Here is a 57671-nt window from a genome sequence, read left to right on the forward strand (position 1 = left end):
CAACGCCAGTTTGCGGTGCCGAATTTGTCACCACCGCCTGCGGTGGCATTGCCAATACTGGCGCAGGTGCTGGACTGATGCGAACGAAAAAGATGGCACCGACCCCGACAACAACTACCAGGCCAAGGAAAAGGATGATTCCCAAGGCAACCACAATTGCCACCGCGGCTCCATTGTCGCCCCGTCGTTCTTCACTCATGGAATGCCCGCCCCTATTTGATTTCGCCAGTTCGTATCCCTCGCCTCGAACCGCCTGCCATCTTATCCTGGTATTCGGTAGTGCCGATACAATATTTCCCCCGGGCCACATGACCGACCAGAGCTTTCCCAAATCGTTTCACCTGCGCAAGCAGGCCGAGTTCGACCGTGTTTTTGCTTCGCGAGCCTATGCAGCCGACGACTATTTGATTGTGCATGGCTGCGTGAACGACCTTGCTTGGTCGCGATTGGGGCTGAGCGTTTCGAAGAAGTCGGGGAATTCGCCCGAGCGAAACTATTGGAAACGATCGATTCGCGAAGCGTTTCGACTCAGCCGCAGTGAGTTGCCGGTCGGCATCGATCTGGTCGTTCGCCCGCAAAAAGGGGCTCAGGCCGATAGTTTGACGATTCAGCGCTCGTTGCCAGCTCTCGTGCGGCGACTGGCAAAGCGTTTGAAAATCCCCGCTGCGAATGCCAGGCAGGAGGATACCAGATGAATTCGCTTTGCCAACTCTTGAGCAAGTTGCTCGCAGCGGTGCTCATCGGCTGTGTGCGCCTGTATCAATTGCTTCTGAGCCCGATTTTTGGCCGGCAGTGCCGCTTTCAGCCGACATGTAGTCATTACTATATCGGTGCGGTGGAAAAGTATGGTCCGCTGCGTGGCACACTGAAGGGACTCTGGCGGATTTGTCGCTGCAATCCTTTTTGCCGTGGGGGCTATGACCCGCCTTAGTATGCACGTCGCAATCTTCTCCGGCATAGCCTGAAGACCTTGATGAAAACAGAAACCTCCGAGCATCCGCAGCGTTGGACGCAACTGGCCTGGCTATCGGTTTGCAACCTGCTTGCCATGACCCTTTGGTTCTCGGTGAGCGCGGTAGCTCCGGCGCTAAAGACAGCTTGGGAGTTATCGCCGCTCGATCAGGCGTGGCTTACGATCAGCGTGCAGATTGGTTTTGCAACAGGCGCGCTTGCAAGTGCCGTCTGGAATCTGGCCGATCGCTGGCCCGCACCACGTTTGCTTGCGGCCTCGGCACTGATTGGCGCGCTACTTAGTGCCACAATTCCGCTGTTGTTCACCAATGAGATGGCTCGCACCCACGGCGGCTTTTTGTTGGTTTTGTTGTTGAGAGGAGCAACAGGTGCGATGCTCGCGGGCATTTATCCGGTTGGAATGAAGCTGATGGCGTCGTGGTTCCGGCAGGGGCGCGGCTTGGCGATTGGTATCATGGTGGGCGCACTCACTGTCGGTTCCGCGCTGCCGCATCTGATTCGGATCTTGCCTCTGGATCAAATGGCCGCACAGTTTCTGCCCTCAATTGGCGGATCGTTACCTGAAACCTGGCGACTGGTTCTATTAACTGCCAGTGGCTGTTCGCTCCTCGCCGCGATGTTGGGCTTCATTTTTTTGCGATCGGGCCCTTGGCTGCCGAACGCTGCGACCTTCGACTGGTCTTACTTCGTCAAAGTGTGGCAGGATGAACCGCTCCGGCGGGCTAATTTCGGTTACCTCGGCCATATGTTCGAGTTGTATGCAATGTGGACTTGGGCCCCGCAACTGCTGCGCGATGCGTATGCGGGCGCGGGGTATTCACTCGATTCAGCTTCTCTGGTCAGTTTTGCGACTGTGGCTGTCGGTGGATTTGGTTGCGTTGCAGCCGGGCGATTTGCCGATCGTCGTGGTCGTTGTTTGACGACAATCGTCAGTCTGCTGATTTCCGGCACGTGTGCACTGGCAGCAGGCAGCCTTACCCAGTGGCCTGTGCTGCTAACAATCGTGTGCCTCATCTGGGGTGTTAGCGTGATTGCGGATAGTGCCCAGTTCAGCGCCGCAGTTTCTGAATTGTGCGACCAACAATACGTTGGTACTGCGCTCGCCATCCAAACCTGCACTGGCTTTCTGCTCACCACTCTGACGATTGCTGCCCTACCAGTGTTGCAGACCTGGCTGGGGTGGCCGCTGGCGACCGCCATCTTGGCGATCGGTCCCGTGGTTGGCATTTGGAACATGATTCGGCTTCGTGGTCTTCCTCAGGCAGCCCGGCTGGCGGCCGGCAAGCGATAAGCTCTCATGGATGCGTACTTTGCGTCTCCACTCGGCAAAAAAGTTGCAATCCGAACTAATTTTGCTAACATCTGCCTGCAGTTCGGCATTGTCCAAGTCGATACCGGGGAAATGTCCATTCCCTGACTTGCCGACCTGCCTCATTTCTAGTGCAGCCTCTCCATGAACCATCGCCGCACCCTCGCGGGCTTTACGCTCGTCGAACTTCTCGTAGTCATCGCCATTATCGGGGTATTGGTGGCCCTCTTGCTGCCTGCCGTTCAAACCGCGCGCGAGGCAGCACGACGAACGCAGTGCAAGAATCACTTCAAGCAACTGGGGTTGGCGCTACATAATTATCACGACATCCACAAGATCCTGCCCCCGGCGATCCAGTTCTGGAATGGAGATGACGCCAGGACCAGCGACAATATGCGTCCCAATTGGGTGATCTTGATTCTGCCCTATATGGAACAATTGCCGCTTTACGAATCGTTCGATTTCAACGAGACGATTTCGCATGCAAACAACCGAACTCAACGAGGAACGAAGATCGCAGGAATGTTGTGCCCTTCGGACGGTTTCAATAGAACCAAATTCAAAGGACTTACTACAGAAGAGGGAGATAATTGGCAACGAGGTAACTATGCTGCGAACGGACACGCAGACTTCATTCAGAATAATGGCTTTAGCGATGACAAGCGGCGGGGGGTGATGGGAGTGAACGTTAGCCTCCGTTTCTCGCAAATCACCGATGGGCTCACCAATGCTTTGATGGCCGGCGAAGTTCGCTCGGGTCTGACTGACGAAGATCGCCGCGGCACGTGGGCAATGGGCACAGCGGGCGCTTGCGCGCTATTCAAGCACGGCTGTGGCGGTGATGCAAATGGTCCAAATGCACCCTATCCCGAATCAGATGATATCGAGGGCTGCGATATTCTTTATACAACACCCGGCGAAAAGCGACTAAACTCGCAACGCATGGGCTGTTGGCGAACCTGCAATGCCAGCCAGCAAGCTACCGTTCGTAGCCAACACCCTGGTGGAACCGTGATTCTCATGTGCGACGGCAGCGTTCACTTTATCAGTGAGACCGTTGAAACCACTGGCGAAGGCGTAGCTTGTTCGACACCGGAAGCGATTTGGGATCGTCTGATTAGCAGCGGCGACGGGGAAGTTGTCCCGGGCGATGTCTTGCACTAACGTCTGGTTGATGCTTATTTACGGCCCGCAGAGTACCTACGAGAGCGTTAACGTGTTGAAGTCTTGCCTGCTTGCCATTTGTCTGTCGGCTTCGGTTGTTTTATTTGCTGGCTGCAACGCATCGGGAATTTATCCGGTCAGCGGGACGGTCAAGTTTGCCGACGGTGAAATGCCGAACGCTGAGGTAGCGACGATTGTGTTTAAACCAATCGTCGAGGAAACGACGAACACAGCACCAACGAAACCGGCTTCGGGTCGTTTTGGCACTGATGGCACGTTTCAATTGACGACACTCAATCCCAACGACGGTGCCTATGCCGGAGAGTACAAGGTAATTTTCTCAATGCGCAAGGAGTACATGGGGACGGATTCGCTAATTGATGGCAAGTTTACCTCCGTAGCGACCACACCATATACAGTCAAAGTCGAGGCCGGGGGAAAGAACAAGTTTGACTTTGAGTTGACCCGAGCGACTGGTAAATGAGCAATGCGCGACAGATGGTGTTTTTTGCGAGCCAGCTACCAGGCACACGCGGAATTGCTGTTATTTGCAGTCATCATCGTTGGCTCAGCAGGTTGCAAGCCACAGATGTCCCCAGCGGTTACGGAAACGTTGGCCGAAGATGAAGTGTTCGCCGGGCGACTGGTTCTCGGCTCCCCATCGATTACGGCAGGCATTCCGGGCACAGGCCATCTCAGCATTACCGACATTCGGCGGTGGCTGGCCGACCCGAACAATCATCGAGTGCTCGAAGTCACGCTACCGCTTGGATTGCGCAACTCCCAGGTAGTGCCAATTCCGGCGGAAAATCCGCTCACTCGCGCAAAAATCGAACTAGGGCGTCAGCTTTTTTCGGATACTCGAATCTCAAAAGACCAGCGTCTCGCTTGCGTCACTTGCCACTCCGCCAAAAAACGCTTCACCAGCGACCAAATATCCCATCCTCGCTTACGCGAAACAGCTGTGGCCTTCAATCGTGTCTTTGGACACGAACACTTTTGGGATGGTCGTGCCAAATCGCTGGAAGATCAAATCCGATTCACACTCGAACATCCCGACGAGATGAATACTTCGCCAACGGAGTGCGTTCAGCAAATCGGTTCGGTCGAGGGTTATCGACTGCAGTTCGACGCTGTCTTCGGTAAGTTGGATTTTGACAGTTTGTGTCAAGCGATTGCGGCGTTTCTACGGACCATCGTGACGGGCCCGTCCATTTGGGATTACGACGTTGAATTGCGCCGGCTGGACGAACTTGAATCCGCAGAACTGAGTCAATTCGACAAGGCGTACGTCGAGAATATTCGTCAAGCTGCCGCCAGTCAGCCGCTCTCCGCAGCAGCGCGTCGCGGCGCCGAGTTATTCTTTAGCGAGCGAACCGGATGCAGTCGCTGCCATAGCGGCCCCAATTTCTCTGATGAGCGATTTTACGATATCGGCCTACGTCAACTGGTTCCCGATTCGTTTACCGTTCGCAAAGAGACTGAAGACTTGGGCCGTTTTCAGGTGACTAATAAGAAATCTGATAAGTATGCGTTCAAGACCCCGACACTACGAAACGTACAGCTGACGGGTCCATACTTTCACGATGGCCGCTTCCAAACGCTCGGGGATGTAATTGACTACTTCTCACGCGGCGGCGACGTCCCCAATCACGAACTTCGTCCGCTCAATCTTTCGCGAGATGAGATCCTGGATCTCATCGCATTTCTTAAGTCCCTCACAAGTTCTTTACCCAATCCGCCGCGAGATCGATTGCCACCGTAAGGACACTCTTTCTACTTGCTGTCGTACACCAACTTTCCTGCCAGATATGTCTGCAACACCTTGGTGCCAGCGATGTCGGCCTCGGGGCAGGTGAGCAGATTGCGGTCGAGGATTACAAGGTCGGCCTGTTTGCCGGTTTCGAGCGAGCCAACTTCATCTTCCAGAAAGAGAAGGAAGGCATTGTTCATCGTGTAAAAGCGGATGGCCTGTTCGCGCGACAAGGCTTCCTCGGGATGAAGTTGGCCATCGTACCAGCGAGCACGGCGGGTGATGGTGGTGGCGATGGCGAGAAACGGATTGTACGGATTGATGCTCCGGAGCGAGCCGATCTTTTGCATGTGATCGGACCCGCCACCGGCGATTGCGCCCTTTTCGAACAGGCTCTTTAAGGGCTGAAAATAGCGAACGCGGTCATAGCCAAATTGCTTCGTGAGGACACTGGCATCGAGATAGAGCCAAGCGGGCTGAATGTCTGCAACGACGCCCAGCTTGGCCATTTGATCGACGGCATCCTTCGTCAGAAAGTTGCAGTGGGTGATGCAGGGGCGGGTCTCGCGAATGGGCAGTGTCTTGTTCACTTCTTCATAAGCATCAAGCAGATTGTGAATGGCTCCATCGCCGACGGAGTGCGCGGTGAACTGCAGTTTTTCCTCAACGGCCGTTTGCACAAGGGCCTTGAGTTTGTCTGGCTCAACGAACAGGACGCCGCGATACTCGGGATCGCGAATGGAATAAATCTCGCTCACACCCCAAGGCTGCCGCATGTAAGCGCTGCCGGTGAGCATGCCACCATCGAGAAACGATTTGGTGCCAACCACGCGCAGCCGATCGTGTTTGGCACGCAACGGATGCTTGCCCCAGAACCGAATCCGTTCCTGCACGCTTTCGGTTTTGCCACTCGCATCGACCGCGCCAGAAACCATCATCCGCACAGTCAGTTGGCCATCGTCGAGAAGTTTCTTATAGCGATTGAGTTCCCCTTCACCACAGCTGCGATCTGAAACGGTCGTGAGGCCAACCGAGTTGTAGTCGGCAAACAGTTCGCGAAACCGAGCCAGTTTTTCTTCGTCGCTGGCGCTCTTGCCAGCTGATTTTGGTTTGGCGTAGCGCGTGCAACTGCGGAGCATCCCAGTGAGTTCACCAGTAACCGGGTCTTTTTCGATTTGCCCGGTGCCGGTGACCTTGAAATCCTTGTCGATGCCGCTCTCTTTCAGGGCCAGCGAGTTAAGCATGCCATCGGGACCGGTCGAAAACATGACGGGGTGCTTAGGAGCAATCTCATCGAGTTCGGCACGCGTCGGATAGCGTGCTTCTTTCAGCCGAGTAATGAAGATCTGGCGAACGGTGATCCAGTTTCCTACGGGAACGACTTCGGCCCGTGAACGGATATACGCGAGCACGTCGGCGATCGATTCCATTTCAGGAATCGGATGATCGAACTCATGCAAACTGGCACTGCTCGGATGAACGTGCGAATCCATCAGCCCGGGCACTACGAACTTGCCTTGCAAATCGACAACGCGAGTGCCTGCACCTTTTGTCTTCAGCACGTCCTCGGTCTTTCCAACCGAGGTGATCCGATTGCCCCGGATCGCGATTGCTTCCGCGATGGAGAATTTCTTGTCGACGGTCGCGATCTTGCCGTTGTGAAGGATCAAGTCAGGGGCGTCAGCGGCCAGAGAGGACGTACTGCAAATCAACAAAACGACGAGCGCAAACCAGCGCGGCATGAGGGAGGCTCCGCAAAACACAGGCAGGAAGATTATCTCGGGAGGCGTTTGGCCCGAGTATCGTACCGCGCGGCGCGAGCGCTGGCAAAAGAGTCAGATAACGTAGCCGCAACAAATTCATGCCGCTGCGGCCGAGTGATACTTGCGTTGAGAAGCGAACTTCTTGGCCAATTCTGGATCGTTCGACCAAGTGATCAGGACTTGTTCGATCTCGTCTGCACTCATTTTGCGATTGAGCATTTGCAGCACAAGCTCGGCAGCTAGTTCCTGGCGACGAATCACCTGCCGCGTATAGGCGATGATGCCAGCCAAGCCCAGAATCACACCGACGGTGCCCAGCGGAATGAAAACGCTGAGCAAGATAAACACAGGATTCGGTTCGGGCATGACTAGGGTCCCTGTGACAAGCATTAGGGAGTGGATAAATCCAGCTTAGCAGTCGTCGCTGCAGCAGGTCTAGCATTATCTAGTGCCACCTTGGACGGACCCGCTTTTTGGATGGCGGCGATCACTTGATCTTTGGTAAGGATGCCATCGATCACGATGACATCCTCCGGCTTTCCTGCGGGATAGATGGCGAGCACTGGAATCTGCCGCATTCGCAAGCCCTTGAGGGTCGCTTCCAGTTCCGGATTCGGATTGGTCCAATCAGCTTTGACGGCAACCACTTTATTCTGTTCGACCAGCTGTTTGACGTCGGATCGCTCGATTGCAAATTTCAAGTTCGTCTGACAATTCACGCACCAGTCGGCCGTGAAGTCGACGAGGATTGTGCGGTTTTCTTGTTGCAGTTGCTTTAACTTCGCGGTCGAGAATTCCTGCCAGTCGAGGGCGACGGACTTATCAGGGGGACCAAGCGTATTGAAGGCCACGACGCCGACGAGGGCAGCTGCCGCAGCGCCACCGATCCAGGCAGTCAGTTGCTTGCCGAGCGGATCGTACATCGGTACCTTGCCAATCCACCAACAGGCAAAACCGACACCGAGCAAGAGCGAAGCAGTTGCAATGCGCCATTCATTCTGAATGGTGGAGAAGAAGAAGATGGCCGCGGCCATCATCACAAAGCCCATCACTTGCTTGAAGGTATCCATCCAATCGCCCGGCTTAGGAAGCAGGTTGCGAACACCAGGGACGAACGGCAGAGCGAGAAACGGCGATGCCATGCCCAAGCCGATGCAGGCGAAAATCACGACTGTGTAGATTGGCGGCAACGAGATCGTCGCACCGAGGGCAAAACCTAACAGCGGTCCGCTGCAGGAGATGCCAAGGATGGTCGTAAACAGGCCTTTGAAGAACGCGCCGGTGTACCCTTCCTGCTTTTGCAATTTGCTCGAACCTTCGGAGCCTGCGAACCCAGGAATCGGAATCTCCCAAACACCGAACAGGCTGAGGGCCAACGCAAAGGTGATCACCAGCAGTGTCATGCGAAAGCCGAAGTGGGTCATCTGCTCGCCCCACGCCAGGCCAGCGGTGATCGATAGGACCGCGAGGATCATGAAGACGACCATCAGGCCGGCAGTGTACGAAAGATTGAGGAGCAGCATGCGCGTGCGACTCTCTCCGCCTTGCTGGGCAAACGAGATCAGCTTTAGGCCCAGCACTGGCAAGACGCAGGGCATGAAGTTGAGGAGCAGACCGCCAGCAAAAGCGAGACCGATCAATAGGGGCATCGGCAGCGGAGCGGCGGTTGCTCTGCCTTCGGTGGTTGCCGTCTGTGCGGCAGTGCTCGCGGCCATTTCCTTCGTCAACTCGGCTGCCTCTTTATAGGTGCCTTCTTTGAATTGCACGAGCGCGGGGCCGACAGAGTCGGCTTCGCCGACAATTGCACTCACGGTGAACTGGGCACCAGCTGGTGTTTTACAGTTCGTGTCGGTGCAGATCTGAAAACCCAACAGACCGCTGAGGGTGACTTCGCCACGTGGCGCATCGGCCGGAACTTGCAGGTCAACAACCCAACTCACGGTACCCGAGTAGTACGGCAAATCGGAACTGCCACTGGGCGCTTTCGCTGGCGCAGAAGCTTTCACTTCGCCGACCTTCCAGCCGGCCGAGTTAGCGACCACGAATAGCGTGGGTTTGTTGATCGACTCGCCGATGGCATTTGCCTGTTCATAAACGTGCCACTCCGGAGCCACTTCAGCGGTAATGGTCAGCGTTGCTGTACCCCCCGGCTTTACGACCTGGGGCTCAAGCTTGCCCCGCAAGACGAGTTCACCGTCGTAGGCTTTGAACTCGCCAGCGGTCTGAGGTGCTTCGTCGTAGCCGGCAAACTTCGCGACCAGCTTGGGCTTGTTCACAGGAATGCAGCCCCCCTTGTCGTGACAGATTTGTCCCGAGTACGCGACAGGAATTTCCAACTCTTCGGCCTTCACCCCCGCAGTCAACTCGATAGGAGCAGTCCACACCACGCGCCCTTCGAACATCTCTTCTTGGACAGGCTTTCCCTTGTGTTGAAAGACTTCTGATGCCACGACCTTCGGGTTGCGATCGGCAACCCAGGGACCGGTCAGGCGATAGTCGACCGCAGCGGGAACCGTCAGCTTCGATGGTTGCGAACCACCGGGGGGCTGCGTAATCGCAAAGGTATGCCACTCGGGGCTGATGGTCGCTTCAACCACCAGCCGGCCGGTCGATGCACCCTGCTCGATATGAAAGGAGGCGGTCAACTCCATCTCCCCAGACGCAGCGGCCGGACTTAAGCCCGGGTTTGGGGCAAAATCAAAATTGAAGGGCTTGGCCTTGGTCTTGGTCGGCGCCTCTTGGGCGACGACGACCGTACCCAACAAGCCGACGAGCAACCAGGCGCTCGCCAAGATCAGCTGTCCCGATTTCCCCACGCAACGACGCATATCCATTACCCCTTGAAGGTCAACGACAATCCTCACCGATTCGGACTGTCCGATGGGTCTCGTAACCCTTATTAGGTTCGTTTCGCCAGCGCAGGTCAACAGCAGCAGTTCGGACTGCCCGAGACACCCGCTACCACATGCCCCACTCTTTAGATGCCAAGAAATGAAAAAAGGGACACCTGTGCAGGCATCCCTTAGTAGATTCTGTGGCCAAGGCCACTAGTACTCTGTTGCGAAACTTATTCGCGGGGGCGAATGGCGCCAGTCAGGCCGCTGTAATCGCAGCGGTCTTCTTCGTGCCACAAGGGCAAGCCGAGTTCGATGCGGCGACGAAGAATGTCGATCTTCTCTTGCGAGCCAGCTGGAGCATCGGTCGAGTTGAAGTCTTCGGGGGCTTCTGGGTAGAAGTCTTCGTCGTGGCCGTACTTTAGAATGGCTTCAAATACATTACGAACCTTGTCCATGTCGTTTCTCCTCAGTGTATCGGGCAGTTAGATGGCAGCCTGTGGATCGCGACTTTAAATGCCTGCGTCCGGACGGGCTGGGAAATATGCGGGAACTAGTTGCGGGTCAACCATCCTGGCTACACGCGACCGGCTTGTTTTCGGTCGCGTCCTCGATGCACTTCCTTGGCTCGACGTCGACATTATCAGAGGGCGACCACCCCAGGTCAAGTTTATTGCGGTTTTTACGAAGGAGATTTTTCCACTAACGCGCGGGACCGCAATCGTGCGAGCAGCATCTTCGGTACAGCTTAGCTATCGAATCGAATGCCATAAAACGCTCAGCATGAACTAGTTACGGCCGATGCTAGTGCGGCGCTAACCTAACTTACCAGCGAACTAACAAAATCGTCATGACGCAGATCAAGGGAAGTTCAGGCTCCACTAATGGCCTGCTAGTGGTACCGCGAGTCGCACCACCCCTTGACGTTAAGTTCTTGGTACCTTCATACAAGAGGCACCAACGCCTCAGCTGGTTCACCTCCGGTCAATTGGGTGACAACTTGTCGCCATTCCGCCAACTAGACACTTGGGAAATGCGAATTTCGTTATGTGGGCTCAACAATTCATCACGCTAAAGCCTCGCACTCGCGGATTCCATCTCATTACAGGCGAAGTACTTGCGGCGATTTCCGAAGTTCGGCAAGTGAAAATCGGCTTGTTGCACGTTTTCATCCAACACACTTCGGCGTCCCTCACGATCAACGAGAATGCCGACCGCGATGTTCGCCGCGATCTCGAACGAGTCATTTCCTCCATCGCTCGCGAAGACTTTCCTTACGACCATACCCTGGAAGGGCCCGACGACATGCCCGCCCACGTTAAGGCTTCCCTCATGGGGAGTAGCGTGAGTGTGCCAGTTCGCAACGGACAGATGCAGCTTGGTACTTGGCAAGGAATTTATCTTTGCGAGCACCGCAACTCCGGTGGGCCCCGCTCGCTCGTCCTCACCCTAATGGGAGAGTAGCGACGCGGTGCCGGTTCGCTGCAGCGTGGCCAACTCGTCGGCCCACCATTCCAGCACATTCGCCGCCGAGGCATTCGCATCGACGGCCGTGCTCGCTTCGAGGCAAAGATCCACGGCAGTCGCACTCGCTTTCGCGCCGTAAGGCCACGAACGTAACGCCGGCGTTGCCTCGCTGGCTCCACTGGCCGCCAACATCAACTGGCGAAAGAAGAGGGTCGCACTCCCTAGGGCATCTTTCAGGCGTTGCTTCTTGGCAGCGGATTCTTTCCCCGCACCGTCGACAAACGTTTGCACCAATTTGACGAGCACCGCGGGCTGCAGCAGCGTCTGCGATAGCGACTGCAATAACTCGCTGCGAAACTCCGCCAGTTCCGCATCGAGCATTCGCGTCGCCACCGCCACACTCCCTTCGGCAATTGCTGCAGCTTGTTGGGCTGCCGCCGGGTCGTCAGTCACATGCTGTGCGAGCAAGATCGCCGCAATATCTTCTGGCACCAAGGGCTGAAAGCGAACCACCTGGCAACGCGAGCGGATCGTTGGCAGTTGTCGCTGCTCACTGGTGCCAAGCAAGATCAGTATCGACTTCGGCGGCGGTTCTTCCAGCGTCTTCAGCAGGCAATTGGCCCCTTCGTGAAACAGAAAATCAGCATCATCAATGATCGCGATCTTCCGCCGACCCGAGTAAGGCTTCAGCGAGATTCGAAAGCAAAGCCCTTCGCGCATCCGGTGCTCTTTGTCTCCAATCAACATCTCCAGCGGAATGCTCGACTTATCCTCGGGCTTCGCAATCACATCCAAATCGGGATGCGTACCCGCGAGCACTTGTTTGCACGCTGTGCAATTTCCGCAAGGATTCAACGCCTCTTCGGGATTCACTTCGCACAAAAACGACTGGGCCAACTTGTGCGCCAGCAGCCGCTTGCCGCAGCCTTCCGGCCCCACAAATAAGAACGTACTGGCCAGCCGATGATGTGCCAGTGCCGTGCGAAACCGCTCGACCACTTCATCTTGCCCGCGAATGCCTTGCCAACTCATGAGCCACCTGCCAAACCGGCCAACAGTTGCTCGACTGTTGCCACAACTTCTGCATGAATGACTCCGGGCTGTCGATCCGCTGCGAACACCACAATGGGGACTCGCCCGGCAGTTGCTTCCGTGAGAAAACCCTGCCGGACCTTTTCCAGATAATCCAGCCCTTGGGCCTCCATCCGATCGGGCGGGCGACCTTGCCGCGCTCGCGCAGCTGCGGCGGGCATATCGAGCACGATGGTCAGGTTCGGCATCAAGCCCCCGGTGGCCACGCGCCCAGTCTGCCAGACTTCCTCGATGTTCATTCCCCCGGCATGTGCCTGATAGACGACATTCGCCAGCAGGTACCGGTCGGACAGAACCCACTCGCCGCGCCCCAGGGCCGGGCGAATCACCTCTTCGACCAGTTGTGCCCGAGCAGCCATATACAGCAACATTTCGCTGCGGCGATGAATCGCCACGTCGTGGTGCGACAGGAGCACTTCGCGCAACTTCTCTCCCAAGCTGGTGCTCCCCGGATCTCGGCAAGTGACCACCTGCTTGCCGCGGGCGACGAGCCACTCGCGCAGCAGTCGAACTTGGGTCGACTTCCCCGCGCCATCCACACCATCGAAGCTGATAAACATAGGCCCGAATTCTAGCGTAGCCCCGCTCAGTTTCCCAAGTAGTGGGTTCCCACGCTGAAACAGAAAATTTCCGTTATTCTCACTGTCGCGCGAAATTTCCTCTTTCGCACAAAGGCTTATTCAGTCGTCGTTTGCACGCACAGGGTTTTCCCTAACTCCTTGCGACACAGCGAAAAGTTCCAAATTCAATTTCCAGATTGCCCAGGCGTGCGTGCCAAATGCCGGCAATTACCGGCTTTTCTTGCCAGCGGAAATTTCCATTATTCTCGTTTTCGTGAAAAGTTGCCGCCATCGCGTAACTGCCGATCGGACGGGCAGTTAGAAGTCCCGCAGTCGCTGTAAGTCCGTACAGAACAGTGAAAACGTCTAAATTCAATTTCCATTATTGATCGACTCAACTGCTATAAATCAAGTATCTATGTTCGTGCTATGTGTAACGTAAATATTAATCACTTACCACCAAATTGTCATAGAGCGCGCCAACAAGTTAGATGCGCGATCGTTGACTAGTCTGGTCAACGTGATAAATATTCGGTAAGCATTCACGCCAGCATGTAGGTCACATCCGCCGGATGTGATCCTGGTAGGCAGTTGGGCCATCATTCGGCATCCGACCGGCAAACTGCCAATTCGGTGTCTCGCCGCTTCAGGTTCCGGCCAGCGGCCAGAACCTACTTGCACCAACCTGACCAGTTACAACATTCTTGCCTACATCTGGTCTGCCCGCTGCAGCACTTCTAGCATCTGGCCGTGGAGTCGCGAGGACGAGGCAGCGAGCAGTTCGGGATGCTCGAAATTGAGCGAGCCGCCGTCGGCAGCGGTCAAGGTGCCCCCTGCTTCGGTAATGATCAGAATACCTGCGGCGACGTCCCAAATTTGAATGCCACTGGTGGCAAAATAGGCATCCAGCCGACCAGCAGCGACATAGCAGCAGTTGAGGGCGGCGGAGCCCAGGCGGCGAATGCTTTGGGTGGCGTGCAAGGTCTCGATGAAGCGGTTCACGTCGCGCGAGCCGCGCATCACATTCGCCCGAAAGCTAACGGCCACCAGGGCCTGCGAAATCTCCTGGCAGTCGCTCACATGGATCGGCTGGCCGTTTAGCGTCGTTCCGCAGCCGAGGCCCGCGGTATAGCATTCATCGGTGACTGGGTCGAAGATGCACCCAGCGATGATCTGCCCCTTATATTCCAAGCCGATCGAAGTCGCGAAGGTCTGCAGCCGATGGACGTAGTTCGCCGTGCCGTCGAGCGGGTCGACGATCCAGCGGAAGTCGCTCGTCCGCTCCGTTTGCCGGCCACCCAGGCTCGCATCCTCTTCGCCGAGAAAGTCGTGATCGGGGTGAGCATCCAGAAGTAGTTTGCGGATCGCGACTTGCGACGCCAGGTCAGCCTCCGTCACCAGGTCCTTCGGCCCCTTTTCGCGGGCCGTAAACTTGTCTCGCCACTCCATCAAGATGCCAGCTCCCACGCGGGCGGCATGTTCGGCGAGTGACAAAAACTGTCGCGGATCGGGAGCGTTCATGGTCGGTTCGCTGGGGTGAAGGGTGCTTGCCAATTATGCCCCTACCTCAGTTTTGCGAACAGGTGGGCGCGTTTGCCGGGTGCCTCGCACTCCCGGTCTGATCCTTTAATCGCTTGACGCAAACACGCCAGGGGGAAACTCCGCTTGCTTCTCAAATTTTTCACAAAAGTCTGGACACCGCTTCTGATCTTGCTAATATAAACGCAGGTGATGAGGTTTCCCGCAGTTGCCAGTGTTGGTTCATCCGGCATTATATTTATCATCTGTTTGCGATTCGCAACTACGGCCTCTTCTCTGTTCCGGCCCCGCCGACTTACTTCCAAGTGAGCTGGCGGGGTTTTTTCGTTTCCATTGCTCACACGACTTGCGTGAGAGCCGAAAGTAGAATCAGGATTCTCGCATGGCTGCGGATGCTCCCCTTACATGGACCGTTAACGGACAGACCGCGGTTGCCACTTTGGGCGACTATCGCATCGAGGTGAATGCCGCCCAGCCTGGCCAGGGAGTCAGTTGGACCAATACGGCTAACAACGCTTTTCAAGGTCACACGCTGCAGTTCGTCGCGCCGGCCAGTAGCAAGTCAACTCCGCAACTCGTCGACCTCTATGTCCGCGGCAGCGATCTGATTGCCACCTACGAACAGTTGCCCGGCGCCGAAGTGCAGCCGCAACTCTATTGGCGACTCCTCACCGACGACGCCTTGCAAGCCGTCGGCGTGCAGGTGCTCATCTCGATGCAGACGAGCCTCCTCAACAGCGAGCCGAAATGCACCGTCGAGTCGCAACTGCCCGGAGCACGCACGGCGATTTGGGACTTCGTCTCGCAGGCCTGGAATGGTTCGCTCCCCGACCAAACGTTCGACCTGCGCCTAGTGCCCACTGCCTCTGGCCGCGTCACCTGGTTCAGTGTGCCGAAGCAGGTCAACTCGTACATCGAAGTCATCTACCCCGACGACTACGTGGCTCAGCACGTTACCTTCGGCCGCAGCGCCTCGTGCTTCTTCGCCGAGCACTTAGAAAAAGGTGTCATCCGCCGCGGCCGCATCGCCGGTTGGCTCGTCCCCAACAAGAACCTCATGAGCGAAGCTCGCGAGCCCCTCAAGCTGCTCGACTTCGCCAAACGCGAAGCACTGCCGCTGACAACTTAAAGTAGGGTGCTGTCGAGCCGCGCTGACAACTCTGCCACCACAACCGACCAAGCCGCGGCGAGGCTCACCGCGAGTTTGACATAGGTCGCGCCCCGTAGGACTCCATAGTTACGGATCGATTGGGGAATACCATGCCTGACACGCATCCCGCATTTGCCTTTTATGAAAAGGTGCGAGTTAACTCACCCAACGAACGCAACCGGAGCGTGAATGGTGAACTGGGAGCCGTCCTCGGGAGAGTTGAGGATGAAGCAGGCGCGTGGCATTACACGGTGAGTTTGTATTCCACCAAAGTCTGCTGGGACTTTCGTGAGAGCGAGCTACTGCCAACCGGAGAACATGCGCAGCGAGAAGATTTCTATAGCGGTTCAACGATTCGTGTTGACGGCAATGGACGAATTGTGAATGACTCGTAGACCAAACAAAAAAAGCTCGCGAATCCGATGACTCGCGAGCCTTTAAGTTTCTTAATCGGTGTGCCATCTCGCGGAGCGAGATGACTACCTTGGTTTAGTACATGTCGTGGTCGCCGCCGTGACCCTTCTTGCCGTGCTCGTGCTTCGGCTTTTCGGCGATCAGGGCATCGCTGGTGAGGAGCAACGTCGCGACGCTGGCTGCGTTCGCCAAAGCGGTGCGAGTTACCTTCGTCGGGTCGATCACGCCAGCCTTGACCAGGTCTTCGTAGACATTGGTCAGAGCGTTGTAACCTTGATTGCCCTTGCTCTCGATGACGCGTTCGCACACGATGCCGCCGTCTTGGCCGGCGTTGGTGGCGATCATGGTCAGCGGAGCGCGGCAAGCACGGACGACGATGTTGTAACCAACGATTTCGTCATCGGCCATTCCTTCAGCAGGCTTCACTTGCGAAGCGGCACGCAGCAGAGCCACGCCACCACCAGGCAGAATGCCTTCTTGCACTGCAGCGCGGGTGGCATGCAGGGCGTCTTCAACGCGAGCCTTCTTTTCCTTGACTTCGCTTTCGGTCGCACCGCCCACGTTGACCTTGGCAACACCACCCGAGAGCTTGGCCAGGCGTTCTTCCAGCTTTTCGCGATCGTAATCGCTGGTGCTGTTGGCGATTTCGCGGCGGATCTGCTCGATGCGAGCCTTGATCTCTTCGCTCTTGCCGGCACCTTCGATGATCGTCGTGTTGTCCTTGTCGATGATCACCTTCTTGGCGCGACCGAGGTCGGTCAGCGGCAGGTTCTCGAGCTTCACGCCGAGAGCTTCGAACACGGCAGTACCACCGGTGAGGATGGCTACGTCTTCGAGCATTGCCTTACGACGATCGCCGTAACCAGGAGCCTTCACAGCGGCCACTTGGAACGTGCCACGCAGGCGGTTGATGACCAGCGTCGCGAGGGCTTCCCCTTCGACATCTTCGGCAATGATCAGCAGCGGACGGCTTTGTTGCACAACGCCTTCCAGCACCGGAATCAATTCCTTGATGTTCGTGAGCTTCTTCTCGTAGACGAGAATGTAGGGGTTTTCGAGCACGGCAGTCATCGTGTTCGAATCGGTCACGAAGTAAGGCGAGAGGTAACCGCGATCGAATTGCATACCCTCGACCCATTCGGTCTCGGTCTGCAGGCTCTTCCCTTCGTCGACGGTGATGACGCCGTCCTTACCGACCTTTTCCATCGCATCAGCGAGGAGCTTGCCGATTTCGCGATCGTTGTTGGCGGCGATCGAGGCCACGTTGGCCATCTCGCTCTTTTCCTTGATCTTGATCGAAGCCTTTTGCAGCTTCTCGGTGATGTCGGCGACAGCCTTCTCGATGCCGATCTTCAATTGCACTGGATTCACACCAGCGACGACGGCCTTGAGGCCTTCGTTGAAGATGGCTTCGGCCAGCACGGTGGCGGTGGTGGTGCCGTCGCCGGCGACGTCGCTGGTCTTGCTCGCGACTTCGCGAACCATGCGAGCGCCCATGTTCTCGTAGACGTCTTCCAGGTCAATTTCCTTGGCGACAGTCACGCCGTCCTTAGTGACGGTCGGGCTGCCAAAGCTCTTCTGCAGAATGACGTTCCGGCCCTTGGGGCCGAGCGTCGTCTTCACAGCTTTGGCCAGCTTGGAAACACCGCGGCGAATGGCTTCGCGGGCTTCCTGATCGAAAGCGATAATCTTAGGCATTGTTGTTAGCTCCAAAAATCGATGTGTAAGCTGAGGGAACGCTCTCGACCATCAACCGGCACCGCCAAAGCGGGCCAGGATCGCGACGAGCAGGTATTCGGAAAGAACTAGTCTTCGAGAACGGCCAGGATGTCTTCTTCGCGCATCAGCAGCAGTTCGTCGTCGCCGATCTTGAAGTTTTCACCGGCCCAGCTGGTGAAGATCACGCGGTCGCCGACCTTGACTTGCAGTTGGCCACGGGTGCCATTTTCGAGCAGCTTGCCGTTGCCGACGCTGACGATCGTGCCACGTTGGGGCTTTTCCTTGGCGGCGTCGGGCAGCAAGATGCCGCCAGCGGTTCGCTCTTCGCTAGCTTCGCGCTCGACCACCACGCGGTCGCCCAGAGGTTGCAACTTCAATTGGGCAGGGGCCTTTTTCTTGTCTTTGGTCGCGGTCGCCATGTCTCAAATTCCTCCGGGAAAACAAACGGTATAGCTGAGAATGACGGCCCGCCCAGCGGGAAAGGTGCTGGACAGACTGTCAGAATATCGCGGTAAGCGGTTAGTTGGGCCGATAGAAGCAAGCCGCGCGCCAGAGCCAAAAAGATTGCCGTAAACCGTTTTCTACAAGGCTTTTGTGCTAGATGCGGTATTCGGTCCCTGAAGCCAATCCGTCGAAACTGGCAGTTCACCTCTCCGGCACTTTCCCGCCGCTGTCAGATTGGCAGCAGCCGGTATCTCTGCACCGTTTCCTCGGTTTCCGTCCCACTGATTCCCTTGCCTCGCCCCTGCCGGGCAAGTTTCCGGAAGTTTCCATAATTCCAATTTGTGTTTGTTGCTTAACACCTTTATCCGTAGACGCTTGCTCTAAATCGCTGATAATCGAGTTTCCGTCATTCCGGAAGTTTCCGCCGCTTCCTTGCCCGCTCGCGATGGTTTTTCCCCTGTTTTTCGCGGTGACCGCTCGATGTTTCCGGAAATTTCCATAATTCCAACGATGCATTGTTCGTAAGGTGTTTCCTTGTAATGCCTTACGACAATTCACCCAAAAACTGATTTCCATTATCCGGCATTTCGGCAACTCTCCGATTACCCCCTCGGCTCGCCTTGCGAGGATCCAGCTTCGCTAGCTTTCGGCAACGTGCTTCCTCCAGCCGCGCGCAGCCTCCCCCAAACTTCGCCCGAAGTATTTGCAAAGTCTATATCAGGCGTTGACTAGTCTGGTCACGTCGCACTGAGATTTTCCAACCACTTGGAAGTTGCCAGAAGGTAAGAAATTGCGGTTGAGCCGATAGCTTTGCTCAAAAAAACGACCGCCAGCTGCAATCATGCTCAACCCCTACGAATCGCCGCTGTATGCGCACCAAAGAGAAGACGTGCGCCTGAGTCCGAGCCGGAACGACGAACCGCCTCTATGGTGGATCCATCATTCCCGGACCCGAGCCACAGCCTTGCTGCTGTCTGCCAGTGGCGCTCTCGGGGCACCGATTGCCGCGATCTTCCCACTTCTTTGGCCAGGCTTTCTACTTTGGTTTGGCTGGTTGGGCATCGCTGCCGGTTCACGCACCATCGATCAGCCGCTGTTCTGGTTCTTCAGCTTTACTTGGCACGTGATTCAGTTGGTGGCGGCGGGCCTGTTTACCATCTTCTTCTGGGAGATCGCAAGGAATGACTGGGTTTGGCACTACTGGCTGGGCCATTCTCTCCTCGCGGTGGTTCTTTCCGCAGTTTTGGCCGCCAGGCGTAACTCACCGCAGGAAAACGGGCACTGAACAGCCGTAACCAACCGGCAGCGAATAACTAAACCCCCTTCTTCGGCCTCGGCACGCGCGAGCCCCCCTTGCCGCCGCGTCGTTTGCCGCGCGACTGTGGGCCCTCGATTTTGACGTCGCTCACTTTTTCGCCAATCGAGTCCTGCATCTGCGTGATTCGATCGCGCAAGACTGCGGCCCGCTCAAACTCCATCGCCTCGGCAGCTGCCATCATTTCGGCTTCGAGCTCGTTGAGATATTCCTGAGTCACGATTTCCGCTTCGTCGGTCCGACCGATCGCTTCGTTGGCCTTGCGATGGGCCGAAACGGCTTCTTCGATACCCTGCCGAATGTTCTTCTTCACCGTCTCGGGGGTGATGCCATGCTCCAGGTTATACGCTTCCTGAATCTCGCGCCGGCGACGCGTCTCGTCGATCGCCAGCCGCATCGATTCGGTCATCTTATCGGCATACAGAATGACCTTCGCATTCACGTTACGAGCTGCGCGGCCAATCGTTTGAATCAGGGACGTCTCGCTGCGGAGAAAGCCCTCCTTGTCCGCATCGAGAATCGCGACTAGCGAAACTTCGGGCAAGTCGAGACCTTCGCGGAGCAGATTCACACCCACCAGGCAATCGAAATGTCCCTGCCGCAGATCGCGAAGCAGTTCCACCCGCTCGAAGGCATCGAGTTCGCTGTGCAGCCACTTGCACGCTACCTTTTGCTCCACGAGATAGGCGGACAAGTCTTCTGCCAGGCGTTTCGTAAGCGCCGTGACCAGCACCCGCTCGCCGGCCGCTGCTCGCTCGCGAACCTGTTCGAGTAGATGGGGGACCTGCCCGCGGGCGGGCTGAATTTCGACAATCGGATCGAGCAGACCCGTCGGGCGAATGATTTGTTCGACCACTTCACCACCGGTCGCGTTCAGTTCGTAATCGTTGGGTGTGGCCGAAACGAACACGACCTGATTAATCTTTTGTTCCCATTCCTCAAACTTCATGGGCCGATTGTCGAGCGCGCTGGGCAAGCGAAAGCCGTGCTCGACCAAGGTCGATTTGCGCGCGCGGTCGCCGTTGTACATCGCCCGAATCTGGGGAATCGTCACGTGCGACTCGTCGATGATTAGCAGATAGTCCTTGGGAAAGAACTCATAGAGCGTGTCCGGTGTCGAACCCGGTGGCCGACCCGAGAGGGGCCGGCTGTAGTTCTCGATGCCCGGGCAATGTCCCACTTCCTGCAGCATTTCGAGATCGAACCGTGTTCGCGCGCTTAACCGTTGAGCTTCGAGCAGTTTTCCTTGCTCGCGCAACTGATTCAGCCGTTCGTCGAGTTCCAGCTTGATCGCATCGATAGCCGCTGCGATGCGATCTTCGGCCATCACAAAGTGCTTGGCCGGATAAATCACCAGCTGCGAGTGCTGCGAAATGGTCTCGCCACTGGTGGGATTAATGATCGACAGCTTCTCGACTTCGTCCCCCCAGAACTCAATGCGGTAGGCGTATTCCTCGTACGAAGGCCAGACTTCCACGCAATCGCCGCGGACACGAATCTTGCAGCGCTCGAACGAAATGTCGTTCCGGTCGTATTGAATATCGACCAGCTTCTTCAGCATCTCGTCCCGGTCGATCACCTGGCCGACTGTCAGCCCGACCATCATCGCCTTGTAATCCTGGGGCGAACCCAAGCCGTAAATGCACGACACGCTGGCGACGATAATCACGTCTTCGCGACTCACCAGCGAACTGGTAGTGGCCAGTCGCAACCGGTCGAGTTCCTGATTGATCGAAGCGTCTTTTTCGATGTAGATATCGCGCTGCGGAATGTACGCTTCGGGCTGATAGTAGTCGTAATAGCTGACGAAGTAATGAACGGCGTTGTTGGGAAAGAACTCTTTGAATTCGCCGTACAACTGCGCGGCCAGCGTCTTGTTATGCGAAATGACGAGTGTCGGCCGTTGAATATTCTCGATGACGTTCGCCATTGTGAACGTCTTGCCCGACCCCGTCACACCCATCAGGACTTGCGACCGCCTGCCTGCTTTCAAACCGTTCGTAAGTGCTTCGATGGCTGCCGGCTGATCGCCGGCGGGTTCATAAGGGCGATGAATGCGAAAACCCACGCTGGCCGAACCTTTCTGGAGAGGCAAACGCTGCCAAGATGCTTCTGACAACTCTCGTTCGTGGCCGCTTTCGCCTGGCAAGAGTGCGGTGCGCGCCATCACATAACATATCGCGAAATGGGTTGGCGCGGATAGGCGGGACCGCGAATGGATGAGCGCCAGAACCATGCGGAGCTGTCCTTCAGTGTGCCACAAGTTGAGGGGCTCGTTCCGCACGAGATACCCGGTTGGCGTTCTCCGCACGCGGCATCTGTGCGATTCCGCTCACCACTTTCTGCCCAGCGCGTGCTTGGCAGTCGCAAATGCGTTTTGTTGCGGGCGGGAATGCAAGCACAGACGATTCCTCGAGCTTGGCATCAAGGTTGCAAGCTGATTGGTCTCGCTCGCTGCCATCATTGCTTCCGGGGCCAGACAATGGGACGTTGTGGCGCGGGTCAGCAACGCTGTGGCATGGATTAGCGCGGAGGAAAATCCGGCGGCCATCGCAGCGGCGCAGGTTTCTCGTTGGGAGTGAGACATGAACAGTCAAGCGAAAGTTCAATTTCCCGAGGCCCTGCTCGATCCCACGATCTACCCCCAGAAAACAGCCCATATCGAGTTGAAAGAGACGCACATCTCCTGGATCCTGCTCGCTGGAGAGGTCGTTTATAAATGCAAAAAACCGGTGAAAATGGACTTTCTCGACTTTAGTACCCTGGAGCAGCGCAAGTGGGCCTGCGCAGAAGAGGTGCGCTTGAACAAGCGTTTAGCGCCCGACACTTATCTGGGTGTGGTGCCGGTTACCTGCACTGAGGGGAAAATTTCGATTGGTGGAACCGGAACTCCTATCGAGTGGTTGGTGCAGATGCGCCGCCTGCCTCTGCCAGAGACCTTAGACCAAAAGTTTTGGCAAGGGACGCTTCACCGCTTCGATATCGAACGATTGGCGGCTGTACTCGCCAGGTTTTATGCAAGTCTGAGTCCAGCCCCGATGACGGCTGAGGAGTATCGGGCTCGCTTCACGAGTCACGTGCAACACAATCGTGAGGAGCTACTCCGAGTTTCACACCACTTACCGGCAGATCTGGTGAAGCGGATCCATGCCTGCCAACTTCAGTTGTTGCAGTTGCAGCCGGAACTGTTCGACGAGCGAGTCGCGAACGGCTGTGTGGTTGAGGGGCACGGAGACCTGAGACCGGAGCACATCTGTTTGACGGAGCCACCAGTAATCTTCGATTGCATCGAATTCAGCTGTGAATTCCGCACGCTTGACGTGGCAGACGAACTGGCCTTCTTTGTGTCGGAATGCGACCATCTCGGTGCCGCGTGGGTGGGTACCGCGTTGCTGGAAGATCTGTCTCGGCTGCGAGCAGATTCGTGTCCCCAGCGTCTCTTTAATTTCTATAAATCGTACCGCGCTTGCGTGCGCGCGAAGGTTGCCGCTCTCCGTGCCGACCAATTGCCGGGGACCGAGCAAGAGGCAGTCTCCCGTCAGGCCCGTAACTATCTGCAGCAGGCCGAACGATATTTGCTTGCAGCAGAATCCCCCCTGTTGTTGGTGGTGGGCGGTTTGCCGGGAACTGGAAAATCGACTCTGGCCTTCCAACTGGGAACCGATTTAGGGGCGGAAGTATTACGGACCGACGCGATTCGGCAAGAGCTCTTCGACGAACATTCGCCGCAGGCTCTCGATACCGGCATCTATCAGCAGGCGGCGCGAGATCAGGTTTATGGCCAGTTGTTGCAGCGGGCGAAGAAACTGCTGCAACAGGGCTGCTCGGTGGTCTTGGACGGAACCTTTAACGACACTGCAACTCTCGGTGCCGCGCTGCAGTTGGCGCACACTGCCAAAGCTCGCTTTCTGGCCGTGGAATGCACTTGCCCGCCCCCGATTGCCAAGGAGCGAATCGTCAGTCGCCTCGATGCTGGCCAGGACGCCTCGCGAGCAACGACGGCCGTTTATGACAAGCAGCAGCGTGACTGGTTGCGGTGGCCGACAGAAATCCCTCAGTGCGCGGTTGATACCATTCAATCGCTCGCGCTGCAGTTACAACAGGTCTATCAAGGCGTTCGTGCGGCCGAACATCAAGCAGCTTCTGTTGCAAGGTAGTCGTCTGCGAGTTGCATGAAATGCCGAACGTGCACCGTCAATCGCTTGAACGCGCCGGCTCGATCGGGTCCGATGGCGAGTGCCAGCTGGTGCGCTGGCGAAGGCTTAAGTTGGGCGAATTGCCACGCTTCGACGCTGCGCATCAACGTCGGCTCTTCGCGCGTCATCAAGGTGAACGACAACGTCGCTGGTGCCACCGAAAATCCGCTACCGCGAGCTTTAAGGAAGGCTTCTTTCAACGTCCAAAACTCGAAGAACGGATCTTGGTCACGGGCCGCTTGCAGTTGTGCTCGTTCGGCAAGTTCAGCGGGAGATAAGGCAAACCGGGCTAAAGAATCTGGAACCTGGCGGTTCACATATTCGACGTCAATTCCCACTTCGCGGTCCGAAGCCACGGCGAGCGCGGTGAGACCGGTCGTATGCGACAAGCTAAACCGCAGGTCGGTCCCTGTTGCGGGAGATGAGATGACGGGTCGACCTTGAGACTCGATTCGAAATCGCCAATCCGGCGGCGCAATCGGCAGGTAACGCGAAAGTGCTGTTCGTTGCAGCGTCTTGCCGCGCAAATATCGCTCGCGGTCTGCGGGCAAGCGGTATCGCCGCCAGCGCTGCCGTTCGTCGGCGGTGAGCCAACCTTCACAGTTCGCTGGCAACTCGCACGCATCCGGCAACAGCCACACGTGCACTTCGTGCGCGAGTGAGTCAAGCAAGCTGGACGGCGAACCGGCAATCATCTCATCATCCTTATTCGCCCGCCAACATCGCTTGCAAGTTGGCTTCGTACCGGGCGATCAGGGCAGCGCGATCTTCCGCAGTGAAGTAATTGGGGTCCGTGTTCCAGGTCAAATTAAGTCGGGTTTGATTGCCAGTGACGAGCAGCCCGACTCGCGTCCCCGGGCGCAGCGGAGTCACGCCGGTAAATGCTTCCAGGATCAAATTGCCGAAAACGGGTTTTCCTTTGAACTTGGGCAACCGCGAGAGGAAGCGACGGCTGGGATCGCCGGGATTCGAGAACACGGCGGTGGCGGTTGATTGACAGGCCGATGTCATCCACTGCAGCAGGCCCAAGGAGTGGACCACGGCAATCGCATCCAAAAACGTCCTGCCAAGCAGGTTCTTCTTGACCAGGCCAAGCTGGCGCACAATCTCCGGCAGCAGGGCGACGGGCGAGTTGCACTCGTCCGGCCTGCGATCGAGGAAGGCAAACCCCAACAAGTTGCAGGCCGGAGTTTCTTGATGCTTCAGGCCGCGCAGATTTGTGGGAACCAATACCCGCAACCATTTTCCCGGTCCGGGATGTAAGGCATTCCATTGAGCCAGCGTCTGATAGAAGACTGCCAGCAGTGCTTCGTTGGCCGTTGCTCCGTGCGCAGTGCTCCACGTACGGAGTTCAGCTGCCTGATTCTCATCCAAGACGCGCTCTTCGACATTGGGAAAAAGCGCTGGGGCTGGTTTGTCTTTCGTGTGTTGTGATGGCTGTAAGATGATTGGTCTGCGATTGAAGAACTGGTTGGTTTGGATTGCCAAAAACCGGATGACTCGCCACAGCGAGGGACGAGGGCCAGCAGGTCGCTCGATCTTCAGCCGATACTCGAGTGTGGCGGGCTCGATGGGGCGTAGTTCGTGCCCGACACCGCGCTCCAGTTCCCGGGCATAGGCCGTGACCAGGTCGCCGACAAACTGACAAGAACCGACGCCGTCGACGCACGCGTGGTGAATCTGCATGACGACCCGGGTTAGCCCCTGCCACTGGCCAACCCAAGTTCGAATGCCCGGTTCGTTGCGAAGATCGATGGTGTTCAAACTGGCGGTATCCAGCGGCCATTCTCCATCGACCCACTTTACGACCGGGGCCACCGTTTGATCGATTTGCCAGGTGCTGCGTCCACGGCTAGTGGTTTGCAATCGTGCCGAAAGGAACGGAGTCCGCGCCACTGCGACTGCCATTGCACGCTCAAAAGCCGGGCGATCCACCTGTCCGGTTAGCGTTGCCATCGACAGAAAAGTAAGCGGGTAATCTGCCCGCTGATCGGCGACGAAGTAATGCTCAATTGGCGCCAACGTCAACGCTTGCCCGGCCAACAGCGGCGAAATAGAGTGCTGGAGCAGGTCGGTCTCGGCAGGTTGTACACTCATGTTGCGCTCTTAAACTCGAATCGATGAGCCGCCATCCACGGTCAGGGTAGCACCTTGAATTTGATCGCTGCGCGCACTGGCGAGAAACATGACAGTGTCGGCCACATCGCTGGGTGCCAGCAGTTTTTCCCCCGTCAGGCTCCGAGCGCGACGTCCCTCCAGCAGTCTTTCGGCATTGGGCAGGAGTCGCGCGGAATCGGTATCAACCAGACCCGATAGCACGACGTTCAAATTCACACCGCGCGGCCCCAGTTCGAGTGTCAGATGGCGGACGAGGCTTTCTAACGCCGCTTTCGAACTGCCGATTAAACCGTACTTGGGGAGCGCGAACTTCGAACCGGCGCTCGACAGCGCAATTACTTTGCTGCGGGGCGCGATTCCTTTGCCTCCTGGTCGTTCGAGCAAATGCATGCCGGCCTGCACCAGGTGGAGTAAGCTGCGGACGTTAATTCGCATTGCATTGTCGAAGGCCTTGGGACTCGCTTCGAGCAATTGCTTGAAGCCGCCGGTTGCCGCGTTGCTGACGACGACATCCAGGCTGCCCAGTTCTTCCTCGATAATTTCCATCAGCGAGCGGACATCATCCTCTTCGCTGACGTCGGCCTTCACGACCAGTGCCTTGCGGCCCAGAGCTTGAATCTGTTCCGCAGTTTCTTCCGCATTGGAACGACTCGAAACGTAGTTCACCACAACATCGGCTCCGGCTTCTGCCAGGCGAATGGCGCACGCTCGGCCGATGCCGCGCGATGCTCCGGTGACGAGCGCTGTATATCCGTGTAAATCGATCATGCCAAAACTCTTAAGGAAATGAATACGTTTTTGTTCACAGCCGGCTAGACTACTTCAGTCGCTGACTGAGGCTAATTCCTCTGTAGTCAGTCACTTGCAAGATGACGGCGGCGTCACCGCCAATGACTTGAAAATCGAATCTCTGCAAGCCATCTTCTGAACCGCGGTAACGAAAGCGGAGCTTCAACTGCTCGCCAGCGTCTGGGAGACTGCCTAGTTGGAGGCAACCGATCGAGTGAGGAACGTCAATGCGTTTTTCGAACATCCAGAACGAAAAGCTGCCGCAGGCAAACAGGCACGCGTCCAGAATTGCCGCTGGTGTCCTGGCACCGCGCGTCCCGCGCGCACCAAGCAGTGCTCCCAGATCCTCAGCCTGCAGCGAACCAAAGCCACCATCGTACTGAGAGAAATAGCTCTTCAACCGGCGGAACGGCGCGCCGTGATAGATCGGGCTAAAGTCGACATATTGAGCAGGCAACAACCCCAGCGGGGGCTCGTGGTCGGGCCACGCCTGGAGTGGTGCGGCACTCTCGGCAAACTCAGCTTCGGCGGCAGCGATCACGCGATCTTTTTGCAGCGTGCGCCCTTTGCGATCGAGCAGATCGACGGTCAGCTGACAACTATAGCGATCATGTTCCTTCGTAACCGTCACGCGGGCTTCGCGAGTTTGATCTTCGGGCACGGCAAGCCCATTGACGAGCGCGAGATTACGAATGGCTGTGGCAGGACGTCCCGCAAAGAGTTCGGCCGCCTGCAGCATCGTTTCGAGCGAGATGACTGCTGGCAGGAAGGGCTTGCCGTACAGCCGATGATGCCACAAAAACGGATCACGGGCTGGGCAGAACTCGACCCGCGCCGCGAGCGATGCTCCATTCACCTGGCTTTCAATCCGATCAAGCATCGGCGGGAGCGATGGTTGCACTTCCGTTTGTGGAGCACCGCTGGTAGAGACGCTGAGTGGCGGCGTCTCTTCGGCATCTGCTTGTTCCGCCAAACGGGCCGCTACTTTGCCATTCGGTTCGCAAAATGCGATCTGCGCGCTGGGCAGTCCCCGCTCAAATTCATCGATGAGATGCGCAGCCCCTTCCTCAGGAGACATAAACTTGGCGCCCATCTTTTCCAGGGCCAAGCGGCTTTCCGGGCGCGCCGCCATGCCGGTCCCATCGAAGGCCGACCAATGTACGCCCAGAGCCAGGCATCCTGGCCGCTCGTGCCGAATTCGCTCCATCAAGTTGCACAGCAGGTAATTGGCCATCGCGTAGTCGGCCTGTCCTGGACCACCGACCAGGCCGCTCACGGAGCCAAAGCCCAGAAAGAACTCGACAGGGTCGTTCCGGGTTGCGTCGAGCAAGCCAAGTGCGCCGTCGATCTTGATGTTCAGAGTCGCTACGATGGACTCCCACTTCTTGCGAGCGAATTGACTGGCAGCTTCGATGCCTGCGCCGTGCACGATGCCCGTGATTGGGCCATCGGTGTGGCGAATCTTATCGATCGTCGCCGTGAGCTGCGAAACATCTGCAACGTCGCATTGGTGGTAACTGGCCGCAACGCCAGCTGCCTGCATTGCCAACAGGTTTCGTTGAATTTCCAGCCCGCGCTCGAGCTTGCTCCACGCCTTCGCAGGGACAGCACCGGCGGCGCGCGCTTCGGTGAGAATCTTTACCTTGAGTTGGTTTAGACCGGCAGCATCAAGCTCGAGCCAAGCTGGATCGACTTGCGGCTGCGGACTCGAACCAAGTAAGTGCAAACGGCTGCCGTACCGCGCGGCCAGCTCTCGGACGGTGACAGATGTTACGCCGCGGGCACCACCCGTCACCACCCAGACTCCACCGCGCGTTGGAGCTTTGGTCGCCAGAGAGGAAGCCGCTTCGCGAACAATGCGCAGTACGTGTCGCTCGTCGTCGCGATAGGCAACTTCTGCGCTCCGGTCACCACTTGCTAGTTCACGCAACAATTGGATCGCGATCCGCTGAGGATCTTCGTGCGCGGGGGAGTCGACAATCTTGGCTCGGAACGAATTAATGCCCGCGTATCGCAATTCGGACGTCAGGCTCTTGATCATGCCTGCGGTAGCGGCCCCTTCGAAAGCGGGCGCGGCCGTGAGTCCGCAATTGCCGCCCAATGAAACAGCGGCGGCCAGGGTGCACTGCTCTAGCAACTTTTGCTCAGTTGTGAGCTGGTGCCAACGCTGAGCAACAGCAAAGGGAGCCAACATTCCGGCCTGTTTACGAGTTTGCCAGGCAGCGTGTCGCAAGTCACAGCGTGCCGGCGTGTCCCAGCCTTGCATGAGAAACAGATGCGGAACGGACTGGGCTGCGCACTCGGCTTCGACCCGCGCGATGATTTCGGGAAGGGGCTGCGACGCATCGAGAATGACCGAGTCGACCTTCTCCTGACGCAGCTGCCGCGCTAAGGCGCGAGAAGCCAGATTGTCGCCCAGGATGAGCGCGCTGCCGTGCCACTGAGCGCGAGGGCCGGGCTCAAGGGGTGCCGGGACGAGCTTCAAGACATAACGGTGTCCAACTCGCGCTGACTCCGCGGGCAGTTGGCTGAGATGCTGCGACGAGCTTGCGATTTTCGTCTCTGGCAACGCAAGGTCCGCAGCACTCCAAGCAGATTGGCGATGGCATTCAGCCGGCAATTTCGACTTCGATATGGTGCGCGACTCAACCCGACGAGCGTTAAGCAGCAGCAGGCGGCCAGCCGGCAATTCCGCCAGCAGCTGATCACTGACTCCTCCGCCCTTCCAGAAGTTGCGCAGCGACGCGGACTCATCACTTCCGCCCAGGACAATGCTGTCCTCAATGACTGACTTCGTCCAGCTGCCAGCTTGCTGAGTGAGGACTCCGATCTGCTCCCCAACCAGATCGGCAACAAGGAAGCTCCACCCTGACGGCAACTGTTGCGACTGTAGCAAAGACTGAGCCTGAGCGAAGCTGTCTGCTTCGGTCAAAACCTTGCGGAGCAACACGGCACCAGAGACGTAGTTGTCGGTCTCGAATTCAGGTGAAGTCGCGTCACTCGTCGACGAGGCAAGGCAGACCATCGCCAGACCGTGAGAAGAAACACCGGCACGAGCACCCAGTTGTCCTGGCAGACCGAAGAGCGTGACGGTACGACCGGCGCATGTCCTCTGCACGGCTTGAAACTCGCTCGTTTCGGGCGAATCAAACGAATGGGCGTTCTCCGCCAAAAGTAGACGAACCCCAGCGCCCGGTTCGATCTTGGCTCCCACCATCGTCGTAGGCTGGAAAGCGTCGTTGACTAGATTAAACGCAATCACGAGCTGAAGTGGCACGCCTAAGCCTTCCGCCAGGCCTCGCAGTTCTTCGACTCCGTTTCGCCCCAGCCACTTCGCCGCTTGTTCCACACGTCGAGCACGCGAGACCAACTCTTGGTCAGACGAGGGCATCGCTGACCAGCTCTTTAGCAACTCCTTCAGTTCGTCTCCACAAGCGTTTGCCTGTTGAAGTCCCATTTCGAATGGTGTGCCGGCGAGGCAAAGCAGGCGACGCGCGCGGTTACTGCCACTCGCAGGTTGCGGCAGGACGGCGGGAAAAACGGGCGCTCGGCGATAGACCAAGGCTTCGCGCGTGGTTGATCGGAAGTTCTCTCGAGCCAGCGGGTCGTTCCAGGGCTGAACATCAGGTGCGACCGGCGCAGGGGTCGATGCCGTTGGCGCGACCGGTTCTAATTCCGCAACTTCGACCGGTGACGCGCTCGCAACCGCAACGGCCGCCGCAGGAGGTTCGTCGCTGGTCTCTTCCAGTTGGGTGGCCGCGGGGCTGCCAACCGAGTGATGACTGCGGACACCGCGCCGCGGCAGGTTGCGGAGAAATTCGACGATATGCCGCAACGTGGGAAACTGGTCGAGGGTCAAGTTGTTGGTATTTACCGACGTCACTTCGAAGTGATCGTTCAGTTCGCCGAACAGCTGCGCCTTCTTAATGCTATCGATGCCGAGGTCTGCTTCCAGGTCGGCATCGAGTTCCACGAAGTCCTGAGGATAACCCGTTTGATCGACGACGAACTGAATCAGAAACTGCTCCAAGTCGGTCGCGTTCTCGGTTGGATTTGCCAACGTTACGGCACTTGGTTCTTCAGTCAGTACTTGTTCAACAGGAGCGTTAAGTGCCGTCACCGCGGGGAGTGATTGAATCGGTAATGCATGTTCTGCTACGGTCGGTTTAGAATCTGCCGCAATCGGAACGACGATGGCTGTTGTTGGTTGAACTGTTGCGGGCTCAAATGCTTTGACCGGTTCCGAAACGGGCTGCGAGGTTCCTTGTGTCGTTCTTTGTAGAAACTCTGCAATGTGCCGCAGTGTGGGGAATTGGTCCAGCGTGAGCGTGCTGATGGTGGAGGCTGGGATTTGGAACTGATCGTTCAGTTCGCCGAACAGCTGCGCCTTCTTGATGCTGTCGATGCCCAAATCGGCTTCCAGATCGGCGTCGAGTTCCACAAACTCGGGTGGATAGCCGGTTTGATCCACCACGAAATTAACGAGGTACTGCTCCATGTCCGCGACCGATGTGCTGGGCGCTGCTGCGACCGCCACCGGAGCAGCTTGTGGCTGGGCTACCGGCAAGACGTCTGGAAGTGTGTCTGGCAACAGATCGCGCGGCGCGAGGATTGGTTCGACGACCGAAGTCGTTGCTTTGGGCGCATGCTGCGGAGCCGCGGCAGTTGGTTGACCATGAGCAGCTGAATGTCCATTCGACTTTGTTGCCGCAGCCGGTGAGTGACTAGCGTCGCCATTTGCCGAAGGAGACGAGTGCGATTGCTTGAGCTTTTCCTTGCGACGCAGAGTCGCGTCGAAATGAACAATGGGAAACTGTGCATTCGCGGTTCCCTGCTCCACGTTCGTCTGTTTCAAAGTGCGGCTGGCAACTTCACGTGACACTGAGGCCAGCTCCTTTCCGCCGAGGCATTCCCACAAGGCCTGCACGCGCAGCAGCGACTCCCCTCCGGGTTGCTTGGGATTGTCAGTAGCAATCGTTCGAACCTGCATTGCGCCTAGCGTCGGCAGAATGGCTCGGTGCAAGCCGGTCAACACCTGTTTGGGGCCAACTTCAATCAGCAGAGTCACGCCGTCGTCGGTTAGCCTGCGAATTAGTTCTGGGTAGCGAACTGGCTCAGTCAGTTGATCGACCAGATTATCGAGAATGACCTCGGGGTCGGCTTCAAAGCGATTTGAGACACTGCTGAGGAGTGGAATACGGGCAGGATGCAAGCGCTCGCGCCGCACAGCCGACCGAAACGCCGGCTTGGCATCGGCAATGAGGGGCGTGTGAAAGGCGCGCGGGACGTTCAATCGCTTAACGAGAGCGCCGCCACTGACTAAAGCAGCTTCGAGTTGCTCGAGTGCTTCGAGCGTGCCCCCCATGATTGTTTGGGCAGGTGCGTTGTAATTGGCAATGTAGGCGGGCAATCGTTGCTCGCGCAAGGTGCGCTCAATCTCTGCCACCGGCGCTGAGGTTGAAAGCATGCCGGACGGACCAGAGCGACTAGCTTCGATGGCGCGGCACCGCGATTGGGTCAATCGAACCGCTTGTTCAAAGCTCATCGCGCCGGCCGCAACCAGTGCGGGATACTCGCCATAACTGTGTCCGCAGACAATATCCGGCTTAATTCCACTTGCCGTCAGGGTGCGATACAGAATCGTATCCGCCGCCAGAATGCTGATTTGTGTCGAGAACACATCCTGCCCGAGCCCCGCGTCCTCTTGCCAGGCCAACTGAGCAAACGGAACGCAACCAAGCTTGGCGAGCGAAGTTTCGATCTCTTGCTGAGCTTCACGGGCGACCGCGTTGTGTTCAATAAGGTTCTGCAGCATGCCTGTGTACTGCGAACCTTGGCCGGCAAAGACAAATGCCGTTCTTAACTGCTCATTTCCTGGCGAGGCAATGAAAATGCCTTGCTCCATCAGCGGCAACGCCAACTCGGTCTGCTGGAAGTGTTTGATGGCCAGCTCCAGCTTGCGTTGTAACTCGGCGACGTTGGCTGCGACGAACACCGCGCGGGCAGCATCTCCCTCATTGAACTGATAGTTCAGCAACGGTCGCCAGGCGTTTGGCAGATCGATAGACAGTTGCTTCAGCCGCGCGAGCAAGGCTTCCGGGCTTGCGGCACCGACGCGCAACAACGACGGTAAGGTGGCCACTTCTGGAGTTGCTAATTGAATCATGGTTGGCACAGACATCGGAGTAGAAGGCGTTGGTATCTCAGGTGCGTTAGTTACGACACGTGGTTCGGGTGTTGCTTCATCGCATTTGTCAACATGGCGTGTGACAGGCGCCGGAGTTCCATATTCGAGAATCGCGTGCATGGCGAAGCCGCGATCGGTGAGAGTTGCCACTCCTGCCAAACGCGAGCCGACCTGGATTGTTGACGGCAGCGATTGAAGCTTCTGCGAGGCCGAAAGTGCTGCGTGCGGTCCAGTCAACAACGGATGCGAGTCCGTGTGGCCGAGAGTCGGCAAGGCTTCCCCCTGCTCAATCGACAGACTAGCGCGCATGAGCGCCACAATTCCTTGGGCACTACACAACGAACCGAACTGGGGAACGCCGGACGATAAGTGCAATGGTGAAACGCGCGATTTGTGGCTGAAAGCAGCCTGTAGACCCGTCAAATCGGCCAGCACCCGTTTGGCGTCGCCCGAACCGGCAACTTCGACGGTCGCGATTTCTGCCGGAAGCACTTTTGCCTGATTGCAAGCTTGCTGTGCTGCCTTTGCAACTGCATCACTCAGCGCCTGGGTAGAGGCCGCGTGGCCGATCCCTCGGACAATGCCGAATGCTTGGTTACCGTCGCGCAGCGCAGCGCTACTGCGCTGCAACAACCAAACCCCTGCACCCTCACCGAGCGCACAGCCGTCCGTGGATTTGCTAAAGGGAGATTTCGGATCCGACTTCGACAAGTACCCACTTAAGGATGTTGCTTCGAAATCAACCAGATCGAGTCCGCGATAGCCGACAGCACAGATTACGTAGTCGTTGACGCCTGACTCGAGCAAGTTGCGGGCAATGGCCAAAGCCGCCAGTGCGGATGCATCCCCCGCATCGATGGCGACGGCGCCGCCATTCAAGTCAAAGTGTTTCGAGATGCGCGAGGCGAGCGTGCTGCTGGTAAAACTGCCTGTTTCATCAAGAATGTTGGGAAACGCATCGAGCAGTCGCTTGCCAATCAGTGGCAGGAGTTGGGCCTGAAGGTGGGCCGGCACATTCTGTTCGGCGAACAATCGCTTGACCGTGCGTTCCATCTCGGGAATGCGAACCGAGGCAGTCAGGGCTGCGGCAAATTCGCCGCCGAAACCACCCCCCACGACGACCGCTGTTCGCGCGCTGCGCAGCTTCGCAGGATCGAGCTTGGCTTCGCCGAGGGCCTGTTCCACGCAGTCGAGCAACATGAATTGCAGCGGCGAACTGGTTGCCAGTTGCTTGGGCGGAATCTTGTGCTTGCGCCAATCGTAGTTCCAGTCGCGGATGAAACCGCCGCGGGCAGACACCACGCGATGGGGGCGTCGTTCATGCGGATCGACAAAGTGTTCGGCAATCCAACGTTCGGCGGGGGGCGCGCTCTTGGGATCTTGGGCAGATCGAACCAGTTGCCGCAGACTTTCGAGGGAAAACGCGCCCGGCAGCACTACGCCTCGTCCAATGATGGCGAGTCCAGCATCCGGCGAGCGCTGGCCATTGGCTGCACACTGGCAATCTTTGCCGTTAGTGGCAGACAACAACGTGGGCTGCGAAATCTGTTTTGGCTGCGCCGCTCGCGGTGGCGCTTCATCGACAATTACGTGCACATTCAACCCACCAATGCCAAAAGCATTCACGCCGGCACGTCGCAAGCCTCCCGCGGGGCGTGGCCAAGGTTGTTCTTCGCTTGAGACCCGTACCGGCAATTGATCCCAAGGAATGGACTCGCTGAGCTTGTTAGTCGGCGTCACCGGAAATACTTCATGTTGCATGGCAAGCAGCAACTTGATGAGTCCCGCCATGCCCGCCGATTCCAGCGTGTGGCCGATATTCGCCTTCACTCCGCCGATCGGAATTTTGCGACCAGCAGGCACATGTGGTTGAAAAAATTCCCGCAGCGCTTCAAGTTCGGTTGCATCGCCAACTTGAGTGGCAGTGGCGTGGCATTCCACATACTGGGTAAGGGCTGGATCGTGCCACGTGCCATAAGCACGCTGCATCGCGAGTACTTGTCCTTCTTTCCGGGGTGCCCACAGACTCTTCCCCTTCCCATCGCTCGAGATGCCGATGCCGGAGATCACGCCGAGGATTTTGTCGCCATCGGCTTGAGCGCGCGGCAATGTCTTGAGGAGTGCCACCGTGTAACCGTCGGATGGCACCATTCCATCTGCGCGGGCGTCGAATGGGTACGAACCATAAGCGCTGCAAGTTTGCGCTTGGCAAAAAAGCACCAGGACGTCGGAACGAATCTGCGAAGCACCGCCGACAATGGCCATGTCGACCTCGCCCCGATCGAGTGCAAGAGCACCGAGCGCCAGCGAGAACAACGACGACGCGCAGGCCGCATCGATGGCCAGTTGCGGGCCTTCGAGTCCGAAGATCTCGGCAATCGTGGCGGGCAGGTGACCCGAGCCAACAAAGGGCTGAGGGCCAACGGTTCGGGCGCGGCGACTAGCACGAGTATTCGCGATTAAATCAGCGAAGACGCGCTGTTGCGCTGCCGGCGAAAGTTGCTCGAAGCCAGGTGTGTTGCGGACGACGTGGGCAGCCTGCTCGATTTTGGTCGAGAAGGTCAAGTCGGTGGCAATTACGGTTGCTTTGGCATGGCCGACATAGACTCCCACATTCTTGGTCGGCAAATGGAAAGGGTCGTAGCCGGCATGTCGAAAGGCGCTGGCCACCGTGTCGGCATAGGTCAGATGCGCTGGTTCCGACCGTGCACGGAGGGAGTCGGATATCCGGCAGGTTCTGGGATCGGGATCGACGACCGGCACGATGCCAGCCAAGGTCGTATACGCTTTACCGCGGACGCCCTTGTCGGGATGAAAGTACAACTCGCGTTCCAGAAAACTCTCTGGAACCTGGCCGTAACCGACCGACTTCGTACGGATCAAATTCCAATACTCGTCCAGGTTCGCTGCGCCGGGCAAGCGGGCAGCCATCCCGACGATCGCAATGGGAGTTTGAGGCAATTTAGCGCTAGTCATGGTCTCGACGTCTTACTGGAGATGCGGGCTTGGCACGACTAACCTACGTGCGCCAGAATCAATTGCTGCAGCCAAGCGGACCACCCCGAGTCGGGCTGGTGCTGGCTTTCAATCCAGACCTGGCCCGCCGAAATGGCTTGTTGACTTGTAACTTGACCCGTTGCGATTCCTCGCCAGGTGTCACTGGCAAGTCGGACTGTCACGCCCTGGCAATTGGGTTCCGCGTTGAGAGTTGTGCGGAAGTTAGTGAGAGGCAATTGCCAAGCTGTGCCGTGAGTACCGATCAATTCCACGGTAACCAAGGCTCGATCATCGGTAGCTGAACTTGTCGCAATTTCGGTTGGCAGAAATCCGTTTGCGGCAGGAGGGACCGGCAAACCGCCGAGCGCCCCCATGCCAAACCGCGTTGACATCGCGACTTCGCACAACCGAACTAACTGCGCGACGTCAAGTTTAGGACACCGTAGGCCAAGAGTAAACGCTTGCGTGTTGGACGAATCGAAGTCTGGATCGTCGCGCCAGTAGCTGCGATACATATCGAGCTGCGTTTTCAGGAACTGCTCGATTGAATCGACAGACTGGTTTGCCGAGGTAGGGCGCGTGTTGCTGGCGGCCACATCCGCCGCGCGCATGATTGCGGTCGCCCAGGCTTCCCACAGGGTTAGCATGGTCGTGGCGGTGGGATGAGTCAGGTGAAAAGTTCGGCCCGTCGAACGGGCATTCGTAATAATTCTGACTGCTGCCTGCGAGACCCAATCGACGGGGACAAAATTCTTCCGATCGGTTCCGGAAAGTTGAAAACGTTCCAAGATGTCTGGGCTCAGGTCGTTAACGCCTTGCTTGATTAAAGTGCAAATGAGTTGCAGCGGCGCATAGAAGCCGTGATACGTGCTTGTGAAACCAGATTGGGAGTCACCGACAATAATGGACGGTCGTAAGACCGTAACAGAATCGAGAAACGATGCGGCGCGCACCATTTTCTCGCTCTCGATTTTGCTCCGTTCGTATTCATTGGCAGGCGTTTGACCAACATCGAACTCGTCTTCCCAGAAGCGCCCGCAGTTGAGGCCAAACACATAAGCCGTCGAGATATGACAAAAGCGGCGCAGCGCAAGTTGGTGGCAAAGCTCGAGCAGATTGCGAGTCCCTTCCACATTCGTGCGATAGGGTTCGCCGTTGGATTCTGCAGTGAACGATAAACTTGCAGCGCTATGCAGCACCCCAGTAACGTTGCGCTTTAGCCACTGCTGATCGGCGACGGTCAGCCCCAAATCGGGCTCCGTCAACTCGCCAGTGAGAATCACTGGCCGCGGCAACCGATAGCCCAATTCGTTTTCCCAACGAGGAAAGAGCGCTTCGATCCGCTGTTGCGGCGTGCGATGCCGAGAGGACCGCGTCAAGACACAGACTCGCTCTCCTCGCAGCAGCAAGTCGCGCAGCAGGTACTGTCCAAGCAGTCCCGTCGCTCCGGTTAATAACCAATATGCCATGGTGCCGCGATTCCGAGTCGCATCTGAGCCGAGCCGGGCGGTCAGAGGCGTACATAGATGCCAATCAAGGTGAGAAATTCAGCGTAATTCGACGAATTGCAAAGTAAAGCCGCAGGTGATTGTGCGGCTCTTCTCCAGCGTTTCGCGAACCGTGCGCAGCGACAAAGCACCCCTAAACGAGCGGGGTTGCGATCGCCAGCTTCAATGAGAGAGTCGGCCGCGTGATGAACCGGCGCTACCGGTGGCTTAGCCGGCTTTGCCCGCGAAGGAATCAAGGAGGGGTGCACGAACTGACAGTGAACGCGCTAGTCTGCGCCGTCACTCTTTGGCGCGAAGCGAACGCCAAACTGAAGCGTCGTGCTAGTTTTCCGCTTTATTCCGGATAATTGCCGCGCGCAAAAAACAAAGCATTCATACTTATACTAAACGCCCAAGGACCGGACAAAAACAAACAACCAAACTCAGCGGGAGTGTTTAATCCTTTATTCCTTGGTTTTTTTCTTTCCCTGGTTCTTCTTTTTCGGCGTGTCGCCGCCGGCGTTGGTTTTCACCGCGCCGTCGAGTTCTTTCGGTCGCGCGCCTGTGAACTGGTCGAGGACTGTTTGTAACTTCGCTGCGGCGGTCTTGGCCTCGCCGGTAAGCGTCTTCACGTCCACGGGGCTGGCTTCGAACGGATCGGTTTGCAGGTCAAAGAACATTCCGCCGCGGTACAACTTGTAGTGACGATCGAACGCGCACTCTCGCACGGCCTGATCGCCCCCCTGGCGAGGCGAATACCAAGTGTATAGCCACTCGCGCGGCCGGCCAACTTCACCATGCAACTGCGGCAGAAAGCTGACGCCGTCGATCTGCTCGGGAGTCGTGACCCCGCCAGCGGCGCAAATTGTCGGCAGGATATCGGTGCTGCTGATCAGGTTGTCGTTGACAGCCGGCTTTTTGATTTGGGCCGGCCAACTGACGATCAGCGGCACGTGCGTGCCGCGCTCGTTCATCGAGCCTTTGCCGCCTCGATAATTCTGGCCTTGAAAACGACTGGTGATGGCACTGCTGGTGCCATTGTCTCCCAGAAAGATGACCAGCGTGTTTTCGCGAAGCTTCAATTCGTCGAGTTTTGCGAGCAAGCGGCCGACCATTTTGTCCATGTAGGCGACCATGTCGGCGAAGTATTTCGGATTCTGCATCGCCTTCTCGCCCATTGTCTTCGGATCCCAGTCGGCGCTATCAGGTGTCGGTTGAAATGGGTCGTGCGTGAGCGCCATTGGGTAGTACAGCAGAAACGGGTGGTCCTTGTGCCGCGTGACAAAGTCGAGCGCGAAATCATTAACGAGCGTCGGACCATACTCACCGTTCCGAAAGTCTTTCTCGACTCCGTTGTATTCCAGACCCGGATTGGCATAGCGGGGCGGCCGACGTGTGTGCTGCCAGAGACACGATTCATCGAAACCGAAGTGTTGAGGAGAGTCGACCTCGCGACCGAGTTGCCACTTGCCGCAGATGCCTGTGGCATAGCCACCCTTTTTTAACAGTTGCGCGAATGTGGTCTCTTGGCGTGGCAGCGTGCCGAAATTGAGGTAATTACGAATGTTGTACTGCCCGGTCATCAACTGCACGCGGGTGGGCGTACACAATGGCTGCACGTGACAATGCGTAAAGCGGACTCCCCCCCCAGCCAATTTGTCTAGATGCGGCGTTTTATACGATTCACTTCCATTCGCTCCCACGCACTCAAAACCGAAATCGTCCGCCATGATCAGGATAATATTCGGTCCACGCTTGGAAATCGGACTTTCATCGGCAAAAAGCGGACAGAGTGCGGTGCAGAACGCGGCGATGGCAATGGCCGGTGCAGTTAATTTGTGTAGTAATCGCATAAATATCCCGGAGAAGAGCAGGCTGCATTGTCAGCGGTAAACGCACATATCTGCGCGTTTACGAACCGCGTCAGTATCGTGGCAGGAAAATGCACGGTCAAGAAAGACAATGGGAGCAACTCACGGCAATCGCATCTTAATTCTCGGTAAAAGGTGCGGAGTATTCCTTCGAGGGTGTCGGTGGAGACGCAGGCGCGGTAGCGTTTGCCGCGGAGATTATCTTTGAGCTACGTGTCCACTTGCAAGATGGACACTGCCAAGCGTCGCAACATGGCGGAAGTCTGCGGCGCCTGGCGCTGGCGGATGGCGTCCTCTGCAAAAGTTACATCCAACACCCAGTGCAAGCTGCTCTCGATCGACCAGTGGCGGCGAATCGCCGCGGCTGTTAAGATTTGGGTGGAGCGCGCTAAGAAAGTATCAACAGCGACCGCGGAGCTGCCGGCGCTCGCTGGGTGCGGCGTGCTGTCTAGCGAGTGGAGAAAAAGTTTTAATTCCTTACAGCGAAATGCTTTCACTACAAAACACGGCCGTCCGGATTGCGTGGTACTCTAGCGGCCGGGAAAAGGTCGATATAATGAGCGGCAGCAGCCGAGTTCTGCACCTTGCGTGCGGGAACGGGGGACCCAGTTTTGCTGGAACGCGAAGTTCGCATTCCAGCTGGGGGCGCAGGTTGATTCGACGTTGAATCCACCAGGGTACTTTCAAGCCCTAGCCCGACAGCTAACCTCGTAGGCGGATTGGCAACTCGTGTTGCTGATCCACAATTTGAGAGGGCACTCTTGTCCAATGCTTGGACACTGCTGCCCAGTTCGATGGTGGGCCATTGGCTTAGTCCAGTGCTACGGAAGGGCACGTGCGCGCCACCATCAGGAGGTGGTCGATGTTCTTTTTCTTGGTGTTGCTCGGTGTTGTCGCAATTGGATTCAAGCTGCTGTTGCTGACCTGGTTGGCCCTGCGTTTCATTCCGAATAATTGCGTGGGAGTTGTCGAAAAGCTCTGGTCCGCCAGCGGCTCGGTGCCCGAAGGTGGCATCATGGCGCTCGAGGGGGAAGCCGGCTATCATGCGGACCTGCTCCGCGGTGGTATTCACTTTGGCCTGTGGCGCTGGCAGTACCGCGTGCACGTTTGCCCGCTCGTCATCGTGCCCCAGGGCAAGATCGGCTATGTGTACGCCCGTGATGGCCAACCCTTACCGCCGAGCCAAACGCTGGGCCGCGTTGTCGATTGCAATTACTTTCAGGACGCTCGTTCGTTCTTGAAACCCGCGACGATTCAGCGTGAAAACGGCAAGGAACCCGAGCCGCGGCAAGTCGGCCAGCGCGGTCGCCAGTTGGCGATCCTGCGCGAAGGCGTATATGCCATCAATCCGGCATTGTTCATCGTAATCACCGAAGACGCGGTGTACACGCTACACCGCTTGATCAGCACTTGGGAAATGCAGAACGTCTCGACCTGGCAACGGGCGCTCGTTAACGTTGACGGCTTCAAACCCGTTGTGATCGGGCAGCCGATGCAGGCCAATGATCCGCTGCATCCCGAGCAGCATCATGTTGTCGACAGCATTGGCATCGTGACGGTTCATGATGGTGCGTCGCTCGCCTCGGGTGAAATCATCGCTCCCGAAGTCGGTAGCGAAGTAGGCGACGCGGCCTATCACAACAACTTCCAGGATGCCCAGCGATTCCTGAATGGCGGCGGTCGTCGCGGGCGGCAATATCAGCCCTTGACGGATGGCACGTACTTCATCAACCGTTGGTTCGCCAGCGTCGAGCAGATTCCCAAGACGGTCGTCCCGATCGGCTACGTGGGCGTCGTCGTCAGTTACTATGGTCGCGCAGGTAGCGATCTTTCCGGCGAAGCGTTTCGCCACGGCGAACGCGTGACCGAGGGCGAACGGGGCGTGTGGGAACGCCCCTATGGGCCAGGCAAGTACGCGTTTAATACCTATGCAGGAAACATCGTGCTCGTGCCGACGACGAACTTCGTTCTGCACTGGGTGACCGGGCGGAGTGAGACACATCGCTACGACGACTCCCTCCGTTCGATCGACCTGGTCACCCGCGACGCGTATGAGCCGCGTTTGCCCTTAAGTGTGGTCGTGCATATCGACTATCAGCGAGCTCCGAACGTCATCCAGCGATTCGGTGACGTGAAGAAGTTAATCACGCAGACGCTTGATCCGCTGCTGAGTGCGTATTTTCGCGACATCGCCCATAAGAAGACGATGTTGGAACTGCTGCATGATCGCGATGCCATTCAAGCGGAAGCGCGGGCGGAGTTGCGACGCCGTTTCCATGAGTTCGACATCGAATGCGTCGACGTCTTGATCGGCAAGCCCGACACCGAGGAACAGGGAGGGAAGATCGAATCGTTGCTGGAACAACTTCGGACGCGGCAACTCTCGATCGAACAATTGGAAACGTATCAGCGGCAGCGCGAGGCCTCAGACAAACGGCGTGAATTAGCCGAAGCGCAAGCCCAGGCCGATATGCAAACCAGTTTGACCAATGCCCGCGTGAAGGCCCAAATCGCCGAAAGCGAAGGGGAGGCCGACTTGCAACGGGCGCGCAAGCAAGCCGACAAGCAGATCGTCATGGCTGAAGCTCAGCTGACGCAGTCGCGCCTCACCGCCGAACAAACGCTGGTGCTTGCAGAGGCCGATAGTCAGCAGGCGATCATGCAAGGCCGCGGCGAAGCACAACGGATCATGCAGATGGGGATTTCGGAGGCCGCAGTCCTCACTCAAAAAGTGGCCAGCTACGGCGACCCACGGTTGTTTGTCCTCGCACATGTGGGCGCAGCCCTCTCGAAGAGCACACAACCGTTGGTTCCAGAACGAGTCTTCCTATCCGGCGTGCCGGGAAATGGAGATGCTCATTCTGAAAACGGCGTCGCAGCCGGTAATTGCCAGCCGGCGATGACTGGACTAGTAGGAATGATCCTGCAATCGCTGCTCGCCGAACGATCGAGCTTTGCTGATCGGGAAGGTCCCGACCTTGCAGCGATTAAGGAACTGGCAACTCAGCTGACGCGTGAAACGCTACAGTCCATGAACAACTCGTTACCTGGCAATGGTCTCGCGGCTGAGTCAAATGCTATCATCGCTAAGTAACTCCCATTGGCGATCGGCCAAGTAGTAAAGAGAACCAGCGCAGTCCCCAACTGGGGCTGCGCGAACTTTGTCGTTAACTTCGTCGTTCCGACACTCCGATGTTACCTCTGCGCTCTCCAGTTAGTATCTGCGTCCCGACCAGTACCCCGAGCCGAACGAGGCCATTTTTCGTTGGCCGATGTGACCTAAGCGAGCTGCAACCGCCGGAATTATTCCAAAATACAAGACGATAGACCGGTCGATTGCGATGACAACCTAACCTTGGTCGCATGATCGGACCGCTTACTGGCAGGAATCGCGATGCGTTGGCGGTCTGGTGAGCTAAAATCCAGCGCGGCTACAGCACCACCACGAACGCGATTGCCTGTTCAAACGCTGAAACCTTTGGCTGATTCCGACTAAGCGGCCTATCAACTCGGCCACAACCTCGTGAATTTGCCACTGGCTCCGGTAACTCGGGCGGGAGGCGTACATTCTTGGGTAATGGCAACGATAACCACCAACTCCGAACAGCCTGTCAATGACGAACGGCATGAGCTGTTTGTTTCGCTGTTGACGGCTGCGCATCGGCGGTTGCTCGCGTACCTTATGCCGTTGCTGAGGAATCGGCATGACGCGGAGGACGTGTTGCAGCGGGCGAGTCTCACGATGTGGCGGCGGTTTGATTCGTTTGAGACTGGGTCGGACTTCCTTGCTTGGGCCAGCACTGTGGCGTTCTACGAGGCAAAGAATTTTCAGCGGGTCGCGGCTCGGTCGCGATTGCAGTTTCATGACGAACTGCTGCAAACCTTGGCTGAGGAACGATTGGTTGAACTTGATCGTGCGGACGAACGACGCGAGGCGCTTCAGGGGTGCTTGCAGAAGCTTGATGAGCCGCAGAGGCAATTGATTGCGGCGGCGTATTGCGAGAACAGCGATTTGATTGGGCTCGCTCAGCAGCTCGGTCGTGCTCCGCAGACGATCTACAACAAGCTAAATACCATTCGACGATTGCTCGCAGATTGCGTCACGCGACGATTGGCGGAGGAGGCGTCATGAGCAACGAACTCGAACCTTCGCAGCTTGATGAATTGCGGACGCTGTTCGCAGCCTCGAGCAATGAACTGCTGACCGACGAGCAGCACGCGCGACTGCAGGAAATGTTGACTCACAACGCCGAAGCTCGGCATTTGTGGTTTCTACATTGTGATAATGAACTCGGGCTCGCAGAATGGGCGGCTCAATCGGCGGCGGAAGCAGGGTCAGAAACCGTGCCGCTCGCGACGCGTCACAAACGGTCAGTGGAAGTGTCGTTGAAGCATGTCGCGATCATTGTGGCCGCCCTGCTGTTGATCGGAGTTGCGATCCGACTCGCTTGGCGTGCTCCGGCAGAATCGGCTGAGCAAGGAGTCGCGCTGTTGGCTCATGCGGCTCAGGTTGAGTGGACTTCGGAGGCAGACTCGAGAGCGACTGGCTCACTGTTGCAGCCCGGTTGGTTGCGGCTCAAGTCGGGAGCGGTGCTCGTTGAGTTCTATGACGGTGCGCGACTGGTCGTCGAAGGCCCGGCTGAACTGCAACTGATCTCGGCCAGCGAGAGTCTGTTGAAGTCAGGCCGCATTAATGCGCATGTCCCGCAACAGGCTCGCGGCTTCACGGTGAGAACTTCTTCGTGCGAGGTCGTCGATCGCGGAACGGATTTTGGATTGACGGTTGTCGAGACTTCGAGCGGTGCGGCGACGGCAGAAGTACATGTGTTCGAGGGGCTCGTCGAAGTTCAGGCGAACGACGTTGCGACCACCGCTCGCGCATTGAATACCGGTGAAGCGGTGCGGCTCGAACGTGAGCAGCTCGTCGCGATCGAGGCCGATCGTTCGGCCTTCTTGATGGAAGCCGAGCTTGTGCAGCTCGAAGCCGATGCCGACCGAAAGCGGTTCGATGACTGGCGAGCAGTGAGCGCCGCGCTCAGCGCCGATCCGGCGATCGTCTTGCATTACTCGATTGAAGACGGGCAGGGCGCGACGTTGATCGATCAGCAGAGCAACGAAGCCGCGCGATCGAACGGCAGCATTGTTGGCTGTGAGTGGGTCACTGGGCGCTGGGCATCAAAGCTGGCATTGCGGTTTCATCGGTCGTCCGATCGCGTGCGAATTCTGGCTGAGCAACCGTTGCAGCAGATCACATTGCTGGCATGGGTGCGAGTCGATGCGATGTCGTCGGGAATGACGTCGCTAATGGCCGTTGAAGCGGAGCGAGTCGGTGCCATGAACTGGCTCATCACCGAACGCGGGCAATTGCGAATGGAAGTCGGTCGCGACCTCGGGCGTCGCAAGCTCGATTGGGAAGCCGTCAACAGCTATCCCGTTGTGACGAGCGATCTGTACGGCCAATGGCTGATGCTCGCAACGACGTTCGATGGTTCGACGATCCGACACTTCATCAACGGTCGAGCGTGCGGTCACGGGGCCTCTTTCAAACCGCCGTCGCTGCAGATTGGCATGGCGGAAGTCGGCAACGGCCGAGCTGCCGCGATGCGGCACTTGAACGGTGCGCTCGATGAGTTCGCGATCGTCGGCAGAGTGATGAGCGAAAACGAATTGCATGCGTACTTTGAACACGGCAGGCCGTGACGGTGGTTTTTGGCCTTGGTTCCTTGAGCTCCTTTGGTCACGCCTTTTGGAGTCTTCGACGAAGCCGTGAACCAGGCTGACCCGTTAAGGCCGAGCAAATCTATGTGTTATCCAAAAAAGGGAAGCCCTAAATGTCGTTCTTCGCAGTGATCCGCCGAGTATTACTGATCGGTTGCATGGGCGCGGTGATCGTCACGATCGCACAAGCCGACGAACTTTTACTCGTGGCCGGAGGCGGCAAGGGGTCCGACGGTGGCTCTGCGATTGGTGCAGCGATGGGGCAACCCTTTGGCATGGCGATCGACGCTGCGGGTAATCTGTTCATCGCCGACTTCTCGGAACATCGCGTTCGCAAAGTTGATACGAAAGGCGTGATCACGACGGTTGGCGGAACGGGCGAGAAAGGATTCAGCGGTGACGGCGGCCCCGCCGTAGATGGACAGTTCAACGCGATGCACGATCTCGTGCTCGACCGCGAGCGGAATATCTATATCGCCGACAGTTCCAATCTCCGCGTGCGCAAGATCGAAGCGAAGACTGGCATCTTGTCGACCGTCGCGGGCAATGGCGAAAAGGGCGTGCGCGGTGACGGTGGCCCAGGCGCTGAGGCCTCGCTCGACGGAGTCGCCAGCCTATTCTTCGCCCCTGACTACACCAAACTCTATCTGGGCGGCTTCAGCGGAGTCGTCCGCGTGCTCGATATGAAATCCGGAGTGATCGACACGGTCAAAGGTCTGCCGGGAGGTCGGAGCATTGCCGTGGATTCCAAGGGGAACATCTACGTCGCGGGAGGCAGCACGCTCCGCATTCTCAGACCTGACGGCACAATTGAAGTCCTCGTCGACAAGAAGAAGGCGCAACCAGGCGAAGTGACCATCGGCGACAACACGAAACACCTCGGCTTCGACGCTGACGAGAACGTGTTCATTGCCGATGACTTCGGCCACGCGATTAAGAAGTATGTCGTCGCTGAGAAAAAAGTGATTCTGATCGCAGGCACCGGGGAGCGAGGAACCGCAGGCGTTGGAGGACCGCCGCTTGTCGCTCAACTCGACGGCCCACACGGTGTCTACTTTCACCCGCCGACGAACACGCTCTATATCGGCGATAGCCGCAACAAACGCGTTTTAAAGCTTGTGACGGAGAAGTCCCCTACGTCTCCGACGGCGAATCAGACGGTAGTTCCGTTGTTTGATCTGAAAACGGAACGCGAGCCTGCGACGGTCGTTGAAACGGCCGACGCGATTATCACGCAAATCGGCGATCGCGTGCGTGGCCGCCACGCACGGGAAGCCAAGTTTCGTGCCTATGACGAGTACAACACGTTTTACTGGGAGTATCGCACTATCGGCATCGAGATTGTCGACCGGGTCGCCAAAGGCGGCGACGACGTTACGTTCAACATCACATCGCTGTGGCCCCTGAACACGCCCGACTTTCGCGCGTTCTACGTCGGCAAGAACACAGTCGCCGAATATGCACACAATGTCGACTCGAAGCAGATTGACGACACGCACTATACGGCCATCGTTAAGTCAAATTCCCGCGAGCGTCGTCCCTTGCGAATGGGCGATGTCATCGAATTCGAGTTTAGCCCATTTTTGGTGAAGCCGCCGCGTGGTCGCGCGAACTATTACGGCTCGGCGATCGTGTACGTCGTCGGTCGCGGCGTCGTGCCTTGGTATGGCGTAGGCGAGTGGCTCGATCCTGAGCCGTTGCCGGAAACGGCGTGGCTGGGTGGCCACACGACGTTGCCCTATCAATACTCCGACGAGCCAAATCATCGGCTCAAGCAAATGGCGACAAACATCGCTCCGCGCAACGCGCAGCCTTTCATGCTTGGCCGACGCCTCCATCACACCGACTTCGGCACTGGGGCTCATTCAGAGAAAGGCAATCCGCAGTACGAAGAACAAGCTGGCAAACTTGGTCCACAATTCGTGGCAACGAGTTGCATCGCCTGCCATGTCAACAACGGCCGCGCGCTGCCGCCGGAGACCGGCAAGCAGATGTTGCAAAGCGTGGTGAAGGTTGGTGCAGATCAAAATGCCGCTCCCCACTTGCAGCTCGGCACCGCCTTGCAACCGCAGTCGGTCTCCGGCAAGCCGGAGGCAGCAGTTCAAATCGCGGGTTACGACATGATCGCAGGAAAATTCGCCGACGGCGAATCGTATGAACTGCGCAAACCCAGGTACGACTTCTCAGGCGTGACGCCCTCGCATTTCTCCGTGCGGCTGACGCCGCAACTCGTCGGCCTCGGCCTGCTGGAAGCGATTCCCGAAGCCGAAATTCTTGCGGCCGCCGATCCCGACGATGCCGATGGCGACGGCATTTCAGGCCGTGCGCTAACTGTGCTCGATCCACAGTCGAACGTGCTACGCGTCGGTCGGTTCGGTTACAAGGCGAGTCAGCCGAAGCTGCTTCATCAGATCGCCGGTGCTCTCAACACCGATATGGGCGTGACGACGTCGATATTCCCGATTGTCGATCACGAGGCGACCGAGTCGGCGGCAAAGGGCGCTCCGGAATTGGCCGACGAAGATTTGGACCGGATGTATCGCTACGTCGCGTTGTTGGGCGTTCCGGCGCGGCGCGATCTCGACGAACTAACGTCCAAGCGCGGCGAGAAACTGTTTGTCGAAGCCCGCTGTGCCAAGTGCCATGCGTCGTCGTTTACGACCAGCGAATTTGCTTTACTGGCCGAACTTCGCAGTCAGAAGATTCAACCATACACCGACCTGTTGTTGCACGATCTCGGAGCCGGTCTGTCTGATACTCTCGGCGATGGTTCACCCTCAGATGGAGGCGCGACGGGAGCCGAATGGCGTACGCCGCCGCTCTGGGGTATCGGCCTGACGGCCGGTGTCAGCGGAGGCGAGGCCTATCTGCACGATGGCCGAGCCCGAACGTTGAGTGAAGCGATTCTCTGGCACGACGGGGAGGCTGCGGCAGCGAAGAAAGCATTCGTGGAAATGTCCGCCGACGACCGCTCTTCGCTCATCCGATTTCTCAAATCACTCTAGGAAACACGACGACGCAGGAATTGATAGATCTGAAAACCTCGAGAATGGTTTCGTGTCGTAAAGCAAGCCCGCTGGGGGTATCTCGTTGGGACTACCGACGTGAACACCCGCTTCGCACCTGGCGACGTTCGCGCCATTGAGTCCCGATTCTCATCGCACAACCTACCGACAAATTGTCGCTGGTGGAGGTCTTGAAGCGATGGGCCACGGAAGAGGGCGACACCTGTTCAGATTGCCTTCGTATGGCTAATGTCGGGCGTGAAGGCGCCGCTTAAGATTTAGCAAAAAGCCAGCCGGAGCTTCCGTGTGCGGTTCGGTCCGACATGCCGATGTTACTTTTCCTGCGCTCTCTAGTTAGTATCTGCGTCCCGACCAGTACCCCGGATCGAACGAGGCTGTTAACCACTTTTCCGGCTAAAACAGAGAGCGGAGAGAGTTCTCGGGTGAGTGGCGGCGAAATCGGTCGCCGGGCAAAAATAGAGAGCGCGGTAGGAACACCGGAGAGAGTTCGGCTCTCGCCGTAACTCCTTGCAGAACAATGTGTAAACGTCAAAAGCCGGCAGAACTCTCTGGCCGGCGTTTAGCGTTAACCGTTGGGTCGGTCCAAGTTAGGGCCGAAATAGGAGCTCCCTGGTCGGGACTCTCCTACTAACCGCGCTCTCTGTTTTTCGTCTCAGATTGGGCCGCGGTTTTGCGTTAAGCAGTTATGGGGAGAGTTCGGCCTGATACCCCAGTCGTGAAATTTCGAATCGGGTTAACAGCGTAGAGAATGAATTTGACGATCGCTGTGAAGATGGACTGTTAACGGGATCATCGAGAGAATTTCCAGCAGCGCGCATTCTCTTCGCTCTCGGATGAAATTGAGCAACGTCATCCGACAGCTCATCCGAAGTCGGCGTAAGTTTCAGATGGCCGACGGTCCCGGCGGGGTGAAAAAGGACGCACTTCCATCATTCGCTGCGTCAAACCCAGCCCCCAGCAGGAGTGCAATTTTCGGCAAAAAACACATGGACCATGTGTGCAAGGAGTATATGGACCATTACCACAAGGAAAGAAACGCCCTCGCGATCAAGCCGAGAACCCGCAACTCGACACAGCCAGTCGAATCGCTCCCCATGAACGAGATCCGTTGCACACAGAGACTGGCCGTGTTATTGAAAAGCTACGGCAGGAAATCTGCCTGAAGCCTCGCCTCGGTAGCCAATGGTTTTAGAACAGAACCGGCCTGTGCTCATCCTACACGCGACTGCCGCATCAGAGGTTAGCTCGCGCTCGGGTGATAGTGCTGTTTCGTGGTTGGCCGTGGTGAGGATTACGGCAGTCGTTCGTCAGGTCCTGTGGCGGGGTTGTTGAAGTCGTTGGGGCCGGGGGCGGTGAGGGATTCGTCGGCCATGTCGGCGGCGTCCCAGTTGAAGAGGTCGCTGCCGTTGCCGCCCCAAGCATCATCGTCCGAGTTGTCGGTCAGGATGGGGAGACTACAAACGCCGCTTCATAGTCAGTCGGGGAAAAAAGGATGCCAGTGATTTGCCCAACGACGGCACCAATAATCGCACCACTTCTCCAAGCAGCCTTTCGCGGCGCTGGCGCCGCATGAGCTTTTGATGGCGAGCTAGGTGACTCGTAGGGGTTCTGATCCATCGCCCCATTCTACCCGCGCACGAAAATGCCCCGCCAGAGTTGCGGGGCCATGAGTTCGGCTTCTGGGCAGTCGCTGAATCCTGCGGGTGTCATCGGTTGTCACCCGCGATTTTATCAATGGGGAAACGCCTACCCGGTTGGCTCTCCCGAACTTGGCTTAACAGCCGGTGGGCACAGCGGCGATTGCCTGTACTTGAGTTCGCCGCTGCCGTTCTGCGGCTCAACCGGATTGTGCGGACTGCGGACTGCGGGCGAGTTGGATGTGCTGGAAGCAGCGCCAGTTTAAAATTGCAACGGTGCAGTGGTTCCGAAGAATGGTTGTGGAACTAGCTGCCTCAACGGGGTGATGTTTTTGGCAGCCAATCTCGATAGGTAAGGGGTGGTTTGGCGCAATCATGCGCCGCTGCAGTTCCTTCATACTATTCGCGATCGCTCCATTTCCCGATGTCCCAACAACGTTCCCGCCGTACGCGCTGTGCGCAACCCGCCCCAAAACGTAGCCAACGTCCGTTTCATTTCGAAACGCTCGAAGGGCGCGACTTAATGGCCGCCCTGCACACGGGCACGCAAGTGAACGATCTGCCGAATGCGAGCATCTTTGAGGCGCAAACGACGGCCAACGTCGCGGCCTCGCCGAACAGCAATATTTATGTCTCGTATGGTGGTAGCAGCGGCGTGCGAGTTGCGACCAGCAGCGATCGAGGCGAGCACTTTGCCAAGAGCGTGCGACTGTCGACTGCCAACGCATCAAGCGTCGCAGTCGCGGTCAGTGGCGATGAAGACGTGTTCGTCAGTTGGAACGTTGGTTCGAACCTCTATCTGGCCCGCAGCGCGAACGATGGGCTTTCGTTTAGCGCGCCCAAGCTCGTGACGAACAGCTTCTACAACGGCCTGACAATGACCGTTGAGGGGAACAACGTTTACCTCGGTGATTCGAGTGGATATCGAATTTACACCAACACCACCGATGGCGTGGGAGCTTTTGTGGTCACCACGCGTTCGCCCGAAGCCTTCGGTCATTTGCTCGCGGATCCGAGCAACGGCGACGTCTATCAAGTTACCGATAACCCCACCCTCATCGCCGGGGTGAGCACCAATCATGCAGCCACATTCATCGATATTCCGTTATCCGGCGGGAGCATCTATTACAGCAACGTGGCAAGTTCGTTCGGCGAGCTGGGCAAATATGCCTTTGTGGCCGGCGGTGCGTATGACCCCAGCGTCGCCGATGATGCCTTTCGCATCGACCTGGAAACCGGCGACGCAGTCCCCTTGGTGGTTGGTGAAATCACGAACTCCCAAGGTCGCGATTTGGCCGCGGACCAACTGGGCAACGTCGTCGACAGTTATTATCACGATGGCGAGATTCGCTATCGCGTCAGTCAGGATCTGGGCACTACATTCGGCAGTGAAATCACGGTCGCGACGGCCGCCAGTTCCAATGTCGCGATTAACGAAGCGTTTCAAGACGTTGTCGTGCTGTACCAGGTCGGCGGGAACTTATTTGTCAGCACGTTTGCCAACGAATTGCTGACGCAGTTCGATTTTGGCGATGCTCCGCTCAGCTACGGAACGACGCTAGCCACCAACGGCGCACGGCATGCCACCAGTTCGTTGTTTCTCGGGGCTGCCGTTGATATCGATACTGATGGACAACCCTCAGTTGCCGCAGATGGTGACAACACGCACGGCGTGAACGACGAAGACGGCGTGATCTTGCCGGCGACTTTTACCAGCGGACAAACGACCACGATCACGGTAAATGCGTCAGCAGCAGGCAAGCTCGATGGCTGGATCGATTTGAATCGAAATGGCAAGTTCGACGTGACTGAGAAGATCTTCAACAGCGTGAGTGTGGCCGCTGGCAACAACGAACTCACTCTCACGGTTCCGTTCGCCAATGTGAACGGTGTGATCGGAGAGTCCTTTGCTCGCTTCCGCGTCAGTTCTGCCGGCGGGTTGACGGCCACCGGTTATGCACCCGATGGCGAAGTCGAAGACTACGCCGTCAATCTTTTGGGCGGCGGCTTGGTGCAGGTTCTTCCGGCCGGCGAGTCCCACCAAAACGCACTCACGATCAACGGCACGGGTGGCAGTGACGCCATCGCCGTGCAATTCGTGCCGGGTTCCACGACACAGGTCCGCGTGGTCGCGTTTGGCAAAGTGCAGGGGCCGTTCGCACTCAGTTCGTTCGATCGCATCGACATTCAAGGCTACGCCGGCAACGATGCTATTTCGATTGCCAGGGAAATCACCAAGCCCGCGACGATTCGCGCAGGTGCAGGGAACGATAGCGTGGTATCCGGTAGTGGCGACGACTTGATCTTTGGCGAAGCGGGGGTAGACAGCCTGGTGGGCGGAGCCGGCACCGATGTGATTCTCGGCGGCGGAGGGAATGACACGCTCGTCGGCGGACTGGGCCGCGATCTGCTGATTGGCGGCAATGGCGTTGATAGCTTGAATGGTCAAGAAGGCGACGACATTCTTATCGGCGGCAACACCACGCATGATGAGAACCAACAGATGTTGCAGACCATCGCCCAAGCGTGGGCGGCGAATGCATCGTTCGACACACGCCGCACGACCTTAGCTGCGAATTTGAACGTGAACACCGTGTTGAACGATGGTGCCAAGGACAAGCTCTCCGGCAACGCCGATCGTGATTGGATGCTCGACTTCGCGTTGCTCGATCTGTATCTCGACTTCAACGCGAACAACACCACGGGTGATCGCAAGAATTAGATGTAGGTATCATTCGCGTCAGCCAACCTGGCGCAGTGAGTAAACAAGTAAACCTGCTCGGCCAGCATCTGACCTCGAACCGTCGCACGAGTTCGTCGGTTCCCCCGAAGCCGCGGTCGCGCATCCTCTTCGCCAGCTGTGCATAGCGGCTAAGGGAAGACAGTTCCTGCTCCAACAAGAGTTCGACCTGTTCGAGCGTGAGTTCTGACGATTCCATGCCGGCAGTGTACGGATGGCCACGTAGCGAGAAAAGCGGCTGGGCACAAATTAGAATCCGGCTCATGCCAGTGGATCCCACGAAACTACGATTCGGTCCCTATCAATCGCCCCGGCTCAAGGTCGGCCAGAAGGTCGATTGCGATTATCTCTGACGGCCGCATCCCTTGGCCGATTGGAAAGAAGGGCTCAGCGTTGTCGCTAGTGCTCACTGGTGACTTGGCGCGGGCAGTGCGAAAAGAGGCAGTCCCCGCAATCAAGCATTGGTGGGGCGTCGGCACAAGCGCTGTCTGGAAATGGCGGCGGGCGCTCGGCGTTGAAGATACCGAAGGTAATCGGCTAATACGCGTCGAGCATCAGACACCGGAACGCGTTGCTGCCTTCGTGAAAGCAATCGCACCGTCTGCCAGGTCTCCCGTGCGAAGGGCAAAGATTGCAGCGGCGAAACGGGGAAAGCCGCGGCCGGCTCACGTTGTGGAGATACTTCGGCAAGCCAATGTTGGCAAGCGGCATACAGAAGCCAGTCGCGCCAAGATGTCAGCTTCGCAAAAGGCCCGGGCTGCACTTGGTAACTTGCCGCCAGCTGCCGGGGTTCCGTGGTCAGCGTAGGAACTTAAGTTGCTTCGAACATTGCCAGCTGCCACGGTTGCCAAGCGAACCGGGCGAACGATGCAGCCGGTGTACGCACGGCGCTCGCTGCTCAAGGTGCCAGATGGAAGGAGGAATCAAACTCAATAACGGCGCGAAGTATGCTGGATAACTTCCGAAGTGTCAGCCGAGTATGGCTAGACAAAGTCGATTCCGATCCGTTCGAGGGCGTCGCCCCACGCCCACGGTCTCACCTTCCGGCCGATCTGCTCCAGGGGCCAGTAGATATGCCTTGGTCACTTACCTTCGATGCGATAGTTGACAACCATTCCGAATTGTTGCGACGACGGTTCCATATGGAGGTAATAAAATGGCTTCACCAGCGCCAAATAGCTCCCAACATACAGCACCGGCACGAGCAGCAAGACGATGAGGGCGGCCGAGTTCGTTCGCGGCTTCTCCATTTGTCACCGGCATGCGATTCGGAAGGAATTGGACCGCTACTCGGGATTTAGAGCCTGGAGTTCCTTGATCACCGCAGCGGTGATGTCGATATGTTCATTGAAATACAACAAGCGATCCCGTCCATCATGGATGGGAAGGACCAAATCGATTCCTTCGCGCTCACAGACGGTTTTGATTGCTGTCCGCATTTCACTACGCGTTAGCGGGTGAATACCGCCGAATTCGGGTCGCGGGTTGGCCTGCTGCGATAGTGTTGTCAAATCGGCCTGAGACCGCTGGATTTCGACGGACAGTTTTTTGGCTTCCTCCGAAGCCGGATCAAGCGTTTTTCGCTTGGCCCGCAAAGCATCCAAGTCGGCGGTGGCCTTCTGGTAATTTTCCTTTCACTCCGTAGCTGCCTTTCGTGCTGCCAAACTTCGCACCCCGTGACGCGGATTAGCCCGCAGCGCATTACCGTCGTCCACGATGCCAATCACTGTTGCTTTGCGTTTGCCCGCTTCCTTCGGATCCGCAGCCAAGACGATAGCGCTCAAAGCAAGCAACGAAACCGTGGTGATACTGTAGAAACATCGCAGCCAGCGAAGCGAGAAATAACGTGTCATTGCAGATTACTCCCAGATTAACGTGCAGCTTCGGTCGCCAAAGCCGCCTTGATTCTACCCGCACACAAAAAAGCCCTTCCAGAGTGACGTCGACGGCCACGGACCGTTTCACGGCAGCGGCTCCAAAGTCAACATGTGCGTTTCCGGGTTGAACGCGAGCACATCGCTGGAGATTACCGTCGCCCGCAAATCGTGCGGCGCGAAGTTATCCGGCAACTCGATCGTCGCTTCCCAAACTTCAGGGGGAAACGACTCGGTCAAGCGAAACCGGCCCACCTTCCATCCGCGTGCTTCGTCCATCAGCAGTCGCTTGGGAAACGTCGCGAGTGATTCATCTTTAGGTCGAGGAAATGTAATGTGGCATCGCATGTCGGAAGTGCACTTGCGCACACTGAATGCGAAAGTGGGCGAGGAAAGCAATCTCTCTGTATCCACATCCATCTGCCGCCCGCACAGTCGCAGTCAGTCAGCTCGCCGATTGCTGCGATGTCGCCGCTAACCTCAACGCTCTTACGCTTACCACCAGATCCCCGCAGCCTATTCCACAGCTACCAACGAGATCTTGATTGCTTTCTGCTGCTGCGATCGAGTGAGTGGATAACGCAACACCGTCAAAGTGACTTCACTTCCGACTTCATAGGTTTCGATAATGCGGAACAAGTCATCGCTGTTCTTCACTTCTTTGCCATCTACTGCGACGATGACATCGCCGAGAGATACGCCTTCGTCGTTATAACGGGTCGGTCGCAAGTCCGCTCTTGCGGCTGGTCCGCCTGGCACCGTGCTGACGATCAGCGCCCCTTCCAAGCCCAGACGATCCGTAATCGAATTCGCAGCGATGCGCACTCCGAGGCCGGGACGCGTTACTTTGCCATCTTTGATCAGCTGAGGAATAACTCGCTTGACGACGTCCACCGGAATTGCGAAGCCGATGCCCGCATACGCTCCTGAAGGGCTGAATATCGCCGTGTTGACGCCGATCAACTCGCCACGGCTATTTAGCAAAGGACCTCCCGAATTCCCAGGATTGATCGCGGCGTCAGTCTGAATCACTCCTTCAATCAGTCGGCCCGTGCGTGAGCGAATCTCTCGGCCGAGGCCACTAATCACCCCTGTCGTTAATGTTTGATCGAGGCCAAAGGGATTGCCGATTGCAAAGACCTTTTGGCCGACTTCCAGGTTGGTGGAACTGCCACGCAGCAAAGCCTTCAGACGACCGGGCTCCGCTTTGATCTTTAATGCAGCTAAGTCACGATCCGGAGCTACGCCGACGATTTCTGCATCCCAACTGGATTGATCCGAAAGCGTCACCTTCCACGCGTTCCCCTGCTCCACGACATGAAAATTCGTCACGATGTGCCCATCAGAATCCCACACGAACGCGCTGCCAGTGCCGCGTGGAATCTCTGTGGCACGAAACCGCACGCTATCTTCGTCAACAGCGGATGTGGTCACATAGGCCACCGATTGGGAACTTTGTCGAAACAGGTTGATTGTTGATTTTTCATCCTCCGCCAGGTTACCGTCGGGAATGATCGGGACAGCTGGCGCAGTCGGGGTCTGCGAGTGAAGCCACGTTCGCAAATAGGCAACAGCTAGAGCGATCAAAAGAACCGACTGCATTATTAGAATCGCGGAAGTACGGCGGGTTCGTTCCGCGGGATTTTCGGCTGAGTTGGCTGCAGGCATAGATCCAGTTCCGCTGAAAATGGCGTACTTTTAAACTTGCGGCGCTAACTATATCGTGCGAAATGCGCGCCGCGGCCGCCGCAGTTTGCGAACTGGGGGAACGTTCGCGTGCTAGTTGACCGCAATTCGGCTGGCCGACGAGTCTCGTTGATGCTTACTACCGCGGCACCGTACAGAATAGGGATAGTCGCTCGGACTCCAATCAGGCAGGAAACTCAGCGCCGCCGCGACCGTCACGAAGAGTGCGGCTGGCAAGAGAATGAAGTAGCCCAGAGTAGCTGAAAGCGAAACGCTGATCGCGGCTCCGAAAACAAACGCTAAGACTTTACCGCCGCGGAGCGCGGCTCCCCGCAGTGCTTTCCAGCGCTCGTGGTGGCGGCTCAATACCGCGGTGCCTAAGTGGATTCCTAGATCGGTCATCGGGCCGGTCAAATGAGTGGTGCGAACCGCGAGCCCGGTAGTCGAGGCAACTGCAGCGTTCTGCATGCCCATCGAAAACGCGAGAATGGAAAGTAAGACGACCGGCGGCGGATCACTTGCCACGGTGCCCCCAAAAACGCCAAACCAACCTGCACCGCCGCCAATAGCCACGCCGCTCAGTAGCATCGCAACAGCCACCAGAGGTGTTGCCCAGCGCGTGCGAGAACTGGAATTCGCTCGCAGTTGAATGGTGATGGTAGCTGCAATCGCGCCGGCTAAAAATGCGATCAGAACTGCCGCATATTCGAAGGCCAACGCCGCGTGCCACCACTCAATGCCAAGCCTCGTCAATGTTCCTGTGACATGGGTTACAAACTGTTGACAGGTTAGAAACGCAAAGCCATTAACAATTCCAGCTGCTGCCGACAGAAGCAGCCAGCTGGGAACGTGGCGTGGCGAGTAGATTGTTTCCGGCGTATGAAGTGTCATGTTCATTTGGGCGCTCCGCAGAAGTCAGTTAGTCTCCAACTCCGAGGTCCAACCAAAAGCACTCGAAAACAAGATCGACTTCACTCGAATAGTGTCGGCGAAGCGCTGCCAGCAATTCTTCCGCTTCGCGGCGCAACCTCGCGAAGTCTGGTAGATCGCCGTTTGTCTCCAGATCCGAACTTAGCCGCCGTATCGATTGAAGCAAACGGACATGGTCGAGCCTCAGTTTTTCAACACGCATGGGGATGGAACCTTGGGCAATATCTAGTTCCGCGAACAGGCCTCTTTCGCCTTCAGCGGACGCGATGTGCCGTTGTAAGCTTTTCTCAACCTCGACCAGTTCGTTCGCTGCCCTGTTCGCCCATTCTCGCTCGCGCCCAGGGGCCGGAGATGCCAGAGCAGCCTCAAGTTGATGCATGCATTCAATCAGGTCGTCGTGTTCCAGCCGTGTCCGTTCTGAGAGTTCGACCTGGTACGAGTGATTGACAGGCAATAGTTTTTCGTTGTTTGGTTGGAGTGACATGATGTTACCTCCGTAGTAAAGGCGGGCGCTGTGTCGCGCTCGACGAGACTTGAAGTTTTCGCGCAGATCGCAATTTAGCGTCGTGCGAATCCAGATCGGAGATTTACCGTATCCCGCCAACGCGGAATCGATGAGGGCAAGGGTGGGCACGAATCACCGAAGGGAGAGTGCTACCATGCGGATCATTCATGGCACAGTGCGGTGATACAATTCTGGCCTTCGCCTCATCGATTCCAGCGGCGAAATGCACTTACACGCTCTTCACAGCAATCCGTCGCGGCTGCACGCTAGGATGCTTGGGCAATGTGAGCTCAAGCACGCCGTCCTTTAGTACTGCCTCGATGCGGTCGCCGTCGATACCTTCACCCAGCGAAAAGCTGCGGTAGAAGTCGCCGATGCCGTACTCCTGCGTCCAATACTCGACCTTACCTTGACG

The 57671-nt window shown here is 57.3% G+C and carries 42 protein-coding genes and 1 riboswitch (2 of these 43 cut by a window edge); of the genes, 18 read left to right on the top strand and 24 right to left on the bottom strand.

Annotation, left to right across the window (positions count from 1 at the left end; translation table 11 throughout):
• A protein-coding gene (locus ETAA8_RS14860) for a hypothetical protein (protein ID WP_202921843.1) crosses the window boundary here: on the bottom strand, positions 1-199 show its 5' portion. It extends 278 nt beyond the left edge of the window; only the first 199 of its 477 coding nucleotides appear in the window; it begins with the start codon at positions 197-199; the stop codon falls past the left edge of the window.
• Positions 200-308: 109 nt separating this feature from the next.
• Here ETAA8_RS14860 and rnpA point away from each other — a divergent pair, with 109 nt between their 5' ends.
• From rnpA to ETAA8_RS14890, 6 genes are all read left to right on the top strand, one after another.
• Entirely contained in the window at positions 309-695 is a 387-nt protein-coding gene (gene rnpA / locus ETAA8_RS34635; RefSeq protein ID WP_202921844.1) for a ribonuclease P protein component, read from the top strand.
• Positions 692-931, top strand: a complete 240-nt coding sequence (gene yidD / locus ETAA8_RS14870) for a membrane protein insertion efficiency factor YidD (protein WP_145089569.1) — start codon at positions 692-694, stop codon at positions 929-931. The genes rnpA and yidD overlap by 4 nt, the downstream gene beginning before the upstream one ends.
• 42 nt (positions 932-973) lie before the next feature.
• Positions 974-2263 (top strand): MFS transporter, encoded by a 1290-nt coding sequence (locus tag ETAA8_RS14875; RefSeq protein ID WP_145089572.1) that lies wholly within the window; start codon positions 974-976, stop codon positions 2261-2263.
• A gap of 162 nt (positions 2264-2425) precedes the next feature.
• A complete protein-coding gene (locus ETAA8_RS14880; protein WP_145100547.1) occupies positions 2426-3445 on the top strand; it encodes a DUF1559 domain-containing protein in 1020 nt (339 codons plus the stop codon).
• Between the two features lie 52 nt (positions 3446-3497).
• On the top strand, positions 3498-3929 hold the full coding sequence (locus ETAA8_RS14885) for a hypothetical protein (protein WP_145089575.1): 432 nt from the start codon (positions 3498-3500) through the stop codon (positions 3927-3929).
• 105 nt (positions 3930-4034) lie between these two features.
• Positions 4035-5210 carry a cytochrome-c peroxidase gene (locus ETAA8_RS14890; protein ID WP_202921845.1) on the top strand — a complete coding sequence of 392 codons (1176 nt, stop codon included), beginning with the start codon at positions 4035-4037 and terminating at the stop codon, positions 5208-5210.
• 11 nt (positions 5211-5221) lie between these two features.
• Here ETAA8_RS14890 and ETAA8_RS14895 read toward each other — a convergent pair whose 3' ends face one another.
• The 4 genes from ETAA8_RS14895 to ETAA8_RS14910 form a co-directional block, all read right to left on the bottom strand.
• Entirely contained in the window at positions 5222-6940 is a 1719-nt protein-coding gene (locus tag ETAA8_RS14895) for an amidohydrolase (protein WP_145089581.1), read from the bottom strand.
• 117 nt (positions 6941-7057) lie between these two features.
• Positions 7058-7327 (bottom strand): hypothetical protein, encoded by a 270-nt coding sequence (locus ETAA8_RS14900; protein ID WP_145089584.1) that lies wholly within the window; start codon positions 7325-7327, stop codon positions 7058-7060.
• Between the two features lie 23 nt (positions 7328-7350).
• Positions 7351-9789 carry a protein-disulfide reductase DsbD family protein gene (locus ETAA8_RS14905; RefSeq protein WP_202921846.1) on the bottom strand — a complete coding sequence of 813 codons (2439 nt, stop codon included), beginning with the start codon at positions 9787-9789 and terminating at the stop codon, positions 7351-7353.
• A 239-nt stretch (positions 9790-10028) separates the two neighbouring features.
• Positions 10029-10253, bottom strand: a complete 225-nt coding sequence (locus tag ETAA8_RS14910; protein WP_145089590.1) for a hypothetical protein — start codon at positions 10251-10253, stop codon at positions 10029-10031.
• A 589-nt stretch (positions 10254-10842) separates the two neighbouring features.
• Between ETAA8_RS14910 and ETAA8_RS14915 the strand changes: the two genes are divergently transcribed.
• The gene (locus tag ETAA8_RS14915; protein ID WP_145089593.1) at positions 10843-11259 is read left to right on the top strand and encodes a secondary thiamine-phosphate synthase enzyme YjbQ; all 417 of its coding nucleotides are present in this window, start codon (positions 10843-10845) and stop codon (positions 11257-11259) included.
• On the opposite strand, the gene ETAA8_RS14920 is transcribed toward ETAA8_RS14915, so the two are convergent.
• The 3 genes from ETAA8_RS14920 to ETAA8_RS14930 all read right to left on the bottom strand — a co-directional run bounded on the left by ETAA8_RS14920 (position 11245) and on the right by ETAA8_RS14930 (position 14435).
• Positions 11245-12294 carry a DNA polymerase III subunit gene (locus tag ETAA8_RS14920; RefSeq protein ID WP_145089596.1) on the bottom strand — a complete coding sequence of 350 codons (1050 nt, stop codon included), beginning with the start codon at positions 12292-12294 and terminating at the stop codon, positions 11245-11247. The two genes, ETAA8_RS14915 and ETAA8_RS14920, sit on opposite strands and share 15 nt — an antisense overlap.
• On the bottom strand, positions 12291-12914 hold the full coding sequence (gene tmk / locus ETAA8_RS14925) for a dTMP kinase (protein WP_145089599.1): 624 nt from the start codon (positions 12912-12914) through the stop codon (positions 12291-12293). The genes ETAA8_RS14920 and tmk overlap by 4 nt, the downstream gene beginning before the upstream one ends.
• A gap of 708 nt (positions 12915-13622) precedes the next feature.
• Entirely contained in the window at positions 13623-14435 is an 813-nt protein-coding gene (locus tag ETAA8_RS14930; RefSeq protein ID WP_145089602.1) for an inositol monophosphatase family protein, read from the bottom strand.
• Between the two features lie 400 nt (positions 14436-14835).
• On the opposite strand from ETAA8_RS14930, the gene ETAA8_RS14935 reads away from it, so the two are divergent.
• On the top strand, positions 14836-15582 hold the full coding sequence (locus ETAA8_RS14935) for a hypothetical protein (RefSeq protein ID WP_145089605.1): 747 nt from the start codon (positions 14836-14838) through the stop codon (positions 15580-15582).
• A gap of 131 nt (positions 15583-15713) precedes the next feature.
• Positions 15714-15998 (top strand): Imm31 family immunity protein, encoded by a 285-nt coding sequence (imm31, locus tag ETAA8_RS14940; protein ID WP_145089608.1) that lies wholly within the window; start codon positions 15714-15716, stop codon positions 15996-15998.
• Between the two features lie 94 nt (positions 15999-16092).
• On the opposite strand, the gene groL is transcribed toward imm31, so the two are convergent.
• Positions 16093-17715: a chaperonin GroEL gene (gene groL / locus ETAA8_RS14945; protein ID WP_145089610.1), complete on the bottom strand. Its 1623-nt coding sequence runs from the start codon at positions 17713-17715 to the stop codon at positions 16093-16095.
• Positions 17716-17822: 107 nt separating this feature from the next.
• Positions 17823-18155 carry a co-chaperone GroES gene (locus tag ETAA8_RS14950; protein ID WP_145089613.1) on the bottom strand — a complete coding sequence of 111 codons (333 nt, stop codon included), beginning with the start codon at positions 18153-18155 and terminating at the stop codon, positions 17823-17825.
• Between the two features lie 866 nt (positions 18156-19021).
• On the opposite strand from ETAA8_RS14950, the gene ETAA8_RS14955 reads away from it, so the two are divergent.
• Positions 19022-19465: a hypothetical protein gene (locus ETAA8_RS14955; protein ID WP_145089616.1), complete on the top strand. Its 444-nt coding sequence runs from the start codon at positions 19022-19024 to the stop codon at positions 19463-19465.
• A 28-nt stretch (positions 19466-19493) separates the two neighbouring features.
• Here the strand turns inward: ETAA8_RS14955 and uvrB are convergent, their stop codons facing one another.
• Positions 19494-21614, bottom strand: a complete 2121-nt coding sequence (uvrB, locus tag ETAA8_RS14960; protein ID WP_449224063.1) for an excinuclease ABC subunit UvrB — start codon at positions 21612-21614, stop codon at positions 19494-19496.
• A 466-nt stretch (positions 21615-22080) separates the two neighbouring features.
• Between uvrB and ETAA8_RS14965 the strand changes: the two genes are divergently transcribed.
• Positions 22081-23652 (top strand): bifunctional aminoglycoside phosphotransferase/ATP-binding protein, encoded by a 1572-nt coding sequence (locus ETAA8_RS14965; RefSeq protein ID WP_145089621.1) that lies wholly within the window; start codon positions 22081-22083, stop codon positions 23650-23652.
• On the opposite strand, the gene ETAA8_RS14970 is transcribed toward ETAA8_RS14965, so the two are convergent.
• From ETAA8_RS14970 to ETAA8_RS14995, 6 genes are all read right to left on the bottom strand, one after another.
• A complete protein-coding gene (locus ETAA8_RS14970; RefSeq protein WP_145089624.1) occupies positions 23628-24386 on the bottom strand; it encodes a 4'-phosphopantetheinyl transferase family protein in 759 nt (252 codons plus the stop codon). The two genes, ETAA8_RS14965 and ETAA8_RS14970, sit on opposite strands and share 25 nt — an antisense overlap.
• A gap of 10 nt (positions 24387-24396) precedes the next feature.
• Positions 24397-25788, bottom strand: coding sequence for a hypothetical protein (locus ETAA8_RS14975; RefSeq protein ID WP_145089627.1), 1392 nt, complete (start codon positions 25786-25788; stop codon positions 24397-24399).
• Positions 25789-25797: 9 nt separating this feature from the next.
• Complete coding sequence (locus tag ETAA8_RS14980; RefSeq protein WP_145089630.1) at positions 25798-26577, bottom strand: SDR family oxidoreductase; 780 nt, start codon at positions 26575-26577, stop codon at positions 25798-25800.
• 49 nt (positions 26578-26626) lie between these two features.
• The gene (locus tag ETAA8_RS14985) at positions 26627-35761 is read right to left on the bottom strand and encodes a type I polyketide synthase (protein WP_145089633.1); all 9135 of its coding nucleotides are present in this window, start codon (positions 35759-35761) and stop codon (positions 26627-26629) included.
• A 38-nt stretch (positions 35762-35799) separates the two neighbouring features.
• Positions 35800-37251: an SDR family oxidoreductase gene (locus ETAA8_RS14990; RefSeq protein ID WP_145089636.1), complete on the bottom strand. Its 1452-nt coding sequence runs from the start codon at positions 37249-37251 to the stop codon at positions 35800-35802.
• Between the two features lie 482 nt (positions 37252-37733).
• Positions 37734-39122 (bottom strand): sulfatase-like hydrolase/transferase, encoded by a 1389-nt coding sequence (locus ETAA8_RS14995; RefSeq protein ID WP_145089639.1) that lies wholly within the window; start codon positions 39120-39122, stop codon positions 37734-37736.
• 576 nt (positions 39123-39698) lie between these two features.
• Positions 39699-39872, top strand: a riboswitch (cyclic di-AMP (ydaO/yuaA leader).
• Between the two features lie 130 nt (positions 39873-40002).
• Between ETAA8_RS14995 and ETAA8_RS15000 the strand changes: the two genes are divergently transcribed.
• From ETAA8_RS15000 to ETAA8_RS15030, 7 genes are all read left to right on the top strand, one after another.
• Positions 40003-42234, top strand: a complete 2232-nt coding sequence (locus ETAA8_RS15000; RefSeq protein WP_145089642.1) for an SPFH domain-containing protein — start codon at positions 40003-40005, stop codon at positions 42232-42234.
• 483 nt (positions 42235-42717) lie between these two features.
• Positions 42718-43272: a sigma-70 family RNA polymerase sigma factor gene (locus ETAA8_RS15005; RefSeq protein ID WP_145089645.1), complete on the top strand. Its 555-nt coding sequence runs from the start codon at positions 42718-42720 to the stop codon at positions 43270-43272.
• Positions 43269-44840, top strand: coding sequence for a LamG-like jellyroll fold domain-containing protein (locus ETAA8_RS15010; protein ID WP_145089647.1), 1572 nt, complete (start codon positions 43269-43271; stop codon positions 44838-44840). The genes ETAA8_RS15005 and ETAA8_RS15010 overlap by 4 nt, the downstream gene beginning before the upstream one ends.
• A 131-nt stretch (positions 44841-44971) precedes the next feature.
• Entirely contained in the window at positions 44972-47863 is a 2892-nt protein-coding gene (locus tag ETAA8_RS15015) for a di-heme oxidoredictase family protein (RefSeq protein WP_145089650.1), read from the top strand.
• Between the two features lie 1687 nt (positions 47864-49550).
• Positions 49551-49787 (top strand): hypothetical protein, encoded by a 237-nt coding sequence (locus ETAA8_RS15020; protein WP_145089653.1) that lies wholly within the window; start codon positions 49551-49553, stop codon positions 49785-49787.
• A gap of 158 nt (positions 49788-49945) precedes the next feature.
• Positions 49946-52243, top strand: coding sequence for a calcium-binding protein (locus tag ETAA8_RS35595; protein ID WP_145089656.1), 2298 nt, complete (start codon positions 49946-49948; stop codon positions 52241-52243).
• Between the two features lie 411 nt (positions 52244-52654).
• Positions 52655-53068, top strand: coding sequence for a hypothetical protein (locus tag ETAA8_RS15030; protein ID WP_202921847.1), 414 nt, complete (start codon positions 52655-52657; stop codon positions 53066-53068).
• Positions 53069-53343: 275 nt separating this feature from the next.
• Here ETAA8_RS15030 and ETAA8_RS34640 read toward each other — a convergent pair whose 3' ends face one another.
• From ETAA8_RS34640 to ETAA8_RS15060, 7 genes are all read right to left on the bottom strand, one after another.
• Positions 53344-53511 (bottom strand): hypothetical protein, encoded by a 168-nt coding sequence (locus tag ETAA8_RS34640; RefSeq protein ID WP_202921848.1) that lies wholly within the window; start codon positions 53509-53511, stop codon positions 53344-53346.
• Positions 53512-53547: 36 nt separating this feature from the next.
• Entirely contained in the window at positions 53548-53865 is a 318-nt protein-coding gene (locus tag ETAA8_RS15035; RefSeq protein WP_145089662.1) for an OmpH family outer membrane protein, read from the bottom strand.
• Positions 53866-54222: 357 nt separating this feature from the next.
• Positions 54223-54483, bottom strand: coding sequence for a hypothetical protein (locus ETAA8_RS15040; RefSeq protein WP_145089665.1), 261 nt, complete (start codon positions 54481-54483; stop codon positions 54223-54225).
• A gap of 168 nt (positions 54484-54651) precedes the next feature.
• Positions 54652-55737, bottom strand: a complete 1086-nt coding sequence (locus ETAA8_RS15045; protein WP_238397771.1) for a S1C family serine protease — start codon at positions 55735-55737, stop codon at positions 54652-54654.
• 177 nt (positions 55738-55914) lie between these two features.
• Positions 55915-56718 carry a YoaK family protein gene (locus ETAA8_RS15050; RefSeq protein ID WP_145089671.1) on the bottom strand — a complete coding sequence of 268 codons (804 nt, stop codon included), beginning with the start codon at positions 56716-56718 and terminating at the stop codon, positions 55915-55917.
• 22 nt (positions 56719-56740) lie between these two features.
• Positions 56741-57385 carry a hemerythrin domain-containing protein gene (locus tag ETAA8_RS15055; protein ID WP_202921849.1) on the bottom strand — a complete coding sequence of 215 codons (645 nt, stop codon included), beginning with the start codon at positions 57383-57385 and terminating at the stop codon, positions 56741-56743.
• Between the two features lie 100 nt (positions 57386-57485).
• Positions 57486-57671, bottom strand: partial view of an Hsp20/alpha crystallin family protein gene (locus ETAA8_RS15060; protein WP_238397772.1) — the 3' portion only. It continues 204 nt past the right edge of the window; 186 of the gene's 390 nt are visible here — the last part of the coding sequence; its start codon lies beyond the right edge, outside the window; the stop codon is at positions 57486-57488.

This window comes from Anatilimnocola aggregata, from assembly GCF_007747655.1.
Taxonomy (GTDB): Bacteria; Planctomycetota; Planctomycetia; order Pirellulales; family Pirellulaceae; genus Anatilimnocola; species Anatilimnocola aggregata.

Excerpts from the sequence above, each read along its gene's own strand:
- ETAA8_RS34640 (WP_202921848.1), bottom strand. The coding sequence starts at position 53,511 with ATGGAGAAGCCGCGAACGAACTCGGCCGCCCTCATCGTCTTGCTGCTC.
- ETAA8_RS14930 (WP_145089602.1), bottom strand. The coding sequence starts at position 14,435 with ATGAACGCTCCCGATCCGCGACAGTTTTTGTCACTCGCCGAACATGCC.
- ETAA8_RS14955 (WP_145089616.1), top strand. The coding sequence starts at position 19,022 with ATGCTCAACCCCTACGAATCGCCGCTGTATGCGCACCAAAGAGAAGAC.
- ETAA8_RS15040 (WP_145089665.1), bottom strand. The coding sequence starts at position 54,483 with ATGCGATGCCACATTACATTTCCTCGACCTAAAGATGAATCACTCGCG.
- ETAA8_RS15010 (WP_145089647.1), top strand. The coding sequence starts at position 43,269 with ATGAGCAACGAACTCGAACCTTCGCAGCTTGATGAATTGCGGACGCTG.
- ETAA8_RS14985 (WP_145089633.1), bottom strand. The coding sequence starts at position 35,761 with ATGACTAGCGCTAAATTGCCTCAAACTCCCATTGCGATCGTCGGGATG.
- ETAA8_RS14970 (WP_145089624.1), bottom strand. The coding sequence starts at position 24,386 with ATGATTGCCGGTTCGCCGTCCAGCTTGCTTGACTCACTCGCGCACGAA.
- ETAA8_RS15045 (WP_238397771.1), bottom strand. The coding sequence starts at position 55,737 with ATGCAGTCGGTTCTTTTGATCGCTCTAGCTGTTGCCTATTTGCGAACG.
- ETAA8_RS14995 (WP_145089639.1), bottom strand. The coding sequence starts at position 39,122 with ATGCGATTACTACACAAATTAACTGCACCGGCCATTGCCATCGCCGCG.
- ETAA8_RS15015 (WP_145089650.1), top strand. The coding sequence starts at position 44,972 with ATGTCGTTCTTCGCAGTGATCCGCCGAGTATTACTGATCGGTTGCATG.
- ETAA8_RS14920 (WP_145089596.1), bottom strand. The coding sequence starts at position 12,294 with ATGAGTTGGCAAGGCATTCGCGGGCAAGATGAAGTGGTCGAGCGGTTT.
- ETAA8_RS14895 (WP_145089581.1), bottom strand. The coding sequence starts at position 6,940 with ATGCCGCGCTGGTTTGCGCTCGTCGTTTTGTTGATTTGCAGTACGTCC.
- ETAA8_RS35595 (WP_145089656.1), top strand. The coding sequence starts at position 49,946 with ATGTCCCAACAACGTTCCCGCCGTACGCGCTGTGCGCAACCCGCCCCA.
- ETAA8_RS14900 (WP_145089584.1), bottom strand. The coding sequence starts at position 7,327 with ATGCCCGAACCGAATCCTGTGTTTATCTTGCTCAGCGTTTTCATTCCG.
- ETAA8_RS15050 (WP_145089671.1), bottom strand. The coding sequence starts at position 56,718 with ATGAACATGACACTTCATACGCCGGAAACAATCTACTCGCCACGCCAC.
- ETAA8_RS15000 (WP_145089642.1), top strand. The coding sequence starts at position 40,003 with ATGTTCTTTTTCTTGGTGTTGCTCGGTGTTGTCGCAATTGGATTCAAG.
- ETAA8_RS15020 (WP_145089653.1), top strand. The coding sequence starts at position 49,551 with ATGAGTTCGGCTTCTGGGCAGTCGCTGAATCCTGCGGGTGTCATCGGT.
- ETAA8_RS14965 (WP_145089621.1), top strand. The coding sequence starts at position 22,081 with ATGAACAGTCAAGCGAAAGTTCAATTTCCCGAGGCCCTGCTCGATCCC.
- ETAA8_RS14875 (WP_145089572.1), top strand. The coding sequence starts at position 974 with ATGAAAACAGAAACCTCCGAGCATCCGCAGCGTTGGACGCAACTGGCC.
- ETAA8_RS14915 (WP_145089593.1), top strand. The coding sequence starts at position 10,843 with ATGTGGGCTCAACAATTCATCACGCTAAAGCCTCGCACTCGCGGATTC.
- groL (WP_145089610.1), bottom strand. The coding sequence starts at position 17,715 with ATGCCTAAGATTATCGCTTTCGATCAGGAAGCCCGCGAAGCCATTCGC.
- imm31 (WP_145089608.1), top strand. The coding sequence starts at position 15,714 with ATGCCTGACACGCATCCCGCATTTGCCTTTTATGAAAAGGTGCGAGTT.
- ETAA8_RS14905 (WP_202921846.1), bottom strand. The coding sequence starts at position 9,789 with ATGCGTCGTTGCGTGGGGAAATCGGGACAGCTGATCTTGGCGAGCGCC.
- ETAA8_RS14935 (WP_145089605.1), top strand. The coding sequence starts at position 14,836 with ATGGCTGCGGATGCTCCCCTTACATGGACCGTTAACGGACAGACCGCG.
- ETAA8_RS15005 (WP_145089645.1), top strand. The coding sequence starts at position 42,718 with ATGGCAACGATAACCACCAACTCCGAACAGCCTGTCAATGACGAACGG.
- ETAA8_RS14950 (WP_145089613.1), bottom strand. The coding sequence starts at position 18,155 with ATGGCGACCGCGACCAAAGACAAGAAAAAGGCCCCTGCCCAATTGAAG.
- ETAA8_RS14975 (WP_145089627.1), bottom strand. The coding sequence starts at position 25,788 with ATGAGTGTACAACCTGCCGAGACCGACCTGCTCCAGCACTCTATTTCG.
- tmk (WP_145089599.1), bottom strand. The coding sequence starts at position 12,914 with ATGTTTATCAGCTTCGATGGTGTGGATGGCGCGGGGAAGTCGACCCAA.
- ETAA8_RS14910 (WP_145089590.1), bottom strand. The coding sequence starts at position 10,253 with ATGGACAAGGTTCGTAATGTATTTGAAGCCATTCTAAAGTACGGCCAC.
- ETAA8_RS14890 (WP_202921845.1), top strand. The coding sequence starts at position 4,035 with ATGTCCCCAGCGGTTACGGAAACGTTGGCCGAAGATGAAGTGTTCGCC.
- yidD (WP_145089569.1), top strand. The coding sequence starts at position 692 with ATGAATTCGCTTTGCCAACTCTTGAGCAAGTTGCTCGCAGCGGTGCTC.
- rnpA (WP_202921844.1), top strand. The coding sequence starts at position 309 with ATGACCGACCAGAGCTTTCCCAAATCGTTTCACCTGCGCAAGCAGGCC.
- ETAA8_RS14990 (WP_145089636.1), bottom strand. The coding sequence starts at position 37,251 with ATGGCATATTGGTTATTAACCGGAGCGACGGGACTGCTTGGACAGTAC.
- ETAA8_RS14880 (WP_145100547.1), top strand. The coding sequence starts at position 2,426 with ATGAACCATCGCCGCACCCTCGCGGGCTTTACGCTCGTCGAACTTCTC.
- ETAA8_RS14980 (WP_145089630.1), bottom strand. The coding sequence starts at position 26,577 with ATGATCGATTTACACGGATATACAGCGCTCGTCACCGGAGCATCGCGC.